The organism is Paenibacillus hodogayensis (assembly GCF_039536325.1).
Lineage (GTDB): Bacteria > Bacillota > Bacilli > Paenibacillales > NBRC-103111 > Paenibacillus_AB > Paenibacillus_AB hodogayensis.
The window spans coordinates 288,358-344,894 of record NZ_BAAAYO010000006.1 but is presented as its reverse complement, the minus strand read 5'-3'; the positions used below and the strand labels follow the sequence as shown (position 1 = coordinate 344,894).

Genomic DNA, 56,537 nt, shown 5'->3' with positions numbered 1-56,537 from the left:
ATGTGCTCGACGGCATGAAGGTGAACGGAGGCATTTACGGCATGCCGATTGGCTTTATTCTGTACGGCTTTATGGGCAACAAGACGCTGATTGAGAACAGCGGGGTCCCGTTCGACGACTCGGGCTGGACGTGGAGCGAATTTGCCGGGGTAGCCAAGGAGCTGGCGAAGAAGGCCGATCCGGATCACAAGTTTGCGTTGGGAGGGATGCCGCCCGAATATATGCTCGCAAATTTTGTAAACGCCCAATACGCCACGTTCATCGACCAGCCGAACCGCAGAGCGAACTTCGAGTCGGCCGCCTTCTCGGATTTGCTCCAGCAGGTGAAGTCGCTGTATGACGCCAGGCTGGTCAATGAGCAGGCGCGTTTTTCCATATTCCGCGAAACGACCATCGTGTCGCCCAGCGATTACATCCGGGAAATCCGGCAGAGCGAGTTCATGCCCAACAAGATGGATTACAAGTCCAAGCTGTACGTCATGCCGCACGCAGACGGGCAAAAGCCGGGAAGTTTCTTCCGCACGTACCAGACGATCGGTCTCAACGAGAAGTCGGCCGTCAAGGCGGAGGCGTGGGACTTTCTCAAGTTCCTGCTGTCCGACGAAGTGCAGGCGAAGGCGGACGGAGCCGGCTTCCCGCTCAATAAAGCTTCGTACCAGAACAAAGTGCAAGCGCTGCTGCAGAAGGGAAAGGTCGAGTCCGACCAGCCGATCGGACCGATGAAGGGGCAGTCGTTCGACATCACGCAGAACGATATCGACGACTTGGACAAGTTCGTGAACGGAGCGATTTATCCTGTTCAGTTCAAGCCTTCCAAGATCGACGAGATTGTGCGGGAAGATTCCAAAGCGTATTTCACCGGGCAAAAAACGCCGGAAGCGGTGGCGAAGCTGATTCAGAACCGGATCACGACCGTTCTAAACGAATAATGCGCGATACGGGATGAACCTTGAGCGAGATGCGGGGTTCATTCTCGCTTTCGGAAGGAGATGAAGCTGTTGACAAGCATCAGACGGTTTGGGCGCAAGCTGTCCGTTTTGCTCCGCAAGGACGGGGCCGCTGCAATGCTTTTTTTGACGCCGAGCCTGCTCGGGTTTGCCGTCTTTTATTTGATCCCGTTAGCGATGGGCGTTCTGTATTCGTTTCAGGACAGTACGGTAGACGGCTCGTTCGTCGGTCTGGACAATTACAGGGCGCTCCTTGCGAGCGCCTCCTTCCGCAAGGCCGCGGCGAACACCTTCCTGTTCACCGGCGTCAGCGTGCCGCTGATTGTTGCTCTCTCGCTGCTGCTGGCCCATCTGCTCCGCCAACGGTTGTTTATGCGCAATCTGCTGCAAACCGCCTTCGTCCTGCCGCTTGTCGTGCCGGTCGCTTCGATCGTGATGGTATGGCAAATCGTATTTGACTGGAACGGCACGCTGAACGTATGGATGCAAATGCTTCACCTGGAGCGGGTCGACTGGATGAAGTCCGATTGGTCGATCGTCGTGCTGGCCGTCGTCTATACGTGGAAAAATGTCGGGTACAACATGATTCTGTTTTTGGCCGGCCTGCAAAACATTCCGCAGGATTACTATGAGACGGCGCAGATCGAAGGGGCGGGCAAGCTTCGCCAATGGAGGCATATTACGCTCGTTTATTTGACCCCGACGATGTTTTTTGTCGTGCTCATGTCCATCATTAATTCGTTCAAGGTGTTCCGCGAAACGTATCTGATCGCAGGCGATTATCCGCATGACCGCATTTACATGCTGCAGCATTATATGAACAACATGTTCGTATCGCTCGATGTCCAGAAGCTGACGGCGGCCGCCACTCTGATGGTCGGTTGTATGCTGCTTGGGGTGAGCGGCATGCTGGCCGTCGAGCGCCGTTTTCGGAATTTCATGGACTAAAAGGGGCGGTGAACGTATTGGCTTTGTTGCGTAAGCTCGTGCTGACGGCAGCGGCGGTGGCGATGGCCGCGGCGATGCTGTTTCCGATCGTCGTCACCTTGACCAACTCGTTCATGACCGAGGGCGAAATCAACCACAACTACCGGCTAATCGGGAAAATGGTCAACATTGCCGCGGGGGAACGGGACGGCTATATAAACTTGAAGCTGCTACCGGACTGGGTAACCTTCCGCCAGTATGCCGAAGTGCTGATTCATAAGCCGGTGTTTCTGCATATGTTCTGGAATTCCGTGCTTCTGGTCGTGCCGATTATCGCCGGGCAAGCGGCGGTCGCTTCCTTGGCTGCTTATGCGTTTGCCAAGCTGCGGTTCCGGGGGCGGGACAAGCTGTTTTTCGTCTATTTGATGACGATGCTGATGCCGTTCCAGGTCACCTTGGTGCCCAATTACATCATGGCTGACAAGCTGGGGCTGATGAACAGCGCTTCGGCGATCGTGCTGCCGGGCATCTTCGGCGCCTTCGGGGTGTTCATGCTCCGGCAGTTCATGCTGCATATCCCGTATACGTACATCGAAGCGGCCAAAATCGACGGAGCGGGCCATATCGCTATCTTTTACAAAATTGCCGTACCGCTCATCCGGCCGGGCATGGCGGCGCTGGTCGTCCTGCTGTTCGTCGACAATTGGAACATGGTCGAACAGCCGCTCATTTTTCTGGAGGATGCATTCAAGCAGCCGCTGTCGCTTTATTTGTCGCGGATCAACGAAGGGGCGAGAGGAGTTGCTTTTGCCGCCTCGGTGCTGTACATGACTCCGATGGTGCTGCTGTTTTTGTATGCGGAGTCTTATTTTATCGAGGGAATTCAGCTATCCGGCATCAAAGGGTAGCGATTGACGGGGTGACATCGATGGAACTGCAACGGAACGAGCAAGCGGTATCCGGCCGGAAACGCAAGCTGCGACTCGCGTTCGGTCTGTTTATCGGGCTGCTGCTCGTATGCACGCTGTTCGGCAATACGTTATTGACGCTCGCTTTGCCCAAGGTGACGTTGACTGTGCCGGGGCGGGGCCAGCTCGTTCATGCGTATGCCGCCGACGGCGTCGTGAGCTGGAGGGTGGAAGCGGAGTTGACCCCTCCTGCCGGCTGGAAGGTCGGGAAGGTCAACGTAAAGGAAGGGGACCCGGTCAAAAAAGGACAAATTCTCGTGACGTATGATTCGAAGGCGGCCGAGCAACTGCTGCTGGACGAGCAGGCCGGGGTCAAGAAGCTGAAGCTGTCGATCCAAGATTGGCAGAAAACGTTCAAGGAGGCTTCGCAAAACGGCGACGAGAAGGGCGTTGCCGACGCCAAGCGCGCGTTGGAGCTCGGCGCGATCGATCTGGACGTGCAGGAGCGGAAAGTGCAGAAGCTGCAGGATGACTTGCAGGAGAATCGCGCGCTAACGGCTCCGTTTGACGGAATCGTCATGAAGGTTTACGCCGTGGAGGGTCTTGCTTCCGGCGGCAAGCCGGATGCGGTCGTCGCCAATACAAGCCTCGGCTTCGAGTTCGAGTTCCTGACCCCCTCCGACGCAGCGACCGAGCTGGAAATCGGAGACGCCTTGAAGGTGCAGGTGAAAGGAAGCAAGGCGCGTCGGGTAGAGGGCCGTATCGAATCTATCCAGGATACCGACGCTCCGGCTTCCGGTACGACGGCGGGAGGGAACGGATCGCTGACAGGCGCGGCGATGAAGCGTATCGGGGTGAGGCTGCAGGATGATGAACTAAAGGGCGGGGAGCGGGTGCAGGTCGAGCTGACCCGGACGACTGACGATGTCATTCTTGTACCAACCAAAGCGATTCATGACGAAAACGGCAAGAAATACGTGTTCGGCATCGAGGAGAAGAACGGGCCACTCGGCAATGCCTTCCATATTCGCAAAATCTTCGTTACGGCCGCCGATGCCGACGATTCGCTTACGGCCGTGACGGAAGGGCTGTTCGAGCAGCAGAGCATCGTGCTGGAAAGCAACGAGCCGCTTCAGGAAGGAGAACGCATTCGGCTGCACTTGCCGAATTGACCGCCGAGATGGTATACTGACAAAAACGTGTGTACATTTGATCGTTTTATGTACATATGTACATAAAAGGGGGCAGTCGTTTTGTCGGAAATCCATCACGAGCGGTTTCGCCTGCTGGTCAAAATCTGCAAGCTGTATTACGAAGACGGCCTGAACCAGCAGGAGATCGCCAAACGCCTCGGCATCTCCAGGCCGCATGTCAGCCGAATGCTGACTACCGCGAAGAACGAAGGGATCGTGCGCGTCTCGATCCATAACCCGTTTTCCGTCGAGCAAGAGCTGGAGAAGGCGCTTATCGAAACATTCGGCATCCCGGATGCGGTCGTCGTCGAATCCGCAGGCGACGATCCTGCCAGACTGCTTGCCCAGCTCGGGCGGACGGGCGCGGCACTGCTGGAGTCGGTGCTGCAGGACGGGGATATCGTCGGCATTATGGCCGGGAGAACGGTGGCGGGCGTGGCGGACGAGCTGGACTATTTTGCCCGCGATGGCCTCCAGTTCGTTCCGCTGGTCGGCGGTTGGGGCTCCGAAGGAGGGGCTTGGCACTCCGGCGCCAATACGATGGCTTTCGCCAACAAGCTGAAGGCCAAATACTGGATGATGCATGCGCCAGCGGTCGTGCAAAGCGAAGAGGTCGGCAGGCTGCTCCGCGAGGAGCCGGACATCGGCGGCGTGCTGAAGCTGGCGCGAAGCGGCCGAGTGGCGCTGATCAGCATTGGCGAAGTAAGCGGGGAGGCGACGATCGTCAAGGCCGGCAATATAAGCGCTGGCGAGCTGAAGGCATTGGAGGAGCGGGGAGCCGTCGCGAACCTGTGCGCCTCCTTTATCGACCCGGACGGACGGGAGATCGATTTTCCCGGTAACAGCCGGTTCATCGGCTTGACCGCAGGCGAACTGCGCGCCATTCCAAGCGTTATCGGCATCGCCGGCGGCACCTCGAAGGTGAAGGCTGTCGCGGCGGCGCTGCGCGGCCGGTGGTTGGACATTCTCGTCACGGATGCCGGAACGGCGCAGGCCGTCCTCGATAATCACCGCAACCATGAAGCGAAGCAGGGAGGATAATGCGCAATGGCCCAACTAAACCCGATGTACAGCTCCATCCCGGCGGAGGCCGGACTGTTGTCCGGGGACAACGGCTGCTATGGCAGCTACGGAGGCTCGTTTATTCCCGAAATTTTGGTGCCCGCCTTTGAAGAGATTACGGCGTGCTTTGAAGCGGTCAAGCATGACGAAGCTTTCTGGCAGGCGTATTGCTCGCTGTTGGCCGATTATTCCGGACGCCCGACTCCGCTCACGTATGCGGACCGGCTGACCGAGCATTTCGGCCGCGCCCGCATTTACGTAAAACGCGAAGATCTGAACCACACCGGGGCGCACAAGCTGAATAACGCGCTCGGTCAGGCGATGCTGGCCAAGCGGATGGGCAAAACGCGCCTTATCGCCGAGACGGGCGCGGGGCAGCACGGGGTGGCGACCGCTACGGTCGCGGCCAAGCTGGGGCTGTCCGCCACGATCTATATGGGGCGCGAGGATATGGAGCGGCAATACGCCAATGTGTTCTGGATGAGGCGGCTCGGCGCGGACGTCGTCCCTGTGGATTACGGCTCGCGGACGTTGAAGGATGCGATCAATGAAGCATTGCGGGACTGGGTGTCCAGCTTCGAGACGACCCATTATGTGCTCGGCACCGCTTCGGGCGCTCATCCTTTCCCGGCGATCGTCGCTTTTTTTCAATCGATTATCGGGATCGAAGCGAAGGAGCAGGTGTTGGGCGTTGCCGGACGGCTGCCCGACCGCGTCTATGCGTGCGTCGGCGGAGGGTCTAACGCCATCGGCGTTTTTCAAGCCTTCCTTCCGCACGACGAGGTTCGGCTCATCGGCGTAGAGGCGGGGGGCCAAGGAAAGCGTTCGGGCCGGCATGCGGCGCGGATCGCCTACGGGGAAGGGAAGCCGGGGGTCGCTCAAGGCTACAGGACGCTGTTCCTGCAGGACGGCGACGGGCAAATGCTGGATACGTACAGCATCGCCGCCGGGCTCGATTATGTCGGCGTATCGCCGATTCTGGCCGATCTGGCCGAACGGAAGCGGGTGGAATTCGAGGCGGCAACCGACGACGAAGTAATCGAAGCGCTTGAGCTGGTCATGAAGACCGAAGGCTTGATCCCCGCGCTGGAATCCACGCATGCGTTCGCAGGGGCGTTCAAGCAGATCGCGGATTCGTCGAAATCGGACGTGATCGTCATCAATATGTCCGGGCGCGGCGACAAAGACATTTTCAATGTAGCGGAGGGATTGCGCGATGAAGGATGGACAGCTTTTATCCAGCGAAAAAGCGGACAATACGGCGGATAGCTTGGCGGAACGGATTGCGGCCGTGAACAAAGCAAGCGGCAAGCCCATTCAACTGATGACGCATCAAATTGTCGGCTATCCGGACCTGGAGACGAATTACGAGTTGATCCGGCTGTTCGATCGGAACGGGGTAGAACTGGTCGAGCTGCAGCTGCCCTTCTCGGAGCCGATTGCCGACGGTCCGGTGTTTTTGCGCGCCAACCAGGCGTCGCTCGCCAAAGGGACGACGACCCGCCGCTGTATGGAGTTCGCCCGGAAGGCGGTCGCCGATTTTCCGAACATCGCTTTTCTGTTCATGACGTATTACAATGTGGTGCTGCAATACGGGATGGAGGCGTTCGTCCGGGAATGCGCCGATATCGGGATTCGCGGCTTGATCGTACCCGATGCCCGGCCGGAGGAGAGCGGCGCTTTTCTGAAGGCGTGCCGGGAGCATGGCGTGGCTCTCGTGCTGATCGCCACCCCGTATACGGACGATAAGCGACTGTCCTACTTGTCGCAGCAAACCGGAGGCTTCCTGTACTGCGCGGCGCGCAAAGGGGTGACCGGCTCCAAGACGGCGTTCGGCCGGGAGACGGACGACTTCCTTGCCCGCGTGCGGCACTATGCGCGAACGCCGGTTGCGGTCGGATTCGGCATTCAGGACGCCGCGGATGTGGCTTTTCTGCAAGGGAAATGCGATATCGCCATCATCGGAACCCAACTGCTGAACGTGCTGGAGCAAAGCGGTCTGGCCGGAGTGGAGCGGTTTCTGGCGTCCCTTCCGCCCGAAGCGATAAAGTAACGTCCGGTACAAAGACAGAGCTAATCTTGTGTATTCCGGGAGGATCAATCCCTTGAGGTGCAAGGGATTCGTCCATTCCACGAATACTGTTTAAGGTCTGACTTTGTACTTGGGGAGCTGCGCAGCGTTGTGGATTGCAGGCGGGATTTCCGCTGCCCGATATCGGCATTGTGCTAAAGGCTTTCGTACGAAAGTCTTTAGCACACCGGCTGAGCGGTTTGCCCGAGCAACTGCCTGATTTTCTCCCCCGTACCCGTTCCGGCCATCGGCGTATTCACATAGAGCCTCAGGCTCGTATCGTCCGACACGAGATAGCTCGTATGCTCGAAATCCAGCTGACCCAGGGCGGGATGGCGGACGATTTTGTACTTTTCCTGTTCTTTCTCCACATTGTGCATCGGCCACCACCGATCGAATTCCTTGCTCAAGCTCCGCAGCTCCTCCACGAAATCGACCAGCCACGGGTCCGCCACATACTTGCCGTACGCTGCGCGGAAGCGAGCGAGCACCCCTTGCGCATATAGCTCCCAATCGTCAAACAACTGCCGGTATGGTGAATCGGTGAACATGAGCCGGATCAGGTTGCGTTTGCCGATAGGCACGAGACTGTAATCCAGAAAGACGAGCGACGCCGCGCGATTCCACGCGATCACGTTCCACCGCGTATCCAGAATAAGGGAAGGAGATAAAGTCAGACTGTCCAGCACATGCTGGTGCATCGGATGGATCGTCTGGTTGTAGGCGGGATAGTAGACGGGCGGGGCTTGTCGGGCGAGCGTATACAAATGGACGGTTTCTTCCTTGTCGAGCATCAGCACTCTAGCGAGGCTTTCCAGCAGCTGAGCGGACACCTGAATCGGGCGCCCCTGCTCAAGCCACGTGTACCAGGTGACGCCGATGCCAGCCAGCGAAGCGACCTCTTCCCGTCTCAGGCCGGGAATGCGGCGTCTCCCGCCTTCGGGCAGACCGACCCGGGATGGCGATATTCGCGCCCTGCGCGTTTTCAGAAAATCTCCCAACTCGATATACCTTTGTTTAGCGGAATCCATAGTTCTCCCCGATCTTATGCAAATTGTTTCGATACCCGTATTAACACGCTTCTATAACCAGTATAAAGAAAGCAATAGCATGATGACAAGCCGACCGGCTACCTGCCGAGGCAAATGGAATCGCCCTTGAGGTATTGCACAGAGAAGGCCGCCCGCGACCGGGATGATTCAACTGCCGATTTGGACGGCCGCGTCTATAGGGCGCTCTGACTCAGGTACGTCCTGGGGCAGAGCAGACATCAATTTTCATTTGACAAAACTATTATCATTAGTTATTTTAATATTAATCATATTAATTTATCGAAAGGAAGGGTAAGCATGACAACCATGAAGCTGGATTTTCCGTTGGCGATTGCCGAATCCACCCGTTTGCGCATTCGCCTGGCCTCGTTGGCCCTGTTCGCCGCGGGCTTATGCTTCGTTTTGTATCCGGCGTTTCGGCCTTTTTCCGATGAGGCATCGCTGCAAGGGGCGGAGGCTTTCGCGTCCGGCCGGTGGGTCGTCGCCCATGTGCTGGCGATTATCGGGTTTGTATTATTGACTTACGGGTTGTATGGGCTTCATTTGCGGCTGCAGGCGACTGGGGCGGAGCGGACGGCTTTCCTCGCATTGGCATTTGGCGGGCTCGGGGTCGGCTTGACGCTGCCGTTCTACGGGGCCGAAGTATACGGTCTGCACGTCATCGGTCTCGAAGCGATCCGTCTGCAAAATGCCGATCTGATCCGTCTGGCCGACGCCATCCGATCCGGGCCCGGTTTGGTCATGTTTGTGATCGGACTTGTGTTGTTGGCGGTCGGAGCGATATATTCTTGTATAGCGGTGTGGAAATCCCGCGTCATGGCGAAATGGTGCGCCGCCCCGCTGACGGTCGGCTTGCTGCTTTACCTTCCGCAGTTCATCGCTGCCCAGCCGATGCGGATCGCCCACGGGGCCTTGGTTGCCATCGGGTGTATGTGGCTGGCGGCAGCGATGCGGACAGAGAAATCTTGACGGAAAAAGGCGGTGGACGACGATGTCCCGAGCCGGCCTGGACGACCGGATCGTGCTGGAAGCGGCACTTGAAATAACGGACCGAGGCGGTCTGGAGCAATTAACTTTGGTCGCGGTGGCGAAAAAGCTGGGAGTTCGTCCCCCTGCTCTGTACAATCACGTAAACGGGTTGCCGGACTTGCGCAATAAGCTGATGATCGACGGGCTGCACCGGCTGAAGGACGAATTGGCGCGGGCCACTGCCGGGCAAACGGGGGACGACGCTGTCTGGGCGGCCTCCCAAGCGTATTTGGCTTTCGCCCGAAAACACCCTGGCCTTTACGAAGCGACGCAGCGCCCGCAGCATTGGCAGGACGGAGACGTTCAAGAAGCGCTCCGGCAATTGATGGACATCATCTTTCGCATCGTCAGCCCGTTCGGTCTGGACGAGGAAGCCGCCGTTCATACGGTGCGCGGGCTGCGCAGCCTGCTGCACGGCTTCGCTTCTCTCGAAGGACAAGGCGGATTCGGAATGCCCTTGAATGTGGATGAAAGTTTCCGTTTTGTCGTCTATACTTTTTTGGCAGGGATTCAATCCCGGTGACGGAACAAGGCGAAGGAGGAAGGGAATGCGGAAAGAACGAATAAGCTGGTCTTCCGGCAGTTGGTCGACAGACCCGCTTTCCTGTTGCGAGCAAGACGGGAAGCTTGTCGTCGAGGCTCGGGAAGGAAGCGATTTTTGGCAGACGTCTCTATACGGATTTCAACGCGATAACGGTCATGCGCTGCTGACTGGCTGGAAGCGCGAGGACGCTGTGGAGGTGAGCTTCCGGCTAAGCGGCTTCGATCATTTGTACGATCAGGCCGGGCTTATGCTGCGTTACGGCCCGGAGCGGTGGGTCAAGGCAGGGATTGAAATCAACGACGGGGTTCCCCATATCGGGGCCGTCGCTACAGAGCGGTATTCTGACTGGTCGCTCGCTCCGGTACCGGAATGGCAACGACAGAATATCACCGTCCGTGCTTCCCGTCTGCAAGATGCCGTCATTGTAAGGGCCCGTGCCGGACATGGTCCGTGGAGAACGATACGCGTTTGCCGGCTCCATGCGGAGTACAATTGGCAAGCCGGGCCGTATTTGTGCGCTCCGACCCGGGCCGGCTTTCAAGTCGCCTTTATCGGCTGGGTCTGGACAAGTCCGGACATCGACGTTCATACGGAGCCGTGAATGCAAGACAGGAACACTGCTGATACAAATGAGGAAGAGGATGGAGATAGAGGATGCAGTTCGTATTCGACTTGGATGGAACGATATGTTTTAAAGGCCGGCCGATTTCGGAGCCGCTCGTTCTGGCGATCGATAAGCTGATCGCGGCAGGGCATGACGTTATTTTCGCTTCCGCCCGTCCGATCCGGGATATGATGCCGGTCGTTCACGAGAAGTATCGCGGCCGGCTGTGGATTGGCGGCAACGGCTCTCTTGCGTCGGGCGGCGGCGCAGCGGAGCACGTCCATGCTTTCCCGGCCGAACAGCTGGAGCAGATTTTGCAGCTGATCCGCCAACATGAAGCGACGTACCTGATCGACAGCGATTGGGACTATGCGTACACGGGAGCGGCGGATCATCCGATTCTGAACAATCTCGACACACTGGGCCTAGCCCGGAATGTAGCACTCGAATCGCTGGAGCGGATTGTAAAAGTGCTCATTTTGACCGCTTCCGATATAGAGTCTTTGAACGAGAAGCTGCTGGCGCTGGACGTCGTTGTCCACCGGCACGGGAATGAACGTATACTGGACATCAGCCCGCAAAATGTGCACAAATGGACCGCCTTGCAAAAGGCCGGCGTTCAGCCCAAGCAATTCGTGGCGTTCGGGAACGACGCCAACGACATTAGCATGTTCCGGGAGGCGCTCCATTCCGTCCGCATCGGCGAGCATCCGGGACTGGGCGAATACGCCTCGGACTCGATCCCGTTGGAAGGGGATTACGAAAGCGATATCGTTCGTAAAATCGAAGAGCTGGCGGTCCAATACGCGGCGGTTCGGTAAGCGCAGCCTGTCATCGCTTGCCGGAATATTTCGCGCGGCAGGGCAAATCCGCTCTACCGAGCATGTATTCCGTTCTCGAAGCATAGCCGCTAGAACCGTACCACAGTCCGATTGCACCGCGGACGAACCATGCGGGGCGTGGATTTCAGGTTACGAGGCCGTAGCGGTATTCCCGCTCGCGGATATGTTCGGTCAAAAGCCCAATAAACCCCCTCGCGGCTTTCCCCATATATTTGTCCTTCAAATAGATGACGCCGATTTCCCGGCGCAAAGCCGGATTCGTGACGGGAATTGTTTTTAGATCGTGGCGGCGGTGTATGTCCAGCAGCGTTTTCGACAATATCGATACCCCGGCGCCGGACCGGACCAGCATCAGCAGCGATTCGATCGTGGTCGTTTCAATGAGCGGCTGCAAGGTAGAGCCGATCGTGGAGCAGGCCGAATCGATCATCTGGCGACAGCGGTGCGACTTCGGGAACATGATGATCGGCTCTCGCATGATCTCGGCAAAATCGACGGTCTCTCGGCCCACCAAAGGGGAACCGGCATGTATGACCGCATAAAACTCTTCCTCGTACAGCGGCACCTTCATGAACCGCTCGTCCTCCACAGGCAAGATCGTCACGGCAAAATCGAGATCGTGCGCAAGAAGCTGTTCGACGACATCTTCCGCGCCGTTCAGCTTGAGCCGGACTTGCGGATACCGGTTATGAAAATCGATCAGCCGTCCCGACACCAGCTCGTTGATCTCCCCGATCAGCGCGCCGATGGACAACGTTCCCCGCTCCAGCTGCTGAAGCTCCAGTATTTCTTCGCGGGCTCCGGTCAAGGAACGAAATATGGAGCTGCAATGGTGGAGCAAAATATGCCCCGATTCCGTCATCGTAATTTTTTTGCCGATCCGATTGAACAATGGAAGCCCGAGCTCCTCCTCCAGCAGCTTGATCTGGTAGCTTAACGTCGGCTGGGTAATGCCCAGCTTCTCCGCAGCCCGGGTAAAATGCAGCTCCTCGCATATCGCTTTAAAGCATTCCAACTGTCTCAGCTCCAACTTTGAGCGCCCCTTTCCGTTATGCTTTGCGGCTTCTATAGTGTAAACGCCATAAATCCATTTATCAATGGCTGCCGTTTGACAAAATACGATAGAAACTGTCTATGGAATCATTGAATCTGTCAATGACTCCGATAGAAATAATCGTATTGATCGATGATGCGGATGTTCACTACAATGGAAACGTGGCGACGGACGAGAGAGCTCCGTTCCGAGTATATAGACGATAACCGAGGAGGATGGGGATATGGAAAGCGATAGCGAACGGATCATCGGAGGGGCGGTCGACAACGAGGGAGTTCACGAAGCGGGAAACGGCGGAGAGACGGCTGGAACGGAAGACCGCGGAGAGAATGAGGGAAGAGAAGAAGACGGCGAGTTCGAGGGCAATGCAGACGGCAGCAAGAAGAATGGAGAAGCGGTGGGCGGAAGAGGTGTTGGGGCAGGAGGGCAGCCGCTTACGCGGGCCGACTTGATCGACCTTAGCCATACGGTCGCTCACGACATGGAGACGTACCCCGGCTTTCCGAGAATGCAAGTATCGGACTATATCAGTCAACGATCCTGCTGGAAGCCGGCATCCCTATCGTCGAAAACCTCGCTCCTACGGGCCGTCTCCCGCTCGAAGGGTTTTATTTCACCGCCGCCCCGGTCAAAGTGCAGGGGATGAGCGCCTTCCCGGTCCGGGCTTGGGCGCGGATAGCGGCTCCTCATGCTACATAAAAACGATTACGCCTCTATAGGCCAGTAAATATCAATAACGCTCTCCTCTTGCTCGAGGGAACCGCAATCCGCCCAATATTCGAAGTCGAAAGGACGGATGACGCCAAGACCTTGGTCGCGAATCCAGTCATACGTATCGCCGATCCGCGATTCGGGTCCTCTATGCGTCACTTTCGTATAGGCTCCAGCCGGGATCGTATGGCAGACGAATCCCTCGGGCAGGGGAACAAACGTATGGACCTCCACGGCAACTATGCTTTCGAACGGAACATCCGGCGTCCATTCGCAGTCCGGGTAGAGTTGGACGAGGTAGACCCCGTCGCCGTCCGTTGGACTTGCTATCTCCGACCGCCTGTCCAACAGCCTCTCGCGCAAGCTCCCGATAATTTCATTTTCCATATCTTCCTTTAAGGTCGTTGTTACGGTATAACCGACCAGCTTCGTTTCATTGCGATGTACCGTTTTCGGTTGTGCCGGTTCTGTTATCACGGACGCTACAGCTCCTTCTTCGCTTGGCGCGGCGCCGGCAAAACGCCGGCCGGCTTAATGGGCGTTCATCAGTTCTTTTTTTTCGTCGGAAGCCTCGAAAGCATCCAGTATAGAAGAAAGCAATCCGGGAAACCGTAATTCTAGGTCTTCCGTCCGCAGGGACAGAAATCGCTGCGTACCTTGAACGCGGACGTTGACGACGCCCGCCTCCCGCAGTGTGCGCGTATGATGGGAAAGCGTGGATTTGACGACAGGCACGTCGATGGTGCCGCAGGTCGGCTCGTACGACTTGCGGATTTCGGAAGCGATCAGCAAGCGAATCGGATCGCTTAACGCGTTCAGAACGGAGGACAGATGAATTTCTGCACGGTCGGGATGATACAGCATTTTCATGGCGGGAGCCTCCTTGTTTGCAAGCTTATGATTGCATTATAACATAAAGCGTGCTATATTAATTCCATTGTTCGATAGTAATCGAAATTTAGAACCTTGGAGTGTGAGAACCATGAGTATCCGTACGGAGCCGAATGCGGGCAATGCCGCTGAGCAAGGCGTTATGAGAGAAGGGATCGTCAATCTCCTGCTCGGAGTAACGATTGTCCTGGTCATTATGAACACGATGATGTTTAACCTCGCTTTGCCCGACGTGGCCCAAGAGTTCCAGCTGTCGCCCTCGTCGACCTCCTGGATCGTGACGGGGTACTCGATCGTATTTGCGATATCGTCGATCACGTACAGCCGGCTGGCGGATTTCGTGCCGATCCGCAGATTGTTCATTATCGGGATACTGTCGCTCAGCGTTGCGGCGATTGCCGGGCTATTCAGCAGCAGCTTTTTGATGCTGCTGCTCGTTCGTATCGTGCAGGCTTCGGGAGCGGGCTCCATCCCTGCGTTATCGCTCGTTCTGATGTCCCGGTACATTCCGCTCGAACGGCGGGGTAAAGCGATGGCGATGATCATGTCGTCCGTGTCTCTAGGACTCGGTCTGGGCCCGGTCGTCGGCGGGGCAATCGTCGAATATTTGGGCTGGCATGTGCTGTTTGCCGTAACAGGAATAACGCTGCTGCTCGTACCGTTCTTCGGTGCGCTCATTCCGAAGGAACAGCCTCGCAAAGGATCCTTCGACGCTCTCGGTGCGCTGTTTATCAGTATAGGGACGACCGGCTTGCTGCTTTTTCTGACCAGTCATTCCTGGCTTGCGCTCGTGACCGGACTCGTTTCGCTCGTTTTGTTCGTCATTCGCATCCGCACGTTCAAGGACCCGTTCGTGCTTCCGTCGCTTTTCCGCAACCGCTCGTATCTGGTTCTCGGAGCCGTCGGGATTGCGGCGTACCTTTGCAGCTTCTCGACCTTGTTCCTGATGCCGCAAATTTTGGTGAAGCAGTACAGTCTCAGCGCGATCGGAGCGGGACTCGTCATTTTTCCCGGCTCGTTTCTGGCGGTGCTCGTTTCCCGCCGGGTAGGAAGGATCATCGATTCGCGCGGGAATGGCTCGATCATCCGCTTTATTCCGCTGCTTCTCCTGGCTTCCGTCGTTTTGTTCGCTTTATTCGAAGGCGTTTCTTATTTGGCCGTTATGTTCATTTATATGCTGATGAGCATCAGCTTCACGTTCCTGTCCAGCAGCATATCCAATGAAATGTCCCGAATTCTGCTTCCTTCGCAGATCGGCTCCGGACTCGGGCTGTTCCAGCTTCTCCAATTTTTCAGCGGGGCCTTCGGCGTCGCCGCCACCGCCAGCGCGCTCGTCTGGCAAAAGGAGCTTCCTTTGGCGAATGCATACAGCAACATTTATTGGGGGCTCACCATCGTTGTTGTGCTGGCGATCGGCTGTGCGCTGGCGTATCTCCGTTCGGCTTTGCGCAAGACCCAACCGGCATCATAACGCTGGAATAGCCCAATAGGAACAGACAGGAAGCTCCGGATGCGTCCGAAGCCGCCTGTCTGTTCGCGGTTGCAGGGCCCGTCGCCTTTACGGGCCGGCAAGGGGGGCCGGCTTGGCCGTTGCTGCGCCGGTCAGACTATTTTCGAACATATCAATGATAAATAAGAAATGCTCGGCTTCGCGAAATACGTGGTCGGCCAGTAAAGGGTGAATGATGCTTTTGATTCTGCAAGCTTCGATCAGATCGCGCGCCGTCTTTTTAAAGTCGCGAAGCGATTTGACGGATACTTTATTTTGATCCAAAAACTGGTCAAGCAGCGGCAGGGTTTGCGATTGCGGGCGCATAGACTCCAAGTCCTTGGCTTGGAACAACAGAGTATCGAATTCTTGGCTGAAGTTGTTGGCTTGTTCGACAAGCTTGCGTTCGGATGGATCGAGCAAATGGCTGATGAACTTGGCATGGTCGGCCATAATTCTCAAGAAGAATACGTTCTCGTCAATAATGGCATCGGGCAAAGGCTCCAGTCTGCCCATATTTAATTCTTCCAACCGATTTCTGAAATAGTTAGCCTCTCTGCTGACATGGTCGACCAATAAGGGGAAGTTGTTGGCGCCCGGAAGCTGGCAGGTGAGAATCAAGCCCAATACTTTTCTCTTGAATACCCAGATATGAGATACGGCCAGATGCACTTCTTCATTGAACTTTTTTATCGTATACGGATCCGTACCGGGCGTATAGGCGTTGGCCTTGCTTTCGATTTGTTCAAACAGCGCATAGAACCCGTTAGCCTCTTGGATCAACTGCGTATCCTCGCAACGAAACCCCAAGCGGAGAAATAAGGAATGCTCCTTCATAATCCGCGACCAAAAGCGCACTTCTTCCAAAGAACGCTCGACAAAAGCATTGGACATCACATGCACTCCTTCATCGTATCGATCCTATTGCTATACATATGGATGAGTGCCTGTTCGTTATACCCCCGGGGGATAGGGTTCAAATTTCGAAATGAAGACGCGCGTGGCCCCAAACTGCATTATAATGAGAACAGCGTCCTATGCGCCGCTTGGTGTTTGCTACAGGCGGGCAACGGCGGCCGTTACGATTATGCGAAAGAGGAGAGTTTAGTCATGATGGCTATCAAGCTTCCAAAGGAACAGAAAGACGAGATCGTCAAAGCGGTCCAAGCCTTTTTCCAGGAAGAGCGGTCGGAAACAATAGGCGCTCTGGCTGCGGAGCAGTTGATCGATTTTATGGTTCAGCAGCTCGGTCCTTCGATTTACAACCAGGCAATCGGGGATGACCGGTCGATCGTGAACGAGAAGCAAAGCCAGCTCGAGGACGAGCTGTATACGCTGGAGAAGCCGCTCGGCGGCAGGAGAAAATAACGCCGGGGCGAAGGAGGAACGGAACCTATGATACTGGAGGCTGCCATCCTGCGGGTAATCCCGGGTCAAGCTGCGGCTTTTGAGGAGAGCTTTAGGCAGGCATCGCCCCTAATCGCGGGGATGAAGGGCTACGTCGGACATGAGCTGCAAAAGTGCTTGGAACAGCCGGACCAATACTTGCTGCTGGTCCGGTGGGAAAAGCTGGAGGATCATACGATCGGCTTCCGGCAATCGCCCGAATACCAGCAATGGAAGGCACTGCTGCACAGGTATTACGACCCGTTTCCAACGGTCGAGCATTATGAGAAGGTGCCCTTGTAAAGAGGAGATCTTGCTGGAGGAAAAGAGGGACGGTCTGCACCGGCACTAGCCGATGAAGAAGACCGCCCCTGGTTGTCGTTCGCCCGCAAGCGGCGTCCGGGCTTACTGTACGGTTTTTTGCTTGAATATGCCGTGCAGGCCGAGCGTGGCGGCCCCCATGGCGGCTCCGTACTTTTTCCAGTGGGACGAGACGATCGGCGTCGCTCCGTAGGCGGACCGTTCCTGCTTGCTGATGGCGGTGACGAGCTTGTCGAAAAACAGCCCGTTGTCGGTAATCCAGCCGCCGAGAATCATTTTCTCGGGATTGAGCATTTGCAGATTGCGGGCACAGTGGCCGGCGATGTCCTGAATCATCTCTTCGGCCAGCTCGCTGAACGGCTCGGCGCCAGCCAGCGCCAGATCCACAAACGTCCGAATCGTCTCGTCGACCGAGAGGGCCGCGAACGGCTCCGGGTAATCGTCCTTCAGCTTTTTGGCCAATACCGGCGTACAGTAAGGCTCGAAATAAGACGTTTTGCCCGCGGTGCCGCGCGCGCCGTGATAAATCTGGCCGTTGATGACGAGGCCGGCGCCCGTTCCGTAGTCGATCATAAGATAGAGCGTCGTCTGGTCGCCCTTGGCCGCACCGCTGAAGCGCTCGGCAAAGCCGGCGGCGTCGAGGTCGTTTGTCAGCAGCACCGGAATGGACAGCGCTTCCTCCAGCACGGCCAAGAGCGGATAATGGTGCAGCTTCAAATAATGGGAGGTGATGACCGTGCTCTGCGTATCGTCGAGTCTACCCGGCAGCGAGATGCCGATCCGCTTGATCAGGCTGCGGGGAACCTGATGCTTCTGGACGAAGGAGAAAATAAGCTCGACCAGCTCCGTGCTAAGCTGTTCCTCGCCGATCAGCGACTTCAGCCCCTGGTTGGCGATAAGCTCGCCGTGCAGGTTAAGCAGCACGATATGGGCAGGGGAGCTGGAAAGGTTGATCCCGACCACGTAGCCGCCTTCGCCCTTGATCTCGAGCAGCGTCATTTTCCGGCCGACCCCGCTGCCGGACGTACCGACCTCGTGAACGAACTTCTCGCGGATCATTTCCTCGATGAGCACGGAGACGGTCGTCGGGCTAAGCTTGGTTTGGCGGGACAGCTCGACCCGCGAAATCGGACCGTCGGTAAAAATCGCATGAAGGAGCGTAGATTTGTTGATTTCCCGCAGCATTTGCTGGTTTCCTATTTTGATCATGATCGTTCTCCATGTCGCGCATATTGGGGGTGCATAAAGCCTGCGAAGCTCTGTCTGATCATCGATCCCTTAATTATAGCATGGGTAAAGCTGGAAGTGGTTAGCTCATGGATGCAGCCTCCGTCGTTTGTTATTAATTTTACTCATGGAATAATTGATCGACGAAATCGAACGTCATTAGGATAATTGTAAATAGTGCAAGCATCGATGTCAATGAGGAATTACCCGGTTTTAGCGTAAAAACAGCGTTAAACCTGCGTTTTATGCCAAAAAATAAATCGTTGACAAACAGAAGCGAGAGCAAATATAATGATCTCAAATCGAAATGGTAAGCGCATTCAAAATTTTTTGTTTAATTAATTTGTCCATTGGAAGAATCATAAAAGCGGCGATTTAAGCCGTATTGCAAGTGCGCAAAATGAAATCGCTTTTGAAATTGCGGGCTTGGATCATGATTAAGCCGGGGAGGTGCTGCGTTCCGAATAAACGGTATAAAGGGAAGAATGAAACAAACCATGCGCCGGGTAAGGAAACGGGCATTCATTCAAACAGAGGGGATGGGAATCGCCAATGTCATCATGGTCCAACCGAGCGACGTTGAAAAGCTTCAAAAAATATAAAGTGCTTTATTTGATGGTCCTTCCCGGAATCGTCTATCTGCTTATCAATAATTACTTCCCGATGTTCGGCATCATTATCGCCTTCAAGGACATCGATTTTTCCAAAGGCTTGCTGGGCGGCGACTGGGTCGGGTTCCGCAATTTCGAATATTTGTTCAAAACGACGGAAGCGTACACGATTACGCGCAATACGATTTTGTACAATGTCGCATTTATCGCGTTGAACCTGCTCTTTTCGGTCGCGATGGCGATTTTGCTCAACGAATTGAAAAACCGCTTCTTGTCGAGATTTTATCAAAGCGTCATTCTGCTTCCTTATCTGATCTCCACGGTCATTATCGGTTACCTCGTCTTCTCGCTGCTCAGCATGGAGACCGGGTTTATCAATAAAACGATACTGCCGCTGCTCGGCATGGATGAGATTATGTGGTACACGGAGCCCAAATATTGGCCCTTCATCCTGACCATCGTGAAGCTGTGGAGCGGCGTCGGCTATCTATGCATCATTTACTTTGCCGCTGTCGTCGGCATCGACCACGAATATTACGAAGCCGCCACCATCGACGGCGCGGGCAAATTCCAGCAAATTCTGCATATTACGATTCCTTCGATTACGCCGATCATCGTCATTATGACGCTGCTGCAGATAGGACGAATTTTTTATGCGGACTTCGGCCTATTCTACCAGGTGCCGCTCGATTCCGGGCCGCTGCAGCCAACCACCAACGTGCTCGATACTTACGTATACCGGGCTTTGCTCAAAAACGGCGATATCGGGATGGCGTCTGCAGCCGGGCTGTACCAGTCGGTCGTCGGGTTCGTGCTGATCCTGATCTCCAACTACGTCGTGAAGAAAAACAATCCGGACAACGCGCTGTTCTAGGAGGGAGAAGCCAATGAAGCATAGTAGAATCGAGCAGGTTGTGATCCAAATCCTATTCGCGCTGATCGGCGTGTTTTGTCTGATTCCGTTCCTGCTGCTCATCTCGGCGTCGCTGACCGATGAGAATGCGATCATTAAGAACGGCTACTCGTTCTATCCGAGCAAGTTCAGTCTGGAAAGTTACCGGTTTTTGTTCCAGGACTCGTCGGTCATCTTCAACGCCTACGGGGTTTCGATCCTGGTGACCGCAATCGGGACGCTGGCCAGTCTCGCGATCATGACGCTGCTCGCTTATCCGCTGTCCAAACGCGATATGCCGATGCGCAACGCGATGTCCTTCTTTATCTTCTTCACGATGCTGTTCAACGGCGGACTTGTCTCGACGTATCTGATGTACACAAACCTGTTCGATATTAAAAACACGCTGTTCGCCCTGATCGTGCCGGGACTTTTGGTAAACGCTTTTTACGTCATCCTGCTGCGTACCTTCTTCTCGGTGTCGATTCCGGGTCCCGTGCTCGAATCGGCGCATATCGACGGGGCCGGGGAGTTCCGGATCTTTTTCCAGATGGTGCTGCCGCTTTCGCTGCCGGTTCTGGCGACGGTGGGCTTGTTTCAGGTGATTCATTATTGGAATGACTGGTTCAACGGGCTGATTTACATTACCGACAACCGCTACTACAGCATTCAGGTGCTGCTGAACACGATTTTGCTGAACGTGCAGTATTTGCTGGAAAATGCGGACTATTCCAGCCGGGTCGAGGAGTCGAGCGTTATTCCTACGCAAGGGGTGCGGCTCGCCATAGCGGTGATCGGAGTGCTTCCTATATTGATTGCATACCCGTTTTTTCAAAAATATTTTGTCAAGGGCCTGACCGTAGGCGCGATCAAAGGGTAAGCTTCGCCGGTGCGGAATTCGGAAAGGGGGTGAGGGTCGTTCATCAAGCTTAACGGGCGGGGACCGGTTAGACCCATTGGCAGGATCAAGAATAGGGAGGACGAGAACAGATGAAAATCAGCATTGGCGGCTTTTCCTTTTTCAACACGATGAACGAGGGGAAGATGGATACGTTCGGCTATCTGGAATCCTCCAAATACAGATACAACCTCAATACGGTCGATCTGTGGAACGGAACTTTCCAGGACTTGCGTCAAAATATTTTTAAACTGCCCGACGACGCCTACATCCAGAAGGTTCGCGAAGCGCTGGACGAGAAAGAGATGACGGTTATTAATCTGGCGGTCGACGGAGCCCATCTGTGGGACGCGGACCCGGACAGAAGGCAGATGCTGTTCGGCAATGCGGTCGCCTATCTGAAAATCGCCGAGACGCTCGGCGCCAAGACGGTCCGCATCGACACTGGGGATAAACAGTCCGAGCCTTTGACGGAGGAGCAGTTCGAGTATACCGTCAAGCATTTCCAGGAGCTGTCGGCGCGCGCTTCAGACCTCGGCATTATCGTCGGGCCGGAGAACCATATGGGTACGTCCAAAAGCCCGCATTACTTGAAACGGGTTGCGGAAGCCGTCGACCATAGGAGCTTCGGCATCCTGCTCCATATGGGCCGCTGGTCGGAGGACGAGGAGATCGGCGACAGCCTGGTTGCGCCTTGGGTATACCATACGCATTTCGATGGGCGCACCGTCGCTTCGGATCGGGCCGAGAAGCTTGTGCGGACGTTGACGGAAGCCGGATACGACGGCTACTGGGGCATCGAATATAACGCTCCGGGCAACCAATATTTGGAGATGGAATGGGCGATCGCCTCGGTAAAACGGATTTTGACCCAAGTTAGCGCAGCCCCAGCAGCGACTATATAAATTAAAGGAGAGAAGAATCGGATGGGAACAAAAGTGAGAATCGGCATTATTGGCGCGGGATTGATCGGGAAAGCGCATTTGCGAAATTATGCGAATATCCAGGACGCCGAGGTGGTGGCGATCTGCGACGTGAACGAGCAGGAGGCCAGGAAGGTCGCCGAGCAGTTTCATATCCCGCATGTGTATGCCGACTTTCGGGAAATGCTGAAGCGCGACGATATCGAAGCGGTCGACGTATGTCTCCATAACAATCTGCATGCTCCGGTGACGATTGCCGCCTTCGAGGCCGGCAAGGACGTCTATTGCGAGAAGCCGATAGCCGGAGCGTACCGTGACGGGGTTACGATGCTCGAGGCGGCCGAGGCGCACGGGAAGAAGCTGCACGTCCAGCTGGGCACGCTGTACCGCAAGGAGACGAAGGCGGCCAAGGCGCTGATCGACGGCGGCATGCTCGGCAGCATCTACCATGCGCGGGCGACCGGACACCGGCGCAGAGGTCGGCCGTTTATCGACGGGTACGGCACGCCGGCGTTCCTGAACAAGTCGATCGCGGCGGGCGGAGCTTTGATCGACATGGGCGTGTATCATATTGCGCAAATGTTATACTTAATGGACACCCCCAAAGTGCTGCGCGTGTCCGGTAAGGGGTACCGCGAAATCGAGATGGACCCGAAGCGGGCCCAAGAGGCGACCTTCGACGTAGAGGAGCTAGGGCTCGGGTTCGTCAAGTTCGAAGGCGGGGCTACGCTGGATGTGTATGAAGCGTGGAGCATCCATCTGGGGGGTATCGAGGGCTGCAGCATCGTTGGGTCCAAGGGCGGAGTCAAAATGCCGGCCTATTCCGACCAGACCGTTCTGGCGCCGTTCAGCTTCCATACGACGGCTTGCGATATCGACCTGAACTGTTCGGTCAACCTGGACGAAATGGACGGCCGATGGAATCATCTGAAAGAAAACTACGATGCGTACCAGTCGTCCCAGCATCACTGGATCGCTGCGCTGCAAGGACGGGTCGAGCTGCTTCCGACCGCTCATATCGCCCTGCAGACGATGTTTATCAGCGAAGGCATTTACTTGTCCGACCGGCTGGGACGCGAAGTAAGCGCGGAAGAAATTACCGAGCAGTCCAATTCGACCGCTATCCGGCTGTAGAGGCGGCAACAAAGCGAAAGGGGTGATGGGCTTCTAATGGCCGATTTATCCGTCGGGGAAAGTGAGAAACGACTATCGACCCTCAAACGCTTTAACTTCTTTTTGTACGGAACGATTGCGATATTAACGTCCTTCTTCCCGCTGTACTTCCAGGAAATCGGGCTGAGCAAAATCCAGATCGGCATGATTATGGCAGGCGGTCCGTTCATCTCCATTTTCGCGAATCCGTTCTGGGGCTATTGGAGCGATCGGCTGCAAAACGTCAGGAGAATACTGGTCCTGCTGCTGATCGGCAATTTGCTGGCGACCGTCGTCGTGTTCCAGTTGAGGGAATACGCGTGGATTTTTGCGGTCATGCTGGTGTTCTTCTTCTTCAACAGCCCGACGTTCTCGCAGAGCAACAGTCTGATCCTGAATGCGATCGAGAATACGAAATACAAATTCGGAGCCTTCCGGGTATGGGGCTCGCTGGGATGGGCGATTATCGCCGTCCTGGCGGGACCGGTCATCAGTTGGATGGGGCTGCTCAATCTGTGGGTGCTGTACGGCGTCATGATGCTTGTCTCGCTGCTGTTCACCGTCGGCTTGCCTCGGGGCAACGTGACCTCCAAGCCGAAGAAGGAAAGGCAGAGCTATTGGAAGGTCATGTTCTCCAGCAAAATTTTCTTTACGTTCGTCGTGCTCGGGGTATTGATTTCGGTGCCCAATTCGATCAACCAAACCTTTGTGTCGTTGTACATCTCCAATCTCGGAGGCTCCAAGGAGCTGATCGGCTGGTCGGTGTTTTTGTCCGCCATCTTCGAAATCCCGGTATTTCTGTTGTTTGACCGCTATTTGAAAAAATCGACGAAGATGATGATCGGCTGTCTTGTCGTCGTCAGCGTGCTCTTTACGGTCCGCTGGCTGCTCATGTCGGTCGTCGGCGGTCCTCTGCACATCATTTTTATCCAAGTGCTGCATTGCATTACGTTCGGAGGCTACTATTACGTCGGCACGAGCTTGTCGGCCCATCTTATTCCCGGCGAATACCGGGCGACGGGGCAAGCGATCTACGCGCTTACCTGGGGAGGCATCTCGGGCATCGTGGCGGGTCTGGTCGGCGGCTGGATGTTCGATCATCTCGGTCCGCGAGTCATGTACGAGATCAGCGCCATCGTATCGCTGGCCGGGGTGTTCGGCTTCCTGGTCATGTGGCTGCAAGTCAAGAAGCGGTCCGAGCAGACCGCCTAACCGGGAGGGCTCGATCCGCCCTTCCCTCGCCGATCAAGCAAGCGCTTACAGAAAGGCCGAGGTTGAGAACGTTTGATTTTAGAAGATCCGGGAGGTCATTCTATGTTCAAAAAAACGGTTCAATCGTTACTGTTCTCCGTACTGGCTGCAGGCCTGGTAGTAAGCGGCTGCGGCTCCAATCCACCTGGCGACAAGAAAGGAGCCGCAGGCGGCAAAACGGGAGAAAGTCAGCTGCCGCCTTATGAAATCTCGATTGCGTTCTGGGGGAACAACCAGCGCGATATCGGGCTGGTCGAGAAAGAGATCAACAAAATAACTCAGGCCAAAATCAACGCAACCGTCAAGCTGAACCGGATCGAACCGGCCGCCTGGACGCAGCAAAAGATTTTGATGCTCGCCGGCAACGAGAAGGCCGACCTGGTATTCACCGGCGAAGACCAATACATCTCCGAAGTGTCGCAAAAGCAGCTGCTGCCGCTGGACGATCTGCTGAAGAAGCACGGCAAAGACATTGTGGCTTCCTTCCAGCCCGAAGTGCTGGCCGCCTCCAAAATCAACGGCATTACCTACGCCGTGCCGAGCATTCGCGATTTTGCCTCCTACCCGACGATTCTGATGCGCACGGATATGCTGAAAAAGTACAATATCGACGTCAGCAATATTAAGAAGCTTGACGACATCGACCCGGTTTTTCAAAAGATCAAAGAAAACTACCCGACCTACAACCTGCTCGGCAAGGCGACGGCGGCCGCTTCGCTGGCCTACTCGCTCGTCATTACCACCGTCGACCCGCTCGGGGACATGATCGGGGTACTGGACAATCTGGATGGCCTGAAGGTCGTCAACCTGTATGAAACGCCGTATTACGCCAATGTGGTCAAAACATTGAGAAGATGGTATCAGGCGGGCTACATTCCTAAAGATATCGCGACCAGCAAGCAAAGCGGTAAAGACTACATGAAGGCGAACATCGGATTCGCCACCGTTAACAAAGGCAAGCCGGGCATTCCGTCGCAGACTTCGCAAATTGTCGGCGCGGAAGTGACGGAAGTGAAGCTGGGTACGCCGAAAACCGATACGGTAGCGATTACGAACGCAATGTTTGCGATCGCGGCGAATTCCAAAAACCCCGAAAGAGCGATGATGCTGCTCAACCTGATGTACTCCGACAAAGATCTGGTCAACCTGCTCGCTTGGGGAATCGAAGGACAGCACTACGCCAAGCAGCCGAACAACACGATCGACTTCCCGCAAGGGCTTGAAGCTTCCAAGAGCGGCTACAACCTGAGACAAGGCTGGATGTTCGGCAATCAGCTGCTGACGCATCCGTGGACGTCGGACGGACCGGATATTTGGAAGGACATGGCCGAATTCAACAAAAATTCCAAGAAATCGGCGGCGCTCGGGTTCATGTACAACCCGGCTCCGGTCAAAACCGAGCTGGCCGCGATCAACAACGTCATCCAGCAATATTCGATGGGGCTGGAGACCGGTACGCTCGATCCCGAAGAAATTTTGCCCAAATTCAATGCGGCTTTGAAGGCGGCCGGCATCGACAAGGTGATCGCCGAGAAACAGAAGCAGCTCGACAGTTGGGCGGCAAGCAAAAAGTAAGCGGTGCGGCAAAGCCGTCCCGGGCGGATCTGCGAAGATCGGCCGGGACGGCTTTTTGCCGCGCCGGTTTTGATCGATTGACCGGTATGAGGGACAACGGGACGCGCATAGGATGACGATAGAAGGATCAGACAAGTGACGGGAGGTGTTGTTAGCTTGAAAGATGACGGCCATGCCGGCGCAAACCCGACGCGGCGCGTTCCCGGAGCCGGCGTCCTGGCGGTAGGATCGGGTCCGCTGCTGCATGCCCTCGTAGCGGCTTTGATCGATTGCGGGTTCGACAGGATCGACGTGCTGCTTGCCGCCCCGGCCGACGCGGCGGCTGCCGACCGGGAACGGCTGGCGGAGTGGGCAGACGGAGCCCCGTCAGGCAAAGGGAAAGCCGATGTGCGGGAAATCGCCCTGCCGGGCCAGGGGCCGGAGGAGTGGAGAGAGCTCGTCAAGCCGTTTCCGCATATTGTGTACGGATCGGGGCAGGACCGGATCGAAGAGCTGCGTCTTCTTCTCGCTGCCTGCAAAGAGATGGGAAGCGTCGTCGCCCCCGCCCTGCTGCTGGATCGCATTGGCTTGGCGGGTCCCCTCGCGCATCCGGCGTTCCCGGCAAGCTGGGAGTCGGCGTGGCGCCGGATGCATCGGCCCGGGGTTTGCGAGTCTTCGGAGGCGCCGACAGACATGCCGGACGCCTGCGCTTTGCTCGCCAATGTTACCGTATCCCTGCTGAGCGGATCGATTCGAGGAAGGCCCGAGCCGGTGGACGGAAAAGCTTTGTACGTGCTGGAACTGGAGACGCTGGAAGGGGACTGGCATCCTTTTTTGCCGCATCCGTTGGCGAAGGAGGCAGCCGTCGGTAGGATTGTTAGCCCCACGAAGGATGCGGAGACGATGCTGGCGGCAGCCGGGGAGGCGTTCGAACGGGAAAGCGAAGAAACGAATGACGATTGGTTTGCACGCTGGAGCGGGCTTACGTCCAAGCATACGGGAATTTTTCATCGGTGGGAGGAGGAAGAGCTGCAGCAGTTTCCGCTTGCCCAATGTCGCGTTCAGGCCGTCGATCCGGTAAGCGGGGGGCCTGCTGCATTGCTGCCGGCGGTCGTCTGCGGCGGGCTCACTCACGAGGAGGCTCGCTGGGAGGCGGCATGGGCGGGAATCGAAGCGTATGTATCCCGTCTGGCCGTCGCCCTCGTCGGCGCGGTCTCCTTCGACGGCATCGGAGCCGGGGAGTCGGTGGCGGAGGCGATCGCCCGCGGACTCCAGGCATGCCTGGACAAACGTCTGGCCAAGCGGTCAGCAGTGGACGGACCTGCAGCCGGTTCAGTGAGGATCGATATGGTGCAGGATGAACGCTGCCGGTTTTATTGGCACTGTTTGACGAAGCTGCGAGGGCAGCCGGACGTCCGCGTCGGACCCGACGTGGCCGGTTTTCCCGTTATCTGGGTCGGCACGGGCGAATGCTGGTACGGCCGCGCCGATCTGAACGTCACCTGGGCGCTGCGAAACGCGCTGCAAACGGCGCTGCTGGACGCGCAAAATCCGGGCGCGGCGGACCTGCGCAGTCATGGGGTGCTGAAAGTTGGGGCCGCTCTAGAGGGCCGGGAGGCGTTGCGAGGCGCAGTCATCCCATCTTGCGCCGAAAGAGCGACGCCCGATGTCGTACGACACGCTCTTTCCCTGCTACACCGAAGCGGTCTAAAGCTCGAGGCGTCCGATCTGGCGCTGGAGCCGTTTCTGAAGGAACGTTCGGGTGCGGTGTTGGGCGTCTTCCTGCGGGAGACGGGGGCCGGCTTGGGGACGGACGGATAAGAAAAGGGCAAGCTGGCGCCGCATTCATGCGGACGCCAGCTTGCCGTCTTCTGCTTCATTTAACGCTGCTTAGTACAGGAACCCTCTGGAGATGATAACCAAAAGGATGAACAGAACCAAAATGACAGCCGTGCTCGTAAAACCGAATCCTCCGCAGCTGAAGCCGCCGCCAATACCACCTACACCGGACATGCTAGTCACCACCCTGTCTTGTTTTGAACTACAAAACCATCTTATGAGCGTGAAAGGGAAATGGATTGGACGTATGCCCGGATTTTTTCTGCGAATGGAGGGAGATCTGTGAAAACTGATGTGTCGGTAATCGGAAAAGGCACTCTGGCCGACCTTGTCCGGCGGGACCTGTGCGGCGATAAGGCACCGGAAAGCCGGTCTGCCCAAATGGGCGTTCTCGTCTACGACGACGAGCACGCCTCCGAATACGCGGAGGCGGAGGAACAGTTGCAGCTGAGCGGGATTCCTTGGCTGCGCGGCATCGTACGTTCCGGTGAAGGGTTGGTCGGACCTTGGGTCCGCCCCGGGACTCCCGGCTGCTCCTTGTGCGCGGATACACGGCTCCTGATAGCCGATTCCCGCCCCGGGTACGGCCAGGAAGAGATGAACCCGGACCCTTCCGGGCCAGACCTGGATTCGTTGGAGGCAGACTCCACTGTCGAAAGCGAGCCGTCCGCCGGGCTCCGGCATGTGGCGCGTCTACTCGCGGCGGAAGCGCGGCGGGTGCTGCGGGGGGAGCGGCCCCGTTTGCTGGAGCGGTTGTATGCGGTCGATCTGCATACGCTGAGAAGCTCGCTTCATACTTTTTTGCCGGACCCGTCATGTTCGTTATGCGGAACGCAGCCCGACGACAGCGCGGAGGCCGCCCGAATCCGCTTGCAGCCGAGACCGAAGGCGGGCGTCGGCCAATACCGCTTCCGCCCGTTGAAGGATATCGAAGCCGCGCTCGGGCAGTACCGGGATGCCCGGACTGGTTTGATTAACGCCGAGCAGGCAGACCTTATGGCGCCGTTCGCGTCGGTGAACATGAATGTGCCGTCGTTCGCCTTCGGGAACGAAATAACGGCAGGCCGGAGCCATCGTTATACGGAAAGCTATGCGACCGCTGCGCTAGAGGCGCTGGAACGGTATTGCGGGCAACTTCCGCGCGGCAAACGGACCGTTGTCACCGACAGCTTTAATCGTCTGGGCGCACTGGCTCTCGATCCGGTGCGGGCAGGCTTGTATGCGCAAGAGCAGTACGACCGGCCTGATTTTCCGTTCGAGCCGTTCGACCCCGACGAGCCGATCGATTGGGTGTGGGGGTACTCGTTTCGGCAGGAGCGCCCGATTCTCGTGCCGGAGCTGCTCGCTTACTACAGCTCCGGCTTTGGAGGCAACTTCGTCCGGGAAGGCTCCAACGGATGCGCATTGGGCGGAAGCATGGAAGAAGCCATCCTGCACGGGATATTGGAGGTGGCAGAGCGCGACGCTTTCCTGATGACCTGGTATGCCCGCCTGCCCGTTCCCCGTCTGAACCCGGGCACGGCCGGCGATCCGGAGCTGGAGCTGATGCTGTATAAAGTGCGGGCGGTGTTCGGCTACGAGGTGCAACTGTTCGATATGACGATGGAGAACGGCATTCCGGCGATCTGGGCGCTGGCGAGAAGCGCAGTCCCGGGCAGCCTGAATCTGCTCTGCGCGGCCGGAGCCCACCTTGATCCGGCTCGTGCGGCCAAAAGCGCCGTCCACGAGTTGGCCGGGATGCTGCATATGCTGCGAGGAGCGTTCGGGGAAGCGCGAGCCGATGCCGAGCTCATGTACGCCGATCCGTCGCTCGTGCAGCGGATGGAGGACCACGTCATGCTGTACGGCTTGCCGCAATGCGAGGAGCGGTTGGACTTTCTCCTGCATCCGGCGCGCGCGCCGAAGTCGTTTCAGGAAAGATTCGGCACCCGGCCGGCTGCGGCGCATACCGATCTGACCGACGATCTGCGAGACCTGCTGCGTACGTTTCGCCAATTGAACCTTGAAGTCGTCGTCGTCGACCAAACGGCCCCGGAAATTGCCCGAAATGGTCTGTCTTGCGTGAAGGTGCTGATACCTGGCATGCTGCCGATGACGTTCGGCCACCATCTGACCCGCTTGACCGGGCTGGAGCGGCTGTACAGCGTGCCGGTGCGGCTCGGCTACCGGAAGAAGCCAATCGCCGCCGGGCAGCTCAACCCGCATCCGCATCCATTTTTATGAGCCGTTCCTTGCGCTTGTCCCGCTTCTGCAATATCATCCTTAACAAGTCCCCCGTCTCAGCGGGAGGCTTGTTTTTTATTAGACTTAAGTCGGGATGAAAAACTCTCCGCTAGTCCAAAGTAAGAAGAGCCAGTCTGTGCTATACTAATAGCATGAATCAAGAAAGCGGTGTCATGGTTACCGGATGAAGCAAATTGGCTTTAGCCATAAGGGAAAGGGAGTAGCGAGTCGTGGCTTTGGATTCTCACCTATTATTTTTGAAGAAATTTATCCAAAATCCTAAGCAAATCGGCAGCATCGTGCCGAGTTCGCCATTCCTGGCGAATGAGATGGTCCGTTCCGTGCCCTGGAGCGAGATCAGCGCCTTAGCGGAGCTCGGATCGGGTACCGGGTCCATTACGCGCTTCATCCAGGCCAATGCGACTCGTTCGGCCAAAGTGTTTCTGTTCGAAAAAGACGAACGGATGCTGAGCGATCTGCTAGAGAAGTACCCTGCCTTTTTAAGCTATCCCAATGCACGCGAGCTAACCGAAATCATCCGGATGAACGGGGTGCATCATCTGGACTGCGTGATCAGCGGGCTGCCGTTCTTCAATTTCTCGGAAGAGCTGCGCGATAAGCTGATGTCGCAAATTACCGAAGCGCTTAGGCCGGGCGGCTATTTTATCGCTTTCCAGTATACGTTGCAGATGAAAAAGCATTTGGAGCGTTTGTTCGATGTAGAACGCATCCGGTTCGTGCCGATGAACGTCCCGCCAGCTTTCGTGTACATATGCCGAAAGAGGGCCCGACACGAATGAACGTCGAGACTCTGCTGCAATTCATCTCTGAATACGGTTATGCGGCCTTGTTTTTTGCGCTATGGCTCGGCATCGTCGGGCTGCCGATTCCGGACGAAGTGATCGTGATGACCGGGGGAGCGGCCAGCAGCACCGGACTGTTTCACCCGGGTCTCGCTTTCCTGGTGACGTATTTGGGCGTTATTTCCGGTTTATCGCTCGGTTTTTTTGTGGGCAGATTTCTGGGGGCGACCGCGATCGATAGGCTCAAACGGAAGAAAAACTTTGAAAAATATTTGAAAATTGCCGAAAATCTCATTCGCAAATACGGAAACTTCGCTTTGAGCCTGAGCTATTTCCTGCCCGTCGTCAGGCATATCGTCCCTTACCTGGTCGGCATAGGCAGCATGACGTTTCGCCGCTATGCGCTTTATTCCTATACGGCCGGATTTGTCTGGACGGCGGTATTCTTCGTCCTGGGTCGCTTTGCTGGGGCAAGCATCCAGACTGCGGGCGCCTTGATTTACCGTTACGGCGTGCTTGCGGGAGTCGCGGTTGCCGCGGCGGTTGTCGTGTTTGTTGTTCTCAGGAACCGCAAAAAAGGAGCGTTGTGACGCAAGGCTGCGGGTCGGCCAAATGCGCAAGTCCGCTGTTGCGAGAGGAGACGACGATAAGTTCATTGGAGCCATGGCGTATCGGCAAATGTCGTACAAGTCCGTTGCGCCATGGCGACTCGCACGATGAGAAGTTACCGTGCGTGCGTAAACGTCCGCTCACTTCAGCCGAGAAATCCAGAAGCCGGCTATGATCACGGTCAAGCCGATCCATGTTTTCCAATTCGGCACTTCCCTCAGAAACATAAACCCGATTCCCACGCAAACCAGAATTTCGATCCCTTTGGAGAACGTAAGGGCAAAGGTCATGTTGCCGAACATTTTATACGTAAATTTGACCCCGTAGCCGATCATGATATTAGCGGCAAACAACACGGGCAGCCATTTCAACTGATACCAGAATGTGGTCCAAAACGCCGGATCGATATGCTGGCTCTGGTAAGCGATAACCGCATTGACCGCCAACAATCCCCCGAACAGCAATGCAATGGCATACAGCAGCGTCATCCGCAACCCTCCCTAATACCGAAATCGAGCAGTGTCTCTCAAGCTTCCTCCATATGTTTCCCATGGCGAACTTTTTTACCCCTATTCAACAAAAAGAGCGGGACGTCCTGGCGGCATCGCGTCTTGTTTTCGCGCCCCATAACAGAGCGTACAACCCCATATGTTCGATCGTATAAAGCATAATGTCCGCAGGGCTACGTTCGCGATCCGCGCGCGGATCCGCACGGGCTGGCGTTGACGGTCCGGGTGCCGCTTCGCATAGCGCCGGAGGAAGGAGGCGAGGACCCGCTGCGCCATGTATTCTCTCCGTATGGCGAGGCACCCCGTTTAACTTTGCCGCAGGGCGGTTAATAGAAGGACAAGTCGATCAAACGAGAGGACGTGGCCAACATGAAAAAAAATCAAGAGAAAGTCGCGTTTTTGCTGGCGGACGGCTATGAGGATTCGGAGATGAAAAACCCTTACGAGGCGATTACCCGAAACGGCAATGCGGCCGTCATTATCGGGCTGGAGAAGGAAGCCGAGCTTCGCGGCAAAAAAGGAACGATCGCCTATACGACGCATCTGTCCATAGACGAGGCGAATCCGGACGATTACCGGGCCGTCGTCATTCCGGGCGGACAGTCGCCGGAGAAGCTGATGGAGAATGAAGCTGTGCTGGATTTTCTTCGGGATGCCAACGAGAAGGGCATTACGATATCCGCCATCTGTCACGGCCCGCTGCTGCTGTCCAAGGCCGGGCTGGCGCAGGGCCGCCATTTCACCTCGTATGCCGGGGTGGCCGAGGAGATCGCCAAGGAGGGCGGCGTCTACTCCGACAAGCCCGTTGTGGTGGACGATAATTTGATCACGTCGCGGGGACCGGACGACGAATCGTATTTTATCGAAGAAACGATCCGCAAGCTCGGGGTTTCCGCCTATTGATTGGCGCGGGGCCGGGCGGGAAGACTGCAAGTTTGCGCGGAATGGAGAAGCGTCGTCGTGTACGGCGCTTTTTTGCATTGTGTTCAACTTTGAGGCCGGCATGGCGGTCAAGCCGTTGCGCATACATATGACGAGATACGCCCTAATGCTCATGCAAGCAGGAAGCCCGAAGGAGGGGAAGAGCTTGGGACTGACCGGTAAAAAAATAGCGGTAACCGGCGCCGACGGCTTTATCGGCTCCCACTTGACGGAACGGCTGGTCCGGAGCGGCCATGACGTCCGCGCGTTCGTCATGTACAATTCGTTCAATTCCTGGGGCTGGCTCGATCAATTGCCGCCGGACATCCGCGACGGTCTGGACGTTGTCGCTGGGGATATCCGCGATGCGTACGGCGTGAAGGCCGCTTTGACGGGCTGTGATATCGTCTTTCATCTGGCCGCCTTGATCGCCATTCCGTATTCGTACCGTTCCCCGGAATCGTACGTCGACACGAATATAAAAGGCACCCTCCACGTCGTTCAGGCCGCACGGGAGCTGGGGATGTCCCGCGTGATTCACACGTCGACAAGCGAAGTATACGGAACCGCCCGCTATGTCCCGATTACCGAGGAGCATCCGCTGCATGGCCAGTCACCTTACGCGGCATCGAAGATCGGCGCGGATCAGCTGGCGATGTCGTTCCACGAGTCGTTCGGGACACCGGTCGCGATCGTCCGCCCGTTCAATACGTACGGTCCTCGCCAGTCGGCCCGCGCTGTCATCCCTTCCGTTATTGCGCAGATCGCAAGCGGCCGGCGCGAAGTCAAGCTCGGCTCGCTCCATCCTACGCGCGACTTCACCTATGTCGCCGACACCGTGAACGGCTTTATCGCCGCGGCGGAATCGGCGAACGCCGTAGGGGAGGTCGTCCAGCTCGGCTCCGGTTACGAATGCTCGGTCGGCGATACGGCGGCGCTGATCGCCCGGTTGATGGGGGCGGAATTGGTAATCGAGACGGAGCAAGCGCGGCTGCGCCCGGAGAAAAGCGAGGTCGAGCGGCTCTGGGCGGACCCCGCGAAGGCGAAGCGGCTGCTCGGCTGGGAGCCGGCTTACGGCGGACGCGACGGCCTGGAGCGAGGGCTGAAGGAGACGATCGATTGGTTCGCCGATCCGGCCCGCCTCGCCGCCTACAAGGCGGACCGTTACAACGTATGAGCAGGCGGCTTCGTCCCGAGGCACTGCTCGTCGCCCTTCAATCGGCACTCCCCGACTCGAAGGAGACAATCGCTTTGCACGAGCCCCGGTTTTCCGGCAACGAGTGGGCGTATGTCAAGGAATGTCTCGATACCGGCTGGGTATCGTCGGCAGGACGCTTCGTCGATCGATTCGAGGAGCGGCTGGCCGACTATACGGGGGCGTCCTATGCGGTAGCGGTCTCCACCGGCACGGCCGCGCTGCATATTGCCCTGATACTGGCCGGGGTGCAGCCCGACGACGAGGTGATCGTCCCGTCGCTGACGTTCGTCGCCACCGCCAATGCGGTGCGGTACTGCGGTGCGGTACCGCATTTTGCCGATGTCGAATACGCCACCCTGGGGCTGGACCCGCATAAGCTGCGGCGGTACTTGCACGAAATCGCCGAGGTCGCATATGGATATTGCTATAACAAACAGACGGGACGCCGGATCAAGGCGGTTGTGCCGATGCATACGTTCGGACATCCGGTCGATCTGGACCCGTTGGCCGAGCTGTGCGGCTTGTACCGGCTGGAGCTGGTGGAGGATGCCGCCGAGTCGCTCGGCTCCTTTTACAAAGGCCGCCATACGGGGACGTTCGGCAAGCTGGCCGCCTTCAGCTTTAACGGCAACAAGATTATAACGACAGGCGGAGGCGGAGCGATCGTGACGAACGATGCCGAGCTCGCCAGACAGGCCAAGCATTTGACGACGACGGCGAAGACGCCTCACCCATGGGCGTACGTGCATGACCGGGTCGGCTTCAACTATCGGCTGCCGAACCTCAATGCCGCTCTCGGCTGCGCGCAGCTGGAGCAGCTTGACGCGTTCGTCGCGGGCAAACGTAAGCTGGCCCGCCGATACGAGACCGCTCTCGGCGGAATAAAGGGAGTCGGCTTGTTCCGGGAGCCCGGCTTCGCCCGCAGCAACTACTGGCTCAATACGCTGCTGCTTGACGAGCCGCAGCTGGCGGCGCGCGACGAAGTGCTGGAGCTGCTGAACGCCCATGGCATCATGTGCAGGCCGGCCTGGGTGCCGATGCACAAGCTGCCGATGTTTGCGAATAGTCCGAAGGACGATCTCGCTGTGACGGACAATTTGGAAAGACGAATGATCAATATCCCGAGCAGCGTTTATTTGGGGGCTGGCGATGCCAAAGCGTAAAGTATGCGTAGTAACGGGAACGCGGGCCGAATACGGCCTGCTTTATTGGGTCATGGACGAAATTCGCCGGACGGCGGAGCTGGAATTGCAGCTTATCGCCACCGGCATGCATTTATCCCCCGAATTCGGGTTGACGTACCGGATGATCGAAGCCGACGGCTGGCGGATCGACGAGAAGGTGGAAATGCTGCTGTCCGGGGATACCCCGTCTGCCGTGGCCAAATCGATCGGACTGTGCACGATCGGCTTTGCCGATGCTCTGCGTCGGCTGCAGCCCGAGCTGCTCGTCCTGCTTGGCGACAGGTACGAGCTGCTGGCCGCGGCGCAGGCGGCGATGGTCGCCAATATTCCGATCGCCCATATTGCCGGAGGCGACACGACCGAGGGCGCGATCGACGAGGCGATCCGCCATAGCATCACCAAAATGTCGCACATCCATTTTGTTACCAACGAAGGCTCGGCGAACCGGGTGAAGCAGATGGGAGAGAACCCCGACTATGTGTTCAATGTCGGAAGCCCGGGACTGGACTTTTTGCAGAAACGCCCTCTGCTCGGCAAGGCGGAGCTGGAGGAGGCACTGAAATTCCGGCTGCTGGAGCGCAATCTGCTAGTTACGTTCCATCCCGCCACGCTGGACGGCTCGTCCGCCTCCGGGCAATTCCAAGAGCTGCTCGAGGCGCTGAACGGTCTGGGCGGGGAGGTGGGGCTCTTGATAACCAAGCCGAATTCGGATACGGACGGCCGCATCCTTATTGAGATGATCGACGCGTTCGTGGGCGACCGGCCCAACGCCAAATCGTTCGTCTCGATGGGCCAACTGAATTACTTGAGCGCCATGTCCCATGCGGACGCCGTCGTAGGCAACTCCTCCAGCGGCTTGTACGAGGCCCCGTCATTCCGGAAGCCGACGGTCAATATCGGTGACCGTCAGAAGGGGAGGCTGCAAGCCGAATCCGTCATCAACTGTCCGCCCGAGCGCGGAGCGATTGCCGCAGCGATATCGGCGGCTTGGAACAAAGACTGCTCGCGCGTCCGAAACCCGTACGGAGACGGGGACAGCTCGGCGCGCATCGTCAATGTGCTCAGAAGCGTGGACGATCCGAAGCGGCTTTTGAAAAAGCGGTTTTTCGAGGTGAACGGATCATGAGCGGCAAAACGTTCGTGATCGCCGAAGCGGGCGTCAACCATAACGGCTCGCTCGAGATGGCGCTGGAGCTGGTCGACGCCGCGCGGGAGTGCGGGGCCGATGCGGTGAAGTTTCAGACGTTCCGGGCGGAGAAGCTGGCAAGCCGACACGCTCCGAAAGCGGCTTACCAGATGAAGACGACCGCTCCGCAGCAGTCCCAGCTGGAGATGCTGAAGCGGCTGGAGCTGACGGAACGGATGCATGAGGCGTTGATCGACCGGTGCGCCCGTAAAGGAATCGAGTTTCTTTCCACTCCATTCGACCCCGACAGCGCCAAACTGCTCGCTGTGCGGTTCAATCTCCGGCGCTTGAAAATATCGTCCGGCGATCTGACGAACGCCCCGCTTCTGTACACCATTGCCTCTATGGGAAAGCCGGTCATTGCATCAACTGGCATGAGCACTCTTTCCGATATCGAAAGCGCACTGAGCGTGCTGGCCTTCGGCTATATGAACCTGCCCGACAAGCCATCTGTCGAGGCTTTCCGCAAGGCGTACGAAAGCGACGAAGGACAGTCGGCGCTTCGCGACAACGTACGGCTGCTGCACTGTACGACGGAGTATCCGTCCCCGATTAGGGACGTCAACCTGAGAGCTATCGATACGCTCCGATCGGCGTTCGGGCTGGAGGTCGGCTATTCCGACCATACGCCAGGCATTGCCGTCTCGATCGCCGCCGTGGCGCGGGGAGCCTCGTTGATCGAGAAGCATATGACGCTGAACCGGCAGCTGCCCGGACCGGATCATCAAGCTTCTCTGGAGCCGAACGAGCTTCGGGACATGATAATCGCCATTCGTCAAGTCGAGTCGGCGCTGGGCACGCCCCGCAAGCTGGCTGCGGAGTCCGAGCGGAGCAACCGGGAAATGGCCCGCAAGAGCCTTGTCGCCGCCGCCTCCATTCGCCGGGGCGAAATATTTACGGAGCGCAATCTGACCGTCAAGCGCCCGGGGACGGGCATTGCGCCGATCTGGTATTGGGACTGGATCGGCAAGCGGGCGGAACGGGATTATGCGCAAGACGAAGTCGTCCGGTAACCGCGATGGCCCGGTCTGTCCGTACGATGAAGACAGGCCTTGCACGGTATTCGAGAACGAATCGTGCCTTCAGCGCAGCAGGCGGCGTATCGTTCGATCAGCTTTACGCCTTAAGGGACCGCGGTGCTTGCCGAGATCGGCTCTGACTTTGTAACGGAAGGGGCGCTATCATGAACGGTTTTTGGTCGAAGCTGCTTGTTGCGCCGGATGCCACCATTCATCAAACGATTCGCGTGATCGACGACAATGCGCGGCAGATCGCGCTGGTGGTCGACGCGCAGATGAAGCTGCTCGGCACCGTTACCGACGGAGATATACGCCGCGGCATGCTGAAGGGGCTGTCCATGCACGACCCGGTCAGCCACATCATGAATGCAAGCCCGGTCGTCTCCGAAGCGAGCGAGGGAAAGGACAGCCTGCTGCAGACGATGAAAATGAAAAAAATCCGGCAAATCCCGATTGTCGACGAAGCGGGGCGATTGATCGGACTGGAAACGATCGACGGCTTCCTTCATGGCGAAGCGCCGAGAACGAATTGGGTCGTGCTGATGGCCGGAGGGCTCGGCCGGAGGCTGCGCCCCCTTACCGATCATTGCCCGAAGCCCTTGCTGAAGGTCGGGGAGAAGCCTATTCTGGAAACGATCATGCAGCACTTTCTCGATTGCGGACTTTCTCGTTTCTATATATCGGTGCACTACAAGCCGGATATGATCCAGAACTATTTCGGCGACGGCTCCCGCTGGGGGGCGACGATCCGGTATATCGTCGAGGAGAAGCCGCTCGGCACGGCCGGCGCGTTAAGCCTGATCACGGAGAGGCCGGCCGAGCCGTTTATCGTCATGAACGGCGACCTGCTGACGAAGGTCAACGTCAGTCGGCTGCTCGACTTTCACGAGGAGGCGCAGGCCGTCGGCACGATGGGCGTGCGCGAGTTCGACTATCAGATCCCGTACGGCGTCGTCCATGTCGACCGGCAGCGGCTTCTTTCCATTGAAGAGAAGCCGGTGCGGCGCTCGCTGGTCAGTGCCGGCATCTACGTGCTGGAGCCTTCCGTCCTAGGGCTGATTCCCACGGACAGCTATTATGACATGCCCGCCCTGTTCGAACGGCTGATCGACAACAAGCTGCCCGCCTGCGCCTTCCCCATTCGCGAATATTGGCTCGATATCGGCCGACTGGACGATTTTCATAAAGCGAACGTCGAATACGGGAAGGTGTTCAAATAGCTTGCCGAGGCCGAAAATCGGAATCATTTTGCACGAAACCTATGATCGTATATGATGAAAGGAGACAAGGACGCGATAAGCGATTAAGAAAGCGGGGAAACGGGGATGGACATGGCTTCTGACGGGCAGGAGAAGAAGAAAATCCGCGTCATCGTAACGGGCGTGACGGGGATGGTGGGAGAAGGGGTATTACACGAATGTTTGCGGCATCCCGATGTGGAGCGGGTGCTCGTGCTCGGCCGCAAGCCGTGCGGGGTAACCCATCCGAAGCTGGAGGAGCATGTCCAGCCGGATTTATTCGATCTATCGGCTGCGGCCGCGCGTCTGAGCGGCTACAATGCGTGCTTCTTCTGCCTGGGCGTCTCGTCGGTGGGGATGACGGAAGAGGCGTACACCCGGGTTACGTACGATTTAACCGTTTCCGTGGCGGAACTGCTATGCGGGTTGAATCCCGGGATGGTATTCTGCTATGTGACCGGAAACGGCACGGACAGTACCGAGCGCGGCAGAAGCATGTGGGCGCGGGTCAAGGGCAGGACGGAGAACAAACTTCTCCGGCTCCCTTTCGGAGGAGCGTATATGTTTCGGCCGGGCTATATCCACCCTACGCCAGGGCTTCGCAACACGCACGGTTATTACAAGGCGTTCATGTGGATGTACCCCGCGCTGCGCCGGTTTATGCCGCGGTATGTCATTTCCTTGCGCGAGCTGGGGCTGGCGATGATACATACCGTCGGCCGGGGCTACGAAAAGCCGGTTCTGGAAAACGTCGATATCGCCGCGCTTGCCAAAGCCTGAGAAGTCCGACTCACGTGGGACAAGCACAAGCTGTCGACGGGGCAACGCGGTATCCTAGAAGAAAACGGCTTGACGGCTTATGTTGGGGAGGTGCCGAGAAACGATGGCGAAAGCGGACAATATGCTCGCAATATTATGGCTGCTGAAATCGCGGGGGAGGGTGACGGCCCGGGAGTTGGCAGAGGAGCTGGAGCTGCATATCCGCACCGTTTACCGCAATATTGACGCGCTGTGCGTTAGTGGGGTGCCGATCGTCGCCGAACCGGGCAGAGACGGCGGATACTCCATTCCCGATTCGGTCAAGCTGGAACCGCTGTTTTTTGACCTCGATGAGCAAAAATCGCTCGTGCAGGCGGCGGCGTTCGCGCGTGAGGCCGGTTACCCGGACTTGGAGGCGCTCGAAAGGGCCGTCGCCAAAATCAAGCGATATTCGAATCCCCGCCAGCTTGAAGCGCTGGAGCGTCAGGAAACCAGTATGGAGGCGATCCATCCGCCGACCGCCCCCGCGCTTGCGGAGATGCTGTCCCGGATCGATAGCGCCGTCGAGCGGCAGACGAGCCTCGTTATCGGCTACCGCAGCGGTTACGACGGCCCGCTGCGCGAGCGTACTATCGATCCGTACGGACTCGTCTATTGGAAAAGCAAATGGTATGTCGTCGGGTATTGCCGGTTGAGGGAGGCGATACGCAGCTTCCGCGTCGACCGTATGGGAAGCATCGGGGACACGGAGCTGGAATTCCGGCGGCCGCCGCAGTTTTCCGCCCGCGCCTTTCTGCTGGACGGGCTGCTGCCCGAAGCGGGCTCGGAGGAGGAGGACCGGCTCGTCTCGGTGCGTATCGAGGGGAGTCCGCAAGCGTTGGATGATATAGCCGCACATTGGCTATGGGGGCATGCCCTGGTGGAGCGGACGGCGGGCAGCGCCCATTTTCGCATGGAGGAAGCGCAGCTTTATACGCAGATGCCGTATTATTTGCTTTCCTTCGGAGGAACGATCCGGGTTTGCGAACCGCGGGAGCTGCAAGCTTGCTTGGCCGATATCGCCGCGTCGCTGCTCGATTATTATCGGGCGGACCTGTAGAAACGCTGGCCTGTTTTGTCAGGGTTTCGGTTATATAATGAATGTCATAACCGATGAGGAGGCAACGAAATGCCGGGTTCTCAGTTTAAACAGGCGGTACGGGAAGCGACGGGAAGCACGTGGGAGCATTGGGCCGCGGAGCTGGGGAAGACGGTCGGACCGCTATGGTCTCACGAGCAAATCCGCAATCATCTGATCGACGAGCGTCGGGTTTCGGCGGAATGGGCGGAATGGCTGGCGACGATGTACGGGCAGTTGATGGGCCGCACGCCCACCGGGGTGACGAAGGATGCCGGCGTGCAGATCGGGGTTCGCAAGACGGTGGCGATGAGCGTAGCGGAAGCATGGCAGCTTCTGTTGTCGCCGGAGGGCTTAGCGCTATGGATCGGGACGATGGACTCGCTTCCTTTGCAGGTAGGGCATTCGTTTGAATCGAAGGAAGGCGTGTCCGGTAAAATCACCGTCGTCGAGCCTTTGCGGAAGCTGCGGATGACGTGGAAACGTCCGGAATGGGACGAGCCGTCGCGGCTGCAACTTTATGTGCTGGCCGCCAAATCGGGCAAAACGACCATCGCGCTTCACCAGGAAATGCTGGAGGACGTCTACATGAGAGACATTATGAAGCGATTCTGGGACGATGTGCTGACCGCCATTCAAAACCGCAAGGAGGCTGTTCGATGAACAAATTCAGCCATATCGATCTGCGGGTCGACGATTGGGAGAAGGTCAGCCTGTTTTACGAGAAGCTGCTTCACGCTCTGGGGTTCACGATCTCGTACCACTCCGAGCGTTGGAAGGTGTTCGCGGCTCAAGGAGAGCTGCCGAGCGTGCCTTACTTCGCCATCACCGAAGACCGCAGCCATACCCCGAACGGCAATCTGATCGGCTTCTGGGCCGAAGACCGCGAAGAGGTCGACCGCATCGCTGCGCTTGTACGGGACAACGGAGGGACGATTACCGACGGTCCGCGGCTGTTTCCGATCAGCCCGACCTATTATGCCGTCTACTTCCAAGACCCTTGCGGCAACGCGTATGAAATGGTGCACCGATTGAACTAGCCGTTTGCGAGCCGATAGGCGCTATGAAACCGTTCTGCGCTTATCCCCGGCATAGAGCGGTTTTAGCGTTTAAGCGCGATTGCAGAAGCAAAGAGTCATCGCAGCCTCGATTTGCCGCCGTATTTTCCAAGATCATTGACGGGTTCCCGATCCTTTACCTTGACATTGTCCGCGGGTATGGTAGAATTCATCGTAATTTGCAATGCGGGTTCACGAGCGTAGAGGAGATGGAACAAGGTTGGATAAACGAAAAGAAACAGAACGCGGACAAGCGCGCGCCAAAGGGAACGGGAACGTTAGAGGCGGAGCTAGAGGCGTCGCTAAAGAGAGCTTTAAAGCAGCCCCCAGGGGAGCTGTTAAAGCAGCCCCCAAGGGAGCCGTTAAAGCAGCCCCCAGGGGAGCTGTTAAAGCAGACCCGAAAGGCGCTGTTAAAGCAGCCCCCAAAGGCGCTGTTAAAGCAGCCCCTAAAGGCGCTTTTAACAGTGCTGCCAAGACTCCTGTTAATAGTCCTGTTAAAAGCGCGGCAAAAGGAAGCGTCAAGGAAAGCGCACTGCCCCCCGACTATGAGCAGCTGAAAGCGGCTGCCAACCGGACGTCCAGCTGGAGGGAGCGTCTGCAGGCGGTCGAGCAGCTCGGTCAATGGAAAAGCGAGCAAGTGATCGACGTGCTCAAGTACCGGTTGAGCAGCGATTCGGTCTTTCAGGTGCAGGAAGCCGCCTTCCGCAAGCTTCAGGCGTTCGGCGAGCCGGTCCAGCTTCCGCCCAAGAAGAAAGGCGAAGTGATCAAAGGGACGGCGAAAATTTTGACGAGAATTAAAAAAAGCTTGCCGGAAGGCCACTCGTTCGAGGAGTTCAAGCTCAAGCTGAGCAAGATGCGGCTTGACGTGTACGACGCGTACGAAGGCGAGAAGGGCGCGGATTTCGAGCAATGGCTCGAGCAGACGTGGTCGTCGCTCGCCGTCAAGTAAAAGGCTGAACGCCCGTTGGGCACCTGGCCTAGTCGGCCCGTGCGCCGCTCATAAGGCGCCTTTTTTAATCGCGGGTCAAGCAAATGGCCGGATGGTGTGCTATAATATCGTTAAAACTTGTTTAGGAGTGGTACTCTGAGAAAGCAGAAGCCGATGTCCTTTGATGATTTGCTGAAAGAATTGCAAGGCCAGAAGACGATCCAGGAAGGCCAAGTCACGTTGGATCAGTTGTTTCACGAAACGTTTATGAGCAAGCATTCCGCTTTTTCCAGCTTCCAGGCGTTTTTGGAAAAAGGCAGCTTCCAGGCTGACACCCTGGATGAAATCAAAAATATTCCCGACGAGCTGTTTGACCGGCACGTCGCGAGAGAAACGGATTTCGCCGACTGGAAAGCGATGCTGGACCGGGCGAACCGGGAATACGAAGCGAAGTAAGAAGTTCATGTCCATGCCGCCGGAATCAAGGCGATACGAAAATCCTGCACCTGCCTTTGCGGCGGCGATGCAGGATTTTTTTGGAGCGATCAGCTTCACAGGCTGTTAAGCCGCGTGAAGTAGGCCAGCCCTTCGGGGTCCACGTCCTGTCTGCCGTAGGCGTCCAAAAACAAGTCGCGGTAACGGTCGGTTTGCAAATTAAAGCCGAGCGTCCAAATGCCCCAATACAAGTCGTAATGCCGGTCGCCGATCCCGCCTTGGCCGACGTCGATAAATCCTTTGAATGCGAAGCGGTCCATGACAATATTGGGCAAACAATAGTCGCCATGGATCACGACCCGATCCTGGGGAACGTAGCGGTTGCCGGGCGGAGGGACGAAGCTTGTCCCCTGCACGCGCAGCTCCTCCAGCATTTCCGCGGTGCGGTTCGGATAAGGACATCCGTCGACGGGCAACGCATGCAGCATCCGCAAATATTCGCCGAATACGGCAGCCAGCCGTTCCGGTTGTTCCTGGTGCATTTCCGCCGTACCGTCCTCGCCGGCGACCGCTTCCGTAAGCAAATAATCGCCGTCCGAATCCGATTCGTAGACGATCGCCTTCGGCGCCACGCCGTGGCCGCACAGGAAAAGGCTCATACGGTATTCCCGCTCGAGGCTGCCTTTTGGGGCGATTTTCAGAAAAGCTTTGTCCGTTCCGTCCACGAACAGCGTCCGGGCATTCTCCGAGCAGCTGCTGTCATAGATGGCCGCATGCTCGAGCAACGGCCGGATCGATAGGGGGACGGTCGCGGAATCAAAGGAAATAAGCGTTTTGTCCAATCTGACACCCCCGCATTTAACATCTATGCGAATCCTATCACATTTACGCGGCAAACGGTGATGAAAAAATGGTTCAAGACAATTTTTCCATAGCTCGTGAGCTCCGGGTATCAGCCGGCTGAAGACCGCTTGCGCTATCTTGCTGTCCTGTGCGGCAGTCCTTGCATCGGGAAGCGGAGCGGTTATGATGAAGAGTATGGGCTTAAGCCGTTTTTGGAACCTATTGAAAAGGAGCTGGTCCGGATGGTGACGACCGAACATTTTGGCTATGGGCAGAAGGAAGTCGACTACTTGACCCGCGCTGATGCCAAGCTTGGAGCGGCAATGGCAAGAATCGGCAAAGTGGAGCGGGAGGTCATGCCCGATCTATTCGCGGCGCTCGTCTATGCGATCGTCAGTCAGTTGATCTCCGCCAAGGCGGCCCGGACGATCCGGCAGCGCATGCAGGACAAGCTCGGCGCTATTACGCCGCGCAATTTGGCGGGGCAGCAGGCGGAAGCTATTCAAAGCTGCGGCGTGACGATGAAGAAGGCGGAGTGCATCCGGGCGATCGCCTGTGCAATCGAGCAGGGAGAGTTCGCGATCGAGACGCTGCGGGAGCTTCCGGACGCGGACGTGATCCGCGTGCTCACGGGCTTGAAGGGGATCGGCGCATGGACTGCGGAAATGATGCTGATCCACGCGCTCGGCCGGACGGATGTGGTCAGCTGGGGCGATATCGCTATCCGGCGCGGGATGATTAGGCTATATGGTCTGGACATCCTGGACCGGGAGCAGTTTGAGAAGTATCGGCTCGTCTATTCTCCTTACGGCTCAGTCGCGTCCATCTACCTGTGGGAAATCGCAGCGGAATAGGCAGTACCGATAGCAAAGGGGGAATGACGGGTGGACAAGACGATCAAGCGGCAGCTGGCGGAGCTGGCCGACGAAGAGTATCGGCGGTTTTCCGCGGCGTTGATTCCGAATATCGACAATGTGCTCGGCGTACGGCTGCCGCAGCTGCGCAAGCTGGCCAAGCAGTTGGTCAAAGAGGACTGGCGCGCTTACGTGCGGCAGGAAGGGAACGATTCGTTCGAAGAAACGATGCTGGAAGGAATGATCATCGGCTATATCAAGACCGATACGGAGGAGTGGCTGCGCCTTATCGCGGATTTTGTTCCCAAAATCGACAATTGGTCGGTGTGCGACAGCTTTTGTACGGGGCTGAAGGTCGCCGCGTCCGACAAGGAGCGGGTGTGGGCCTTTTTGCAGCCTTATTTGGCATCCCCCCGGGAATACGATATCCGCTTTGGAGTCGTCATGCTGCTCATGTACTACATCGAACCGGATTATATTGTGGAAGTGCTGCGTCTCCTGGACGGCATCCGGCACGACGGGTATTATGCCAAAATGGCGGTAGCCTGGGCGCTGTCCATCTGCTTCGTCAAGCTTCCCGGTCCGACGCTCGCTTATTTGGAGGGCCGGCCTGCGCTGGACGACTTTACTTACAACAAAGCATTGCAAAAAATGACCGAATCGCTGCAAGTCGATCCGCAAACGAAGCAGCGCCTCCGCGCGATGAAACGGCCGGGGCCGGGCCGGCGTTAAGGCTCGAATCCCCGCTGGCTAACGAAAACTTCCTCCTCGGCAAACTGCTGCCTCAATCGCTCGACGACGAGGCGATAAGTGTCCGGCTTGTACCATTGCTCCAATCCGAGCTGCTCGTACAGTGCCCCGATGCCCAAGGCGCGTGTCCGTTTACCGCCGCTGCCGTCCCCCATCTCATAATCGTCGACGCACACCCGCTTCACCAGCGGGCGCAGCGCTGCCGCGAATCGATCGCTGCTCGGCAGCACGGGAGCGATAGTCGCCTGCGCGGGCACTCCGGCTTCGGCCAGCAAGCGAAGAGCGTTCAATCTGGCTTGGATGGGCGGGGCTTTGGGCGAAAATGCTTTGCGGATGTCCTCGAGGTCGGTTTCCACCGTCATGCTGATGCGAACTTTTCCCTCCAGTCGGGCGAACAGGTCGATGTCCCGGCAGACGAGCGGGCTGCGGGTTTGCACAAGCAAAAAATCCGGAGGGTCGTCGGCCATCGTCTCCAGCAGCGAGCGGGTAATCCGCTCCCGGTGCTCGACGGGCTGATAGGGATCGGTGCTCGATGACATAAAAATAGTGACGGGCCCTTTCGCCTTCGCTTTTTGCAGCTCCTTCCGGAGCACCTCCGCGGCTTGCCGTTTCACATCGACCCACGTGCCCCATTCCGCTTTCCGAAACTTGGCGACAGGCATTTGCCGCACGTAGCAATAGGAACAGCCGAACGAGCAGCCGGTGTAAGGATTCAACGAATGGCTGTAGCCGGACAGAAAGCCGGTTCCTTTGTTCAATAGCGTCTTCGGAACGGTGTAGGCGTAGTCCGGTCCGTTATTCCGGCTCATTTTGACTTCACCTCCATAACCAGTATAACCTCGAAGGCGGACGCTTGTACCCGTTTCCGAATAGATTAGCAACATACCGGTACTGGTAAAAATCCGACTGGTAAAAATCTGTTTTGAATCGAAGGCCTGCGATACTGTATAATTATTATACAATCCAACGGTGGGTGAGCAGAATGAAACTACAACAAGAACCGGTATTGCGGCAAAATTTGAGCGTAACGGTGACTCCGAGGCTGCTGCAATCGATGCATGTGTTGCAGCTCTCCTCCGCGGAACTGGCGAGCTACGTACAGGATCAATCGTCGGAAAATCCTCTGCTGGAGGTGCTTTGGTCCGACGCTGTGCCGGGACGGGCGCAGAGAAGCCGAATCAGACAAGCTCCATTCAACGGCACGCCCAGACCGATGCCGGAGTCTGCGGCGGCCACGGAGACGCTGGAATCGGCGCTTCTGAGCCAGCTTCGGCTGAGTGGACTTGGCGGGCGAATCTTCGCGATCGCGAAATATTTGGCGGGCAATATTAACGAGAACGGGTTCTTGAACGTCGCTTTGAGCGAGGCGGCCCTTCGCTTCGGCGCGGAAGAGCGCGAGGCGGGGGAAGCGCTTCATGCGCTGCAATCTCTGGAGCCGGCCGGAATCGCTGCCAGGTCGCTGCAGGAATCGCTGTGCATTCAGATTCGACGTGACGGTCAGGCCGATCCGTGGGCGGAGGCGCTCGTGACCCGATGTTTGAAGGAATTGGGAGCCGGCCAGTGGAAAACGGCGGCCCGGATGTTGAACATAACCCCCGAGCAGGTGAAGCAATCGTACGCCTATATCCGTACGCTGAATCCGCGGCCCGGTTTGGCCTACCAGCATCAACGTACGCTCGATGTAAAACCGGACGCGCTTATCCGGAAGATCGGGAACCGCTACGTATGCGGATTGATCGACGGCTGGATTCCTCAAGTATCCGTTAACCGGAACGTTCAACGGTTATGTTTGGAAAGCGGTTGCAAGGAAACGGAGGCCTATGCGAAGCAGCACGTTCAAGCCGCCAACTGGCTGATCCACAGTCTCGAGCAAAGACAGCGCACGTTTATGAGGGTCATCGAAGCGATTGCCGATGAGCAGCAGTCTTTTCTGGAGAGAGGCGCGTCCGGTCTTAAGCCTATGAATTTGAAAACGATTGCAGATAAGCTGCAGCTCCATGAGTCGACCGTGAGCCGCGCTATCCAAAATAAATATGTGCAGACGCCGCACGGCATGGTTGAATTGAAATACTTTTTTGGCGCAGGGTTGGCAACCGCAGACGGAGAAACGGCCTCGGCCGAACGCATCAAATCGAGAATACGGCAGCTTATAGAGGAAGAAAATAAAAGCAAGCCGCTTTCGGACCAGCAGCTTACCGACCTTTTGGTGAAAGAAGGGCTGCACATCTCGCGAAGAACGGTAATGAAATACCGCGAAGAGGTGCATATTTTATCGTCGCGCCTGCGCGCGAGCACGTAACCGCGCATGAAGGATAGCGCTTACTTCGAGAAGCTGGGGGCTGATGATGATGGCGTATTCCTTTGGAGTGTTGACCGTGGATGACGAGGAGAGCTTGTGCCGGATCATTTCCCGGAAATTGCAAAAATCCGGCTTCCGAACGTTTGAGTCGTCAACCGGACAAGATGCCTTACAAATCATTCAGAAAGAAGATATCGATGTAGTCATCCTCGACTATATGCTTCCCGATCTGACAGGGATTCAACTATTGCAGCAAATCAAAAGCGATTATCCGCATGTCGAAGTCATTATGCTGACGGCTTACGGCAACGTGGAAAACGCGGTTCACGCCATGAGACTGGGCGCCTTCGATTATTTGAATAAGCCGAGCGAGCTGGAGCTGATCAAAGATCTGGTAGGCAAAGCGTGCGAAAGCAAGCGGCTGCAGCTGGAAAACCGCGAGCTCAAGGAGCAGCTCGCCTCGGCCAGCGATCATGAAGAGTTAGTGTTCGAAAGTAGGAAAATGAAAGACATCCGCGAGCTGCTGCATAAAGTAAAGGAGACCGACGCTTCGATCCTGGTCCTTGGGGAAAGCGGGGTAGGGAAGACGGCGCTGTCCAAATGGATTCACGAGCACAGCCGACGCAAGGACAAGCCCTTCGTATCGATCAATTGCGCGGCCATTCCCGATTCCTTGCTCGAAAGCGAGCTGTTCGGCTACCAGAAAGGGGCTTTCACAGGAGCGACGGAAACGCGGGCCGGCAAATTCGAAGCCGCGGACGGGGGTACGATCTTTTTGGACGAAATCGGCGAGATGCCGCTTGCCATGCAGGCAAAGCTGCTCCATATCATCGAGGAAAAAACGTTCATGAAGCTCGGCAGCAACTCTTATCGCAGCGTGGATGTGCGGATCATTACCGCGACCAATAAACAAATCCAGAAGCTGGTTCAGGAAGGACGGTTTCGGCAAGATCTCTACTACCGTCTGAACTTGGTAGAGCTTGAAGTCCCTCCGCTGCGGGAACGGCTGGAAGACATTCCGCCCATGATCGTCCGTTACATCCGCAAGCTGAATGAGAAGTACGCCAAGCAAGTATCGTTGTCCGACGATACGGTCGCAGCGCTGGCCGCCCGCGACTGGCCCGGCAACATCCGCGAGCTTCTTAATACGCTCGAGAGGCTGCATATCGTCCATTCGGACGGGATCGTCCGGATGAAGGATGTGTCCGGCATGTTGATGCTCGCTGGCGAACAAGCGCAGCGGGAGCTGGCGGCGGGAAGAAGCGGCGGAGGGGAGCTGAACTTGCAGAAGGCTCTGGAGGAGGTCGAGGAGGACATTATTTCCCGAGCGCTCGAGCAAGTAGGCGGCAACCAGACCAGGGCGGCGGATTTACTCGGCATTTCCAGGCATACGCTAATATACAAAATGAAAAAAATGAGATAGGGCGGGCGGAAACTATGGCGTTCAGACTTCCTTTGCATCCGGTCGATTCCATCTTTCGCAGCATCAAGAAGAAGTATCTGATTATTTATTCCGTGGTCATTATTATTCCGGTTCTGGTGATTTACAATCTGATTCTGAACTACACTCACCAGGTCGTAGAAGCGGATATCGTCAGAAAAAATGCGCTCAGCGCCGATGCGCTCGTCAAACGATTCAATGCGGAAATATCCGATGCGGTGCTCCAGCTGCGGTTGATCGCCGAGGTGGATGAAGGAGCGGGCGTTCGGCCGCAAACGATGTACGATCGCGCCAAGCTGACGATCGCGAGCAGCTCGATGATTCAATCGATCGCCATGGTGGATGTCAACAAACAAATGCTGTTCGAAGCCCCCTTTGCCGTTCAGGCGAGCAATCGCGCACACGAGCTCCCCAATTTCGATATTGTGAGATGGAGCAAAAATTACGCGGTTTCCGATCTGGTCATGAACTCCTCCGGCCAGAAGGTCGTCATCGTATCGTTTCCCGTGCTCGACAGTCGCGAGCAGTTTCTCGGCATGCTCATGGCCGAGATGAGCCAGGATCACCTGTCGGAGGTGCTAAGCGCAAGCAGCGTACCGAGCAACGGCTTCGGCTTTATACTGGATCGCAGCGGCCATGTGATCGCCGCCTCCGCCGCCTCCGACATCGGGGAGGACTTCTCCGTTTATCCGGCTGCCGTCGCCCTGGCCCGGTACACGTCGGGCTCGATGAAGGGCATATACCATGGAGAGTCCGGCATAATGGCTTACAAAACGATGTGGGACGGATGGGGACTGGTCTTCGGCGTTCCGAACCGGTACGCCTTTAAGCCGATGACCGACTTGTCCGGCGCGTTGACCGGGACGTTCCTCAGCATTCTGGTGCTGACGGTGCTGTTCATCGGCATCGGAGCGCAGAAGCTGCTGCAGCCGATCGTACGGCTGACCAAGTTTGCCAGAAGCATCGAGCGGAACGGCTCTACCGCTGCGATGCTTCCTGCGGTGAGCAAGTCGAAGGATGAGCTGGCGATTTTGGGCCAGACTATGGTGTCGATGGCGGACAGCTTGCGCGACAAGCAGAAGATGGTCGAGGACAGTGAGCGGTATTTGCGCGATGTAATCGAAGGAATTCCTTATGCGATCGTGACGGTCGATAACGAGGGCAAAGTATCGCACGCCAATCGGCAGTTTGAACGGATTACGGGCTATGCGGTCGACTCGGTCATCGGTCAAGCCTGGTCGGACATACCGCTTCGGGCAAGCGAAGCCGGAGCCAGTTTGCTGGATGGAGGAAATGCCGGGCAGTCCGTCCCGGATATCGAAACGTCGATTACCGACGCGGAAGGGCATCGGAGGATGGTCAAGCTGGCGACCTCGGCCATTTTCAATGTGCAGGGCGATACGATCGGCACCATCGCCGTCTTGCAGGACATTACGCAATGGAAGCTGCTCGAGGAGCATGCCAAGCAAAGCGAGAAGCTGGCCTTGATTGGCCAGATCAGCACCGGCATCGCCCACGAAATTAAAAATCCGCTGGCCATTTTGTCCGGCGCTTCCGAGCTGCTGAAGGAAGAGGTGGACGAGCAGCCGCGCGGGGAAAGCGTGGACGGCTTGGTTAACGACATTTACCGAGTCGTACGGCGGATGAACGGAATCGTCAACCAGTTTTTGTCGTTCTCCAAAATGAACAACGAACAAGAACAGACCGTCCGGCTGGACAAGCTGCTGGACGAGGCGCTGCACCTTCTTCGCATCAAGCTGCGCGACGCCGGGATCGTTACGGTCAAGCAGTATGAGGAATCGGACACCGTTATTGCCGGCAAATACAACATGCTGATGCAGATGTTTCTCAATCTAATCATTAACAGCATCGAAGCGATGCCCGACGGCGGAACGTTGAGCATTCGTACGGCGGTGAAAGCTGAGGGAGGAGGAGAGCGGGCGCTCGTAGCGGAAATTATCGATACCGGAACGGGCATTTCCGAGCAAACGATGGAATGGCTGTTCAACCCTTTCTTTTCCACCAAGGAGCAAGGCTCCGGACTCGGCCTCACGATCGCCCGCGACATTATGCTCGAGCACGGCGGAGCGCTGCAAATTCAAAGCAGCGTCGGGCAGGGCACGACGCTGCGTTGTACGTTCCCGCTGCTGGAAGGAGGGGATGCGCCATGAACGGAAAACTGCTCACCTTCCTGACGGCGCTGATCGTGCTGGCGCTGGCCGCGCTGACCTTGATGAATCCTTACGGGCCATGGAGCAAAGGGAAGGAGCGTTTGGCGGGAGAGCCGCCTCCCGCAGCGAAGCCCGTTATGACGATCGGCTCCAAGTCGTTTACGGAGCAGTATTTGCTTATGAAAATGACCGGAATTTGGCTGAGGGAAAACGGATTCGCGGTGAAAGAAATTATTTTCAAGGGAAGCACGAACATCCGCTCCGCGCTGGAAGCGGGCGTGATCGATCAGTATTGGGAATATGCCAATACGGCCCGAATTTATTACCAGCATCAGCCTGGCATTAACGATGCCGAGGAGGCGTTCCGCACGGTAGCGGAGCAGGACGAGAAGATCGGCCTTCATTGGCTGCCGATGACCTCGGCTATCAACAGCACCTGGACGATGCTGATCAAGAAGGAGCTGGCCGAGCAGTTCGGCATCCGGACGATCAGCGATTTGAGCGCTTACGCCAAGGACAAACAGCTCCACATTGCGACCAACAGCGAATTTCTCATTCGCGGCGACGGTATGGAACAGTTTCAACAGCAATACGGGTTCGCGATTCCGCGCGAGAACGTTATCGTAACGGAGACGAAGCTGTTCGCTCAGGCCGTGAAGGAGTCGCGCGTGCAGGCGACGGTCGGGTTCGCTTCGGACGGCCGCATCGCCGCTTACGGACTAGTGGAGCTGGAGGACGACCTTCATTATTTTCCGCCGTACAATCCTTCTCCGGTCGTGACCGCCGGCAGCTTAAAACAAAATCCGCAAATCGAGCATTTGCTGAACCGGCTTACCCGTACGATCGAGCACGACAAATTCATGGCGTTTCTGTACAGGGCGGACGTGCTGCACGAGGACGTCACTGAGCTAGCCCGGGAGTATTTAATCGAGGCCGGCCTGATCCGCAGCAGTCGGAACTAAATCTTTCATTCGCCGGGGGCAAACCTTCCGGGCAAAACCGTCTGGACCGATCGCGGTCCTTTCGGGTTTTGCCGGAAGGTTTTTTGCATTTGCCGGTATTGTAGCAAAAAGGCGCAGTGTAGAAAAATGACACACCCCTGTTGTAGATAAAATGCACACTTGCGGCTACAAACCTTTGAAAACGGCTTCAAAACGTTTGGCACGGTATTTGCTATAGATATAAATATAACCAACATGGAGGTGGAAAAGCGCATGATCCGTTTCGACAACATAAGCAAAGGATACGGAGCCGTTCAAGTTCTTAGCGAATTGAACATGCAGATCGGCAAGGGAGAGCTTGTCGCCTTGATCGGTCCAAGCGGCTGCGGGAAAACGACGACGCTGCGGATGATTAACCGCTTAATCGAGCCGTCCTCCGGCACCATTACGATCAACGGCCAGGACATCTCGAAAATGAGTCCAGTCGAACTCAGGCGGGGAATCGGCTATGTCATACAGCAGATCGGTCTTTTGCCGCATCTGTCCATCGGCAAAAACATCGGTCTCGTTCCTAAGCTGAAAGGCTGGAAGGAGCAAGACTATTCCAACCGGATCGACGAGCTGATGCACATGGTCGGGCTCGATCCGAAAGTATTCCGAAACCGGTATCCGTCCGAGCTAAGCGGAGGGCAGCAGCAGAGAATCGGGGTTATTCGCGCGCTGGCCGCGGAGCCGCCCGTCATCCTGATGGACGAGCCGTTCAGCGCTCTCGATCCGATCTCCCGGGAACAGCTCCAGGAAGAACTGGTGCGGCTGCAAAAAGAAATTCACAAGACGATCGTGTTCGTGACCCACGACATCGACGAGGCTTTGAAAATTGCCGATCGGATTGCGATCATGAATGGCGGCCGAATCGTCCAATACGATTCGCCCCAAGCCATTTTGCAAAATCCCGCCAACTCTTTTGTAAGGGGATTCATCGGAGAGAAGCGGCTTGGCGCCGGGGCGCCGAAGGCTGGAGGGTTGTCGCAGGTGGAGGATGTCATGATCCGGCCGGTCGCCAGACTGTACGCCGAGCATCGCATCGCAGACGCTTTGACTGTCGCCGGAAGCTCCGAGGACGATGCATTTTTCGTGTATGACGGCGACCAGAGCGTGATCGGCTTCATCTCCCTGGCGGAGCTGGAACGCCATGCGAATCGCGGCAACGAGACGGTCCGTCACATTATGCATCCGTCTACGCTATGCGTGGAAGCGGATTCAAGCTGGAAAGAGGCGTCCGCGAAGCTGCTCGAATCCAATGCAAGCGGTCTTCCGGTCATGAAGCAGGGCAAAGTCGTCGGCCTCATTACTCCGGGCAGCATTCTACGCGAGATTGTCAAAATGAACGCATAAGGGAAAGGAGAGGTTCGTATGCAGGAGCAAAATTTGTGGGAAGCGGTATGGGGCGTCATCCGGGATCAGCCGGAGATGATCTTGACCGGCTTGTGGCAGCACATTTATATTTCGATGCTGTCGATGATTATCGCCATCCTGATCGCGGTTCCGCTGGGCATATGTCTGACCCGGTACCGGAAGGTAGCGGATGGGGTGATCGGATTCGCCGGCATGTTCCAGACGATTCCGAGCATAGCCTTGTTCGGGTTTCTGATGCCGCTCGTGGGAATCGGCGTGAAGCCGACGATTATCGCGCTCGTTCTATACGCCCTTGCCCCTATCGTAAGAAACGTATATACCGGCATCGTGGAAGTGAATCCGGCTACGGTGGACGCCGGGCGCGGCATGGGCATGACGAACTGGCAAATTTTGCGGATGATCGAGCTTCCGCTTGCCTTGCCCGTCATCATGGCGGGAATTCGCACGGCGACGATATGGACGATCGGGATTACGACGATCGCGGCGTTTATCGGAGCGGGCGGTCTCGGTCAAATCATATTCCGCGGCGTTACGCTGATGCGTCCGGAGCTGGTGCTGTCCGGCGCGATTCCGGCGGCGCTGCTGGCAATCGTAGTGGAAGTGCTTCTGAAGAAGCTCGAAGCCCGGGCTACCCGCAAGCGCAATCCGCTTCCGCAAGCGGCCCAGAACGTCAAAGACAAATCGGCCAAAGCTGCCTAAGTGCAGCACGCAAGAAATAACATATCAATCGGGAGGGTCTTCCATGAAAAAATGGTTCGTACTGCTTGCTTGCTTCGCGCTTCTGCTGACTGCCTGTTCCCAGAAAGACAAGTCAGCGGCGGGCGGAGATAGCTCGACGAAAATCGTAGTTGCCAGCAAAAACTTTACCGAGCAATATGTGCTGGCGCAAATTATGGGGCAGCTGCTGCAAAACAAAACGAAGCACCAGGTTACGATCAAGGAGGGCGGATACGCCGCTTCCGCCGTGCTGAACCAGGGTATGAAGGACGGCGATGTGCAGGTGTTCGTCGATTACAGCGGCACAGGTTACATCAATGTGTTGAAAAATACGCTGCAAGCCGACGATACCCCCGATTCCGTATTTCAGAAGACGAAGGAAGGCTATCAGAAGCAATTCGGCTTCGAGTGGCTGAAGCCGTTAGGCATGAACAACACGTTTACGCTTATCGTGAAGGAAGATAAGGCCAAATCGTTGAACCTCAACACGTTTTCGGATCTCGTAGCCCATTCCAAAGACATGGTGATCGGTATGGATGCCGCCTTTTATGCCCGCGTCGACGGCTACAAGGGACTGACGGAGAAGTACGGCATGAAGTTCAAGGACTTTAAGGAAATGGACATTTCGCTCGCCTTCTCGGCGCTGGCCGACGGGAAGATCGACGTGCTGGTCGCCTATGCGACGGATGGGCGCATTCCGGCACTGAAGCTGAAATCGCTCAAGGACGACAAGCAATACTTCCCGCCGTACTTTGCCGCTCCGATCGTCCCGAAATCGCTGATCGAGAAATATCCCGATGTGGCGGAAGTTTTGAACCAACTGGCAGGCAAGCTCGACGACAAGACGATGTCGGAACTGAACGCCAAGGTCGACATGGACAAGAAGCCTACGGCGGAAGTAGCCAAGCAGTTTTTGATTCAAGCCGGACTGATCAAATAAACAAGAATACAACGAGGGAGAGATACCGTTGAAAATCACATCGATCGAAATCAAGCAATATATGATTCCGCTGGAGCCGCCGTTTCATGCGTCCTGGGACCCGACGCCGCGCAAAAAATTCGGTACGACGCTCGTTTATGTGCATACGGACGAAGGCATTACCGGCATCGGCTCCGGCGATTTGATGACAGGCTTTGCCGGGCACGAGCATCTGTTTATCGGGCAGGACCCGTTTGCCATCGAGCGGCATGCGCAGATCATCGACAATATCGACTTTCACTACGGCCGTTGTTGGCCGCTGGATTTGGCTTTATGGGATTTGATGGGCAAAAAAACCGGCATGCCGGTGTATAAGCTGCTTGGCGGGCGCAGCGACCGGATTACCGCTTATGCTTCGACGGGCGAACTCGTTTCCCCGGAAGTCCGGGCCGAGCGTGCGGAAGCTTTTGTCGAGCAAGGGTTCAAGGCGATGAAGATCCGGTTCCATCACAAAGACCCGCGCCAAGATATCAAGGTAGTGGAAGCGGTGCGTCGGGCGGTCGGCGACAAGCTGGATATTATGGTCGACGCCAATCAAGGCTGGAAAATGCCCTGGGATGTCGAGCGCACATGGGACGTCAAGATGGCGTATCAGGTCGCCAAAGAGCTGGAGCAGCTCGGCGTCGTCTGGCTTGAGGAACCGCTGCCGTCCCATGATTTCACCGGAATGGCTGCGCTGCGTCAAAAAGTCGGCATCCGCATCGCCGGCGGGGAGATGAATCGGGAATGGCACGATTTCAGGGAAATGTACCGGCACGGTTCGCTCGATGTGTACCAGCCCGACGTCGCGCTGACGGGCGGCATTACGCAAATTCGCAAAATTGCCGACATGGTGCAGATGGGCGGACACTGGTTTACGCCGCATAGCTGGAGCAACGGCATCGGATTCCTGGCCAATCTGCATTTGAGCTGCGGGTTGAGCACATGCCCTTACTTCGAATTCCCGTTCGATCCGCCAACCTGGACGCCGGAACGCCGCGATTTCGTTCAGCAGGAGAAAGTGATGATCGACCGCGACGGCTGCCTCGTCCTGTCGGACAAGCCGGGGCTCGGGTTCGAGCTGGACCCGGAAATGCTGGAGAAATACGAGATCAAGAACGCCTACATCTGGGGTACCGACTAAAGGCGCGGAGGGACTTATGACCGACCATTCATCCGGATCGTTCAGGCTGGAGCAGGACATGATCGGGGAGCTGGCCGTCCCGGCGGAAGCGTATTACGGCATCAATACGCTGCGGACTTGCCGGAATTTGTCCTTCTCCGGCCGTCCGCTCGGCGATTACCCGGCCTATATCCGCTCATTGGCGTTTGTCAAAAAAGCGGCAGCCCTGGCCAATCGGGGAGCAGGCGGGCTGAACGCGGAACAGGCGGAGCTGATCGTAGCCGCTTGCGAGCAATTGATCGAAGGCCGGTATGCCGATCAATTTCCGGTCGACGTGCTGCATGGCGGCGGCGGGATCGGCGTCAATATGAATGTCAACGAGGTAATCGCCAATATCGGAAACGTCATGTCCGGGAAGAAACGGGGCGACTACGCGCCACTTCATCCGGTGGAGCATGT

The 56,537-nt window shown here is 56.9% G+C and carries 58 protein-coding genes (2 of these 58 only partly in view); 48 read left to right on the top strand and 10 right to left on the bottom strand.

Features of this window, described 5'->3' with window-relative positions:
* The 7 genes from ABD796_RS12710 to trpA all read left to right on the top strand — a co-directional run.
* A protein-coding gene (locus tag ABD796_RS12710; RefSeq protein WP_344908301.1) for an ABC transporter substrate-binding protein crosses the window boundary here: on the top strand, positions 1-929 show its 3' portion. Its footprint begins 505 nt before the window's first position; only the last 929 of its 1,434 coding nucleotides appear in the window; its start codon lies beyond the left edge, outside the window; its stop codon occupies positions 927-929.
* 60 nt (positions 930-989) lie between these two features.
* Positions 990-1,895, top strand: coding sequence for a carbohydrate ABC transporter permease (locus ABD796_RS12705; RefSeq protein WP_379120029.1), 906 nt, complete (start codon positions 990-992; stop codon positions 1,893-1,895).
* A gap of 62 nt (positions 1,896-1,957) precedes the next feature.
* Positions 1,958-2,782, top strand: coding sequence for a carbohydrate ABC transporter permease (locus ABD796_RS12700; RefSeq protein ID WP_344908945.1), 825 nt, complete (start codon positions 1,958-1,960; stop codon positions 2,780-2,782).
* A gap of 20 nt (positions 2,783-2,802) precedes the next feature.
* On the top strand, positions 2,803-3,954 hold the full coding sequence (locus ABD796_RS12695) for an efflux RND transporter periplasmic adaptor subunit (RefSeq protein ID WP_344908298.1): 1,152 nt from the start codon (positions 2,803-2,805) through the stop codon (positions 3,952-3,954).
* Between the two features lie 81 nt (positions 3,955-4,035).
* A complete protein-coding gene (locus tag ABD796_RS12690; RefSeq protein ID WP_344908295.1) occupies positions 4,036-5,016 on the top strand; it encodes a sugar-binding transcriptional regulator in 981 nt (326 codons plus the stop codon).
* Positions 5,017-5,040: 24 nt separating this feature from the next.
* Complete coding sequence (gene trpB, locus ABD796_RS12685; protein WP_344908944.1) at positions 5,041-6,306, top strand: tryptophan synthase subunit beta; 1,266 nt, start codon at positions 5,041-5,043, stop codon at positions 6,304-6,306.
* Positions 6,254-7,090 (top strand): tryptophan synthase subunit alpha, encoded by an 837-nt coding sequence (trpA, locus tag ABD796_RS12680; RefSeq protein ID WP_344908292.1) that lies wholly within the window; start codon positions 6,254-6,256, stop codon positions 7,088-7,090. The genes trpB and trpA overlap by 53 nt, the downstream gene beginning before the upstream one ends.
* 197 nt (positions 7,091-7,287) lie before the next feature.
* Here trpA and ABD796_RS12675 read toward each other — a convergent pair whose 3' ends face one another.
* A complete protein-coding gene (locus ABD796_RS12675; protein WP_344908289.1) occupies positions 7,288-8,139 on the bottom strand; it encodes a helix-turn-helix transcriptional regulator in 852 nt (283 codons plus the stop codon).
* Between the two features lie 318 nt (positions 8,140-8,457).
* Between ABD796_RS12675 and ABD796_RS12670 the strand changes: the two genes are divergently transcribed.
* The 4 genes from ABD796_RS12670 to ABD796_RS12655 are packed head-to-tail and all read left to right on the top strand — an operon-like array spanning position 8,458 to position 11,158.
* The gene (locus tag ABD796_RS12670; RefSeq protein WP_344908286.1) at positions 8,458-9,129 is read left to right on the top strand and encodes a hypothetical protein; all 672 of its coding nucleotides are present in this window, start codon (positions 8,458-8,460) and stop codon (positions 9,127-9,129) included.
* 22 nt (positions 9,130-9,151) lie between these two features.
* Positions 9,152-9,712, top strand: a complete 561-nt coding sequence (locus ABD796_RS12665) for a TetR/AcrR family transcriptional regulator (protein WP_344908283.1) — start codon at positions 9,152-9,154, stop codon at positions 9,710-9,712.
* 25 nt (positions 9,713-9,737) lie between these two features.
* Positions 9,738-10,334: a DUF1349 domain-containing protein gene (locus ABD796_RS12660; protein ID WP_344908280.1), complete on the top strand. Its 597-nt coding sequence runs from the start codon at positions 9,738-9,740 to the stop codon at positions 10,332-10,334.
* A gap of 53 nt (positions 10,335-10,387) precedes the next feature.
* Positions 10,388-11,158, top strand: coding sequence for an HAD-IIB family hydrolase (locus tag ABD796_RS12655; RefSeq protein WP_344908276.1), 771 nt, complete (start codon positions 10,388-10,390; stop codon positions 11,156-11,158).
* Between the two features lie 145 nt (positions 11,159-11,303).
* Here the strand turns inward: ABD796_RS12655 and ABD796_RS12650 are convergent, their stop codons facing one another.
* The gene (locus ABD796_RS12650; RefSeq protein ID WP_344908273.1) at positions 11,304-12,209 is read right to left on the bottom strand and encodes a LysR family transcriptional regulator; all 906 of its coding nucleotides are present in this window, start codon (positions 12,207-12,209) and stop codon (positions 11,304-11,306) included.
* Between the two features lie 247 nt (positions 12,210-12,456).
* Here ABD796_RS12650 and ABD796_RS12645 point away from each other — a divergent pair, with 247 nt between their 5' ends.
* Positions 12,457-12,879 carry a hypothetical protein gene (locus ABD796_RS12645; protein ID WP_344908270.1) on the top strand — a complete coding sequence of 141 codons (423 nt, stop codon included), beginning with the start codon at positions 12,457-12,459 and terminating at the stop codon, positions 12,877-12,879.
* A gap of 59 nt (positions 12,880-12,938) precedes the next feature.
* Here the strand turns inward: ABD796_RS12645 and ABD796_RS12640 are convergent, their stop codons facing one another.
* Entirely contained in the window at positions 12,939-13,421 is a 483-nt protein-coding gene (locus ABD796_RS12640) for a GyrI-like domain-containing protein (RefSeq protein WP_344908268.1), read from the bottom strand.
* Between the two features lie 54 nt (positions 13,422-13,475).
* Complete coding sequence (locus ABD796_RS12635) at positions 13,476-13,814, bottom strand: ArsR/SmtB family transcription factor (protein ID WP_344908265.1); 339 nt, start codon at positions 13,812-13,814, stop codon at positions 13,476-13,478.
* 112 nt (positions 13,815-13,926) lie between these two features.
* Between ABD796_RS12635 and ABD796_RS12630 the strand changes: the two genes are divergently transcribed.
* The gene (locus ABD796_RS12630; protein WP_344908263.1) at positions 13,927-15,306 is read left to right on the top strand and encodes an MFS transporter; all 1,380 of its coding nucleotides are present in this window, start codon (positions 13,927-13,929) and stop codon (positions 15,304-15,306) included.
* Between the two features lie 87 nt (positions 15,307-15,393).
* On the opposite strand, the gene ABD796_RS12625 is transcribed toward ABD796_RS12630, so the two are convergent.
* Positions 15,394-16,218, bottom strand: a complete 825-nt coding sequence (locus tag ABD796_RS12625; protein WP_344908260.1) for a DUF2935 domain-containing protein — start codon at positions 16,216-16,218, stop codon at positions 15,394-15,396.
* Positions 16,219-16,434: 216 nt separating this feature from the next.
* Between ABD796_RS12625 and ABD796_RS12620 the strand changes: the two genes are divergently transcribed.
* Positions 16,435-16,692, top strand: a complete 258-nt coding sequence (locus ABD796_RS12620; RefSeq protein WP_344908257.1) for a DUF2164 domain-containing protein — start codon at positions 16,435-16,437, stop codon at positions 16,690-16,692.
* Positions 16,693-16,719: 27 nt separating this feature from the next.
* Positions 16,720-17,013, top strand: a complete 294-nt coding sequence (locus ABD796_RS12615; RefSeq protein ID WP_344908254.1) for an antibiotic biosynthesis monooxygenase family protein — start codon at positions 16,720-16,722, stop codon at positions 17,011-17,013.
* A 102-nt stretch (positions 17,014-17,115) separates the two neighbouring features.
* Here ABD796_RS12615 and ABD796_RS12610 read toward each other — a convergent pair whose 3' ends face one another.
* Complete coding sequence (locus ABD796_RS12610; RefSeq protein ID WP_344908251.1) at positions 17,116-18,240, bottom strand: ROK family transcriptional regulator; 1,125 nt, start codon at positions 18,238-18,240, stop codon at positions 17,116-17,118.
* A 570-nt stretch (positions 18,241-18,810) separates the two neighbouring features.
* Between ABD796_RS12610 and ABD796_RS12605 the strand changes: the two genes are divergently transcribed.
* The 7 genes from ABD796_RS12605 to ABD796_RS12575 all read left to right on the top strand — a co-directional run bounded on the left by ABD796_RS12605 (position 18,811) and on the right by ABD796_RS12575 (position 27,360).
* Positions 18,811-19,743: an ABC transporter permease gene (locus ABD796_RS12605; RefSeq protein ID WP_344908248.1), complete on the top strand. Its 933-nt coding sequence runs from the start codon at positions 18,811-18,813 to the stop codon at positions 19,741-19,743.
* A 13-nt stretch (positions 19,744-19,756) separates the two neighbouring features.
* Positions 19,757-20,641 carry a carbohydrate ABC transporter permease gene (locus ABD796_RS12600; protein WP_344908245.1) on the top strand — a complete coding sequence of 295 codons (885 nt, stop codon included), beginning with the start codon at positions 19,757-19,759 and terminating at the stop codon, positions 20,639-20,641.
* A gap of 110 nt (positions 20,642-20,751) precedes the next feature.
* On the top strand, positions 20,752-21,564 hold the full coding sequence (locus tag ABD796_RS12595) for a sugar phosphate isomerase/epimerase family protein (RefSeq protein ID WP_344908242.1): 813 nt from the start codon (positions 20,752-20,754) through the stop codon (positions 21,562-21,564).
* Positions 21,565-21,585: 21 nt separating this feature from the next.
* Positions 21,586-22,716 carry a Gfo/Idh/MocA family protein gene (locus ABD796_RS12590; RefSeq protein ID WP_344908240.1) on the top strand — a complete coding sequence of 377 codons (1,131 nt, stop codon included), beginning with the start codon at positions 21,586-21,588 and terminating at the stop codon, positions 22,714-22,716.
* 36 nt (positions 22,717-22,752) lie between these two features.
* Entirely contained in the window at positions 22,753-23,946 is a 1,194-nt protein-coding gene (locus tag ABD796_RS12585; RefSeq protein ID WP_344908237.1) for an MFS transporter, read from the top strand.
* Positions 23,947-24,048: 102 nt separating this feature from the next.
* The gene (locus ABD796_RS12580) at positions 24,049-25,560 is read left to right on the top strand and encodes an ABC transporter substrate-binding protein (protein ID WP_344908234.1); all 1,512 of its coding nucleotides are present in this window, start codon (positions 24,049-24,051) and stop codon (positions 25,558-25,560) included.
* A gap of 156 nt (positions 25,561-25,716) precedes the next feature.
* Positions 25,717-27,360: a bacteriocin maturation protein gene (locus ABD796_RS12575; RefSeq protein WP_344908232.1), complete on the top strand. Its 1,644-nt coding sequence runs from the start codon at positions 25,717-25,719 to the stop codon at positions 27,358-27,360.
* Positions 27,361-27,429: 69 nt separating this feature from the next.
* On the opposite strand, the gene ABD796_RS12570 is transcribed toward ABD796_RS12575, so the two are convergent.
* Positions 27,430-27,552 (bottom strand): sporulation protein YjcZ, encoded by a 123-nt coding sequence (locus ABD796_RS12570; RefSeq protein ID WP_344908229.1) that lies wholly within the window; start codon positions 27,550-27,552, stop codon positions 27,430-27,432.
* Between the two features lie 108 nt (positions 27,553-27,660).
* Between ABD796_RS12570 and ABD796_RS12565 the strand changes: the two genes are divergently transcribed.
* The 3 genes from ABD796_RS12565 (at position 27,661) to ABD796_RS12555 (ending at position 30,994) form a co-directional block, all read left to right on the top strand.
* Positions 27,661-29,601, top strand: coding sequence for a TOMM precursor leader peptide-binding protein (locus tag ABD796_RS12565; protein WP_344908226.1), 1,941 nt, complete (start codon positions 27,661-27,663; stop codon positions 29,599-29,601).
* 230 nt (positions 29,602-29,831) lie between these two features.
* The gene (locus ABD796_RS12560) at positions 29,832-30,401 is read left to right on the top strand and encodes a class I SAM-dependent methyltransferase (protein ID WP_344908223.1); all 570 of its coding nucleotides are present in this window, start codon (positions 29,832-29,834) and stop codon (positions 30,399-30,401) included.
* Positions 30,398-30,994, top strand: a complete 597-nt coding sequence (locus tag ABD796_RS12555) for a DedA family protein (protein WP_344908221.1) — start codon at positions 30,398-30,400, stop codon at positions 30,992-30,994. Before ABD796_RS12560 ends, ABD796_RS12555 begins: the two co-directional genes overlap by 4 nt.
* Before the next feature lie 159 nt (positions 30,995-31,153).
* Here ABD796_RS12555 and ABD796_RS12550 read toward each other — a convergent pair whose 3' ends face one another.
* A complete protein-coding gene (locus tag ABD796_RS12550; protein WP_344908218.1) occupies positions 31,154-31,501 on the bottom strand; it encodes a hypothetical protein in 348 nt (115 codons plus the stop codon).
* 390 nt (positions 31,502-31,891) lie between these two features.
* Between ABD796_RS12550 and ABD796_RS12545 the strand changes: the two genes are divergently transcribed.
* The 12 genes from ABD796_RS12545 (at position 31,892) to ABD796_RS12490 (ending at position 42,586) form a co-directional block, all read left to right on the top strand.
* Positions 31,892-32,425, top strand: coding sequence for a DJ-1/PfpI family protein (locus ABD796_RS12545; RefSeq protein ID WP_344908215.1), 534 nt, complete (start codon positions 31,892-31,894; stop codon positions 32,423-32,425).
* Positions 32,426-32,609: 184 nt separating this feature from the next.
* Positions 32,610-33,620 (top strand): NAD-dependent 4,6-dehydratase LegB, encoded by a 1,011-nt coding sequence (locus tag ABD796_RS12540; protein WP_344908213.1) that lies wholly within the window; start codon positions 32,610-32,612, stop codon positions 33,618-33,620.
* The gene (locus tag ABD796_RS12535; RefSeq protein ID WP_344908210.1) at positions 33,617-34,804 is read left to right on the top strand and encodes a LegC family aminotransferase; all 1,188 of its coding nucleotides are present in this window, start codon (positions 33,617-33,619) and stop codon (positions 34,802-34,804) included. Before ABD796_RS12540 ends, ABD796_RS12535 begins: the two co-directional genes overlap by 4 nt.
* A complete protein-coding gene (neuC, locus tag ABD796_RS12530; protein WP_344908207.1) occupies positions 34,791-35,951 on the top strand; it encodes a UDP-N-acetylglucosamine 2-epimerase in 1,161 nt (386 codons plus the stop codon). Before ABD796_RS12535 ends, neuC begins: the two co-directional genes overlap by 14 nt.
* Positions 35,948-37,024 (top strand): N-acetylneuraminate synthase, encoded by a 1,077-nt coding sequence (gene neuB / locus ABD796_RS12525; protein ID WP_344908204.1) that lies wholly within the window; start codon positions 35,948-35,950, stop codon positions 37,022-37,024. The genes neuC and neuB overlap by 4 nt, the downstream gene beginning before the upstream one ends.
* Positions 37,025-37,194: 170 nt before the next feature.
* A complete protein-coding gene (locus tag ABD796_RS12520) occupies positions 37,195-38,250 on the top strand; it encodes a nucleotidyltransferase family protein (RefSeq protein WP_344908202.1) in 1,056 nt (351 codons plus the stop codon).
* A gap of 105 nt (positions 38,251-38,355) precedes the next feature.
* Positions 38,356-39,048, top strand: coding sequence for an NAD-dependent epimerase/dehydratase family protein (locus tag ABD796_RS12515; RefSeq protein WP_344908199.1), 693 nt, complete (start codon positions 38,356-38,358; stop codon positions 39,046-39,048).
* A gap of 103 nt (positions 39,049-39,151) precedes the next feature.
* Entirely contained in the window at positions 39,152-40,126 is a 975-nt protein-coding gene (locus tag ABD796_RS12510) for a helix-turn-helix transcriptional regulator (protein ID WP_344908196.1), read from the top strand.
* A gap of 69 nt (positions 40,127-40,195) precedes the next feature.
* Positions 40,196-40,807, top strand: a complete 612-nt coding sequence (locus tag ABD796_RS12505; protein WP_344908193.1) for an SRPBCC family protein — start codon at positions 40,196-40,198, stop codon at positions 40,805-40,807.
* Complete coding sequence (locus tag ABD796_RS12500; RefSeq protein WP_344908190.1) at positions 40,804-41,184, top strand: VOC family protein; 381 nt, start codon at positions 40,804-40,806, stop codon at positions 41,182-41,184. Before ABD796_RS12505 ends, ABD796_RS12500 begins: the two co-directional genes overlap by 4 nt.
* Before the next feature lie 550 nt (positions 41,185-41,734).
* On the top strand, positions 41,735-42,151 hold the full coding sequence (locus ABD796_RS12495) for a HEAT repeat domain-containing protein (RefSeq protein WP_344908943.1): 417 nt from the start codon (positions 41,735-41,737) through the stop codon (positions 42,149-42,151).
* Between the two features lie 153 nt (positions 42,152-42,304).
* Positions 42,305-42,586, top strand: a complete 282-nt coding sequence (locus ABD796_RS12490; protein ID WP_344908187.1) for a hypothetical protein — start codon at positions 42,305-42,307, stop codon at positions 42,584-42,586.
* A 95-nt stretch (positions 42,587-42,681) separates the two neighbouring features.
* Here ABD796_RS12490 and ABD796_RS12485 read toward each other — a convergent pair whose 3' ends face one another.
* Entirely contained in the window at positions 42,682-43,407 is a 726-nt protein-coding gene (locus tag ABD796_RS12485; RefSeq protein ID WP_344908185.1) for an aminoglycoside 3'-phosphotransferase, read from the bottom strand.
* A 243-nt stretch (positions 43,408-43,650) separates the two neighbouring features.
* Between ABD796_RS12485 and ABD796_RS12480 the strand changes: the two genes are divergently transcribed.
* Positions 43,651-44,262: a DNA-3-methyladenine glycosylase family protein gene (locus ABD796_RS12480; protein ID WP_344908182.1), complete on the top strand. Its 612-nt coding sequence runs from the start codon at positions 43,651-43,653 to the stop codon at positions 44,260-44,262.
* A gap of 30 nt (positions 44,263-44,292) precedes the next feature.
* On the top strand, positions 44,293-44,994 hold the full coding sequence (locus tag ABD796_RS12475; protein WP_344908179.1) for a DNA alkylation repair protein: 702 nt from the start codon (positions 44,293-44,295) through the stop codon (positions 44,992-44,994).
* Here the strand turns inward: ABD796_RS12475 and ABD796_RS12470 are convergent.
* Complete coding sequence (locus ABD796_RS12470; protein WP_344908176.1) at positions 44,991-45,821, bottom strand: SPL family radical SAM protein; 831 nt, start codon at positions 45,819-45,821, stop codon at positions 44,991-44,993. The genes ABD796_RS12475 and ABD796_RS12470 overlap by 4 nt on opposite strands.
* A gap of 173 nt (positions 45,822-45,994) precedes the next feature.
* Between ABD796_RS12470 and rpoN the strand changes: the two genes are divergently transcribed.
* The 9 genes from rpoN to ABD796_RS12425 all read left to right on the top strand — a co-directional run.
* On the top strand, positions 45,995-47,311 hold the full coding sequence (gene rpoN / locus ABD796_RS12465; RefSeq protein WP_344908173.1) for an RNA polymerase factor sigma-54: 1,317 nt from the start codon (positions 45,995-45,997) through the stop codon (positions 47,309-47,311).
* A 43-nt stretch (positions 47,312-47,354) separates the two neighbouring features.
* The gene (locus tag ABD796_RS12460) at positions 47,355-48,734 is read left to right on the top strand and encodes a sigma-54-dependent transcriptional regulator (RefSeq protein WP_344908170.1); all 1,380 of its coding nucleotides are present in this window, start codon (positions 47,355-47,357) and stop codon (positions 48,732-48,734) included.
* A 14-nt stretch (positions 48,735-48,748) separates the two neighbouring features.
* Entirely contained in the window at positions 48,749-50,923 is a 2,175-nt protein-coding gene (locus tag ABD796_RS12455) for a sensor histidine kinase (RefSeq protein ID WP_344908167.1), read from the top strand.
* On the top strand, positions 50,920-51,885 hold the full coding sequence (locus tag ABD796_RS12450; protein ID WP_344908164.1) for an ABC transporter substrate-binding protein: 966 nt from the start codon (positions 50,920-50,922) through the stop codon (positions 51,883-51,885). Before ABD796_RS12455 ends, ABD796_RS12450 begins: the two co-directional genes overlap by 4 nt.
* 252 nt (positions 51,886-52,137) lie before the next feature.
* On the top strand, positions 52,138-53,259 hold the full coding sequence (locus ABD796_RS12445) for a betaine/proline/choline family ABC transporter ATP-binding protein (protein ID WP_344908161.1): 1,122 nt from the start codon (positions 52,138-52,140) through the stop codon (positions 53,257-53,259).
* An 18-nt stretch (positions 53,260-53,277) separates the two neighbouring features.
* A complete protein-coding gene (locus ABD796_RS12440; protein WP_379119996.1) occupies positions 53,278-53,979 on the top strand; it encodes an ABC transporter permease in 702 nt (233 codons plus the stop codon).
* A gap of 43 nt (positions 53,980-54,022) precedes the next feature.
* Positions 54,023-54,937: an ABC transporter substrate-binding protein gene (locus tag ABD796_RS12435; RefSeq protein WP_344908157.1), complete on the top strand. Its 915-nt coding sequence runs from the start codon at positions 54,023-54,025 to the stop codon at positions 54,935-54,937.
* A gap of 28 nt (positions 54,938-54,965) precedes the next feature.
* A complete protein-coding gene (locus ABD796_RS12430) occupies positions 54,966-56,099 on the top strand; it encodes a mandelate racemase/muconate lactonizing enzyme family protein (protein WP_344908154.1) in 1,134 nt (377 codons plus the stop codon).
* Between the two features lie 16 nt (positions 56,100-56,115).
* Positions 56,116-56,537, top strand: partial view of a lyase family protein gene (locus ABD796_RS12425; RefSeq protein WP_344908151.1) — the 5' portion only. The gene runs 982 nt beyond the window's last position; the window shows 422 of its 1,404 coding nt (coding positions 1-422); its start codon is at positions 56,116-56,118; its stop codon lies off the right edge, out of view.

Excerpts from the sequence above, each read along its gene's own strand:
- ABD796_RS12460 (WP_344908170.1), top strand. The coding sequence starts at position 47,355 with ATGATGATGGCGTATTCCTTTGGAGTGTTGACCGTGGATGACGAGGAG.
- ABD796_RS12480 (WP_344908182.1), top strand. The coding sequence starts at position 43,651 with ATGGTGACGACCGAACATTTTGGCTATGGGCAGAAGGAAGTCGACTAC.
- rpoN (WP_344908173.1), top strand. The coding sequence starts at position 45,995 with ATGAAACTACAACAAGAACCGGTATTGCGGCAAAATTTGAGCGTAACG.
- ABD796_RS12605 (WP_344908248.1), top strand. The coding sequence starts at position 18,811 with ATGTCATCATGGTCCAACCGAGCGACGTTGAAAAGCTTCAAAAAATAT.
- ABD796_RS12550 (WP_344908218.1), bottom strand. The coding sequence starts at position 31,501 with ATGACGCTGCTGTATGCCATTGCATTGCTGTTCGGGGGATTGTTGGCG.
- ABD796_RS12610 (WP_344908251.1), bottom strand. The coding sequence starts at position 18,240 with ATGATCAAAATAGGAAACCAGCAAATGCTGCGGGAAATCAACAAATCT.
- ABD796_RS12505 (WP_344908193.1), top strand. The coding sequence starts at position 40,196 with ATGCCGGGTTCTCAGTTTAAACAGGCGGTACGGGAAGCGACGGGAAGC.
- ABD796_RS12450 (WP_344908164.1), top strand. The coding sequence starts at position 50,920 with ATGAACGGAAAACTGCTCACCTTCCTGACGGCGCTGATCGTGCTGGCG.
- trpB (WP_344908944.1), top strand. The coding sequence starts at position 5,041 with ATGTACAGCTCCATCCCGGCGGAGGCCGGACTGTTGTCCGGGGACAAC.
- ABD796_RS12445 (WP_344908161.1), top strand. The coding sequence starts at position 52,138 with ATGATCCGTTTCGACAACATAAGCAAAGGATACGGAGCCGTTCAAGTT.
- ABD796_RS12580 (WP_344908234.1), top strand. The coding sequence starts at position 24,049 with ATGTTCAAAAAAACGGTTCAATCGTTACTGTTCTCCGTACTGGCTGCA.
- ABD796_RS12595 (WP_344908242.1), top strand. The coding sequence starts at position 20,752 with ATGAAAATCAGCATTGGCGGCTTTTCCTTTTTCAACACGATGAACGAG.
- ABD796_RS12585 (WP_344908237.1), top strand. The coding sequence starts at position 22,753 with ATGGCCGATTTATCCGTCGGGGAAAGTGAGAAACGACTATCGACCCTC.
- ABD796_RS12630 (WP_344908263.1), top strand. The coding sequence starts at position 13,927 with ATGAGTATCCGTACGGAGCCGAATGCGGGCAATGCCGCTGAGCAAGGC.
- ABD796_RS12555 (WP_344908221.1), top strand. The coding sequence starts at position 30,398 with ATGAACGTCGAGACTCTGCTGCAATTCATCTCTGAATACGGTTATGCG.
- ABD796_RS12590 (WP_344908240.1), top strand. The coding sequence starts at position 21,586 with ATGGGAACAAAAGTGAGAATCGGCATTATTGGCGCGGGATTGATCGGG.
- ABD796_RS12520 (WP_344908202.1), top strand. The coding sequence starts at position 37,195 with ATGAACGGTTTTTGGTCGAAGCTGCTTGTTGCGCCGGATGCCACCATT.
- trpA (WP_344908292.1), top strand. The coding sequence starts at position 6,254 with ATGAAGGATGGACAGCTTTTATCCAGCGAAAAAGCGGACAATACGGCG.
- ABD796_RS12515 (WP_344908199.1), top strand. The coding sequence starts at position 38,356 with ATGGACATGGCTTCTGACGGGCAGGAGAAGAAGAAAATCCGCGTCATC.
- ABD796_RS12455 (WP_344908167.1), top strand. The coding sequence starts at position 48,749 with ATGGCGTTCAGACTTCCTTTGCATCCGGTCGATTCCATCTTTCGCAGC.
- ABD796_RS12435 (WP_344908157.1), top strand. The coding sequence starts at position 54,023 with ATGAAAAAATGGTTCGTACTGCTTGCTTGCTTCGCGCTTCTGCTGACT.
- ABD796_RS12670 (WP_344908286.1), top strand. The coding sequence starts at position 8,458 with ATGACAACCATGAAGCTGGATTTTCCGTTGGCGATTGCCGAATCCACC.
- ABD796_RS12625 (WP_344908260.1), bottom strand. The coding sequence starts at position 16,218 with ATGTCCAATGCTTTTGTCGAGCGTTCTTTGGAAGAAGTGCGCTTTTGG.
- ABD796_RS12600 (WP_344908245.1), top strand. The coding sequence starts at position 19,757 with ATGAAGCATAGTAGAATCGAGCAGGTTGTGATCCAAATCCTATTCGCG.
- neuB (WP_344908204.1), top strand. The coding sequence starts at position 35,948 with ATGAGCGGCAAAACGTTCGTGATCGCCGAAGCGGGCGTCAACCATAAC.
- ABD796_RS12700 (WP_344908945.1), top strand. The coding sequence starts at position 1,958 with ATGGCCGCGGCGATGCTGTTTCCGATCGTCGTCACCTTGACCAACTCG.
- ABD796_RS12655 (WP_344908276.1), top strand. The coding sequence starts at position 10,388 with ATGCAGTTCGTATTCGACTTGGATGGAACGATATGTTTTAAAGGCCGG.
- ABD796_RS12635 (WP_344908265.1), bottom strand. The coding sequence starts at position 13,814 with ATGAAAATGCTGTATCATCCCGACCGTGCAGAAATTCATCTGTCCTCC.
- ABD796_RS12500 (WP_344908190.1), top strand. The coding sequence starts at position 40,804 with ATGAACAAATTCAGCCATATCGATCTGCGGGTCGACGATTGGGAGAAG.
- neuC (WP_344908207.1), top strand. The coding sequence starts at position 34,791 with ATGCCAAAGCGTAAAGTATGCGTAGTAACGGGAACGCGGGCCGAATAC.
- ABD796_RS12440 (WP_379119996.1), top strand. The coding sequence starts at position 53,278 with ATGCAGGAGCAAAATTTGTGGGAAGCGGTATGGGGCGTCATCCGGGAT.
- ABD796_RS12665 (WP_344908283.1), top strand. The coding sequence starts at position 9,152 with ATGTCCCGAGCCGGCCTGGACGACCGGATCGTGCTGGAAGCGGCACTT.
- ABD796_RS12510 (WP_344908196.1), top strand. The coding sequence starts at position 39,152 with ATGGCGAAAGCGGACAATATGCTCGCAATATTATGGCTGCTGAAATCG.
- ABD796_RS12695 (WP_344908298.1), top strand. The coding sequence starts at position 2,803 with ATGGAACTGCAACGGAACGAGCAAGCGGTATCCGGCCGGAAACGCAAG.
- ABD796_RS12675 (WP_344908289.1), bottom strand. The coding sequence starts at position 8,139 with ATGGATTCCGCTAAACAAAGGTATATCGAGTTGGGAGATTTTCTGAAA.
- ABD796_RS12490 (WP_344908187.1), top strand. The coding sequence starts at position 42,305 with ATGTCCTTTGATGATTTGCTGAAAGAATTGCAAGGCCAGAAGACGATC.
- ABD796_RS12570 (WP_344908229.1), bottom strand. The coding sequence starts at position 27,552 with ATGTCCGGTGTAGGTGGTATTGGCGGCGGCTTCAGCTGCGGAGGATTC.
- ABD796_RS12645 (WP_344908270.1), top strand. The coding sequence starts at position 12,457 with ATGGAAAGCGATAGCGAACGGATCATCGGAGGGGCGGTCGACAACGAG.
- ABD796_RS12615 (WP_344908254.1), top strand. The coding sequence starts at position 16,720 with ATGATACTGGAGGCTGCCATCCTGCGGGTAATCCCGGGTCAAGCTGCG.
- ABD796_RS12470 (WP_344908176.1), bottom strand. The coding sequence starts at position 45,821 with ATGAGCCGGAATAACGGACCGGACTACGCCTACACCGTTCCGAAGACG.
- ABD796_RS12545 (WP_344908215.1), top strand. The coding sequence starts at position 31,892 with ATGAAAAAAAATCAAGAGAAAGTCGCGTTTTTGCTGGCGGACGGCTAT.
- ABD796_RS12660 (WP_344908280.1), top strand. The coding sequence starts at position 9,738 with ATGCGGAAAGAACGAATAAGCTGGTCTTCCGGCAGTTGGTCGACAGAC.
- ABD796_RS12705 (WP_379120029.1), top strand. The coding sequence starts at position 990 with ATGAAGCTGTTGACAAGCATCAGACGGTTTGGGCGCAAGCTGTCCGTT.
- ABD796_RS12535 (WP_344908210.1), top strand. The coding sequence starts at position 33,617 with ATGAGCAGGCGGCTTCGTCCCGAGGCACTGCTCGTCGCCCTTCAATCG.
- ABD796_RS12620 (WP_344908257.1), top strand. The coding sequence starts at position 16,435 with ATGATGGCTATCAAGCTTCCAAAGGAACAGAAAGACGAGATCGTCAAA.